60 protein-coding genes (1 of these 60 cut by a window edge) are annotated in these 54,097 nt (G+C 59.5%); 28 read left to right on the top strand and 32 right to left on the bottom strand.

Annotation, left to right across the window (positions count from 1 at the left end):
- The 3 genes from AC6BYQ_RS25520 to trxC all read right to left on the bottom strand — a co-directional run.
- On the bottom strand, positions 1-2,066 hold the 5' portion of the coding sequence (locus tag AC6BYQ_RS25520; protein ID WP_019455599.1) for a bifunctional acetate--CoA ligase family protein/GNAT family N-acetyltransferase. Its footprint begins 583 nt before the window's first position; 2,066 of the gene's 2,649 nt are visible here — the first part of the coding sequence; the start codon lies at positions 2,064-2,066; its stop codon lies off the left edge, out of view.
- Positions 2,067-2,114: 48 nt separating this feature from the next.
- Entirely contained in the window at positions 2,115-2,804 is a 690-nt protein-coding gene (locus AC6BYQ_RS25515; RefSeq protein ID WP_033649762.1) for a tRNA-uridine aminocarboxypropyltransferase, read from the bottom strand.
- A 113-nt stretch (positions 2,805-2,917) separates the two neighbouring features.
- The gene (trxC, locus tag AC6BYQ_RS25510) at positions 2,918-3,337 is read right to left on the bottom strand and encodes a thioredoxin TrxC (protein WP_004928868.1); all 420 of its coding nucleotides are present in this window, start codon (positions 3,335-3,337) and stop codon (positions 2,918-2,920) included.
- 207 nt (positions 3,338-3,544) lie between these two features.
- Here trxC and AC6BYQ_RS25505 point away from each other — a divergent pair, with 207 nt between their 5' ends.
- A complete protein-coding gene (locus tag AC6BYQ_RS25505; RefSeq protein WP_019455597.1) occupies positions 3,545-4,633 on the top strand; it encodes a tRNA/rRNA methyltransferase in 1,089 nt (362 codons plus the stop codon).
- A 59-nt stretch (positions 4,634-4,692) separates the two neighbouring features.
- Here AC6BYQ_RS25505 and emrB read toward each other — a convergent pair whose 3' ends face one another.
- The 7 genes from emrB to AC6BYQ_RS25470 all read right to left on the bottom strand — a co-directional run bounded on the left by emrB (position 4,693) and on the right by AC6BYQ_RS25470 (position 11,999).
- Positions 4,693-6,231, bottom strand: a complete 1,539-nt coding sequence (gene emrB / locus AC6BYQ_RS25500; protein WP_019455596.1) for a multidrug efflux MFS transporter permease subunit EmrB — start codon at positions 6,229-6,231, stop codon at positions 4,693-4,695.
- Positions 6,232-6,248: 17 nt separating this feature from the next.
- Positions 6,249-7,421 carry a multidrug efflux MFS transporter periplasmic adaptor subunit EmrA gene (gene emrA / locus AC6BYQ_RS25495; protein WP_498057711.1) on the bottom strand — a complete coding sequence of 391 codons (1,173 nt, stop codon included), beginning with the start codon at positions 7,419-7,421 and terminating at the stop codon, positions 6,249-6,251.
- Between the two features lie 23 nt (positions 7,422-7,444).
- Positions 7,445-8,896, bottom strand: a complete 1,452-nt coding sequence (locus tag AC6BYQ_RS25490; RefSeq protein WP_498057710.1) for an efflux transporter outer membrane subunit — start codon at positions 8,894-8,896, stop codon at positions 7,445-7,447.
- A 28-nt stretch (positions 8,897-8,924) separates the two neighbouring features.
- Entirely contained in the window at positions 8,925-9,443 is a 519-nt protein-coding gene (mprA, locus tag AC6BYQ_RS25485; RefSeq protein ID WP_025160249.1) for a transcriptional repressor MprA, read from the bottom strand.
- A gap of 151 nt (positions 9,444-9,594) precedes the next feature.
- Complete coding sequence (ygaH, locus tag AC6BYQ_RS25480) at positions 9,595-9,942, bottom strand: L-valine transporter subunit YgaH (protein WP_019455592.1); 348 nt, start codon at positions 9,940-9,942, stop codon at positions 9,595-9,597.
- Positions 9,932-10,678, bottom strand: coding sequence for an AzlC family ABC transporter permease (locus AC6BYQ_RS25475; protein WP_198637348.1), 747 nt, complete (start codon positions 10,676-10,678; stop codon positions 9,932-9,934). Before AC6BYQ_RS25475 ends, ygaH begins: the two co-directional genes overlap by 11 nt.
- Before the next feature lie 121 nt (positions 10,679-10,799).
- Entirely contained in the window at positions 10,800-11,999 is a 1,200-nt protein-coding gene (locus AC6BYQ_RS25470) for an MFS transporter (RefSeq protein WP_025160248.1), read from the bottom strand.
- A 105-nt stretch (positions 12,000-12,104) separates the two neighbouring features.
- Here AC6BYQ_RS25470 and AC6BYQ_RS25465 point away from each other — a divergent pair, with 105 nt between their 5' ends.
- Positions 12,105-12,983, top strand: coding sequence for a LysR family transcriptional regulator (locus tag AC6BYQ_RS25465; RefSeq protein WP_019455589.1), 879 nt, complete (start codon positions 12,105-12,107; stop codon positions 12,981-12,983).
- Positions 12,984-13,013: 30 nt separating this feature from the next.
- Here the strand turns inward: AC6BYQ_RS25465 and proX are convergent, their stop codons facing one another.
- From proX to AC6BYQ_RS25440, 5 genes are all read right to left on the bottom strand, one after another.
- Entirely contained in the window at positions 13,014-14,015 is a 1,002-nt protein-coding gene (proX, locus tag AC6BYQ_RS25460; protein WP_498057709.1) for a glycine betaine/L-proline ABC transporter substrate-binding protein ProX, read from the bottom strand.
- A 69-nt stretch (positions 14,016-14,084) separates the two neighbouring features.
- The gene (gene proW / locus AC6BYQ_RS25455; RefSeq protein WP_154747725.1) at positions 14,085-15,191 is read right to left on the bottom strand and encodes a glycine betaine/L-proline ABC transporter permease ProW; all 1,107 of its coding nucleotides are present in this window, start codon (positions 15,189-15,191) and stop codon (positions 14,085-14,087) included.
- The gene (gene proV / locus AC6BYQ_RS25450; protein ID WP_063919959.1) at positions 15,184-16,386 is read right to left on the bottom strand and encodes a glycine betaine/L-proline ABC transporter ATP-binding protein ProV; all 1,203 of its coding nucleotides are present in this window, start codon (positions 16,384-16,386) and stop codon (positions 15,184-15,186) included. The genes proW and proV overlap by 8 nt, the downstream gene beginning before the upstream one ends.
- A gap of 406 nt (positions 16,387-16,792) precedes the next feature.
- Positions 16,793-17,479 carry a response regulator gene (locus AC6BYQ_RS25445; RefSeq protein WP_498057708.1) on the bottom strand — a complete coding sequence of 229 codons (687 nt, stop codon included), beginning with the start codon at positions 17,477-17,479 and terminating at the stop codon, positions 16,793-16,795.
- Between the two features lie 33 nt (positions 17,480-17,512).
- Positions 17,513-19,105, bottom strand: coding sequence for an ATP-binding protein (locus AC6BYQ_RS25440; protein WP_498057707.1), 1,593 nt, complete (start codon positions 19,103-19,105; stop codon positions 17,513-17,515).
- 326 nt (positions 19,106-19,431) lie between these two features.
- Here AC6BYQ_RS25440 and AC6BYQ_RS25435 point away from each other — a divergent pair, with 326 nt between their 5' ends.
- The gene (locus AC6BYQ_RS25435; protein ID WP_019455583.1) at positions 19,432-20,787 is read left to right on the top strand and encodes a 2-hydroxycarboxylate transporter family protein; all 1,356 of its coding nucleotides are present in this window, start codon (positions 19,432-19,434) and stop codon (positions 20,785-20,787) included.
- A 96-nt stretch (positions 20,788-20,883) separates the two neighbouring features.
- On the opposite strand, the gene AC6BYQ_RS25430 is transcribed toward AC6BYQ_RS25435, so the two are convergent.
- Positions 20,884-21,855 (bottom strand): patatin-like phospholipase family protein, encoded by a 972-nt coding sequence (locus AC6BYQ_RS25430; protein WP_435981798.1) that lies wholly within the window; start codon positions 21,853-21,855, stop codon positions 20,884-20,886.
- Between the two features lie 206 nt (positions 21,856-22,061).
- Between AC6BYQ_RS25430 and AC6BYQ_RS25425 the strand changes: the two genes are divergently transcribed.
- The 5 genes from AC6BYQ_RS25425 (at position 22,062) to AC6BYQ_RS25405 (ending at position 24,811) form a co-directional block, all read left to right on the top strand.
- The gene (locus tag AC6BYQ_RS25425; protein ID WP_498057706.1) at positions 22,062-23,006 is read left to right on the top strand and encodes an MBL fold metallo-hydrolase; all 945 of its coding nucleotides are present in this window, start codon (positions 22,062-22,064) and stop codon (positions 23,004-23,006) included.
- A 153-nt stretch (positions 23,007-23,159) separates the two neighbouring features.
- On the top strand, positions 23,160-23,900 hold the full coding sequence (locus AC6BYQ_RS25420) for an SDR family oxidoreductase (RefSeq protein WP_063919957.1): 741 nt from the start codon (positions 23,160-23,162) through the stop codon (positions 23,898-23,900).
- A gap of 64 nt (positions 23,901-23,964) precedes the next feature.
- Entirely contained in the window at positions 23,965-24,159 is a 195-nt protein-coding gene (locus tag AC6BYQ_RS25415; protein WP_498057705.1) for a DUF1289 domain-containing protein, read from the top strand.
- Between the two features lie 77 nt (positions 24,160-24,236).
- Entirely contained in the window at positions 24,237-24,524 is a 288-nt protein-coding gene (locus AC6BYQ_RS25410; RefSeq protein WP_498057704.1) for a CopG family ribbon-helix-helix protein, read from the top strand.
- Positions 24,524-24,811 carry a type II toxin-antitoxin system RelE/ParE family toxin gene (locus tag AC6BYQ_RS25405; protein WP_498057703.1) on the top strand — a complete coding sequence of 96 codons (288 nt, stop codon included), beginning with the start codon at positions 24,524-24,526 and terminating at the stop codon, positions 24,809-24,811. The genes AC6BYQ_RS25410 and AC6BYQ_RS25405 overlap by 1 nt, the downstream gene beginning before the upstream one ends.
- Positions 24,812-24,854: 43 nt before the next feature.
- Here the strand turns inward: AC6BYQ_RS25405 and nrdF are convergent, their stop codons facing one another.
- From nrdF to AC6BYQ_RS25380, 5 genes are all read right to left on the bottom strand, one after another.
- Positions 24,855-25,826 (bottom strand): class 1b ribonucleoside-diphosphate reductase subunit beta, encoded by a 972-nt coding sequence (gene nrdF, locus AC6BYQ_RS25400; RefSeq protein WP_498057702.1) that lies wholly within the window; start codon positions 25,824-25,826, stop codon positions 24,855-24,857.
- Between the two features lie 8 nt (positions 25,827-25,834).
- Positions 25,835-27,979, bottom strand: coding sequence for a class 1b ribonucleoside-diphosphate reductase subunit alpha (gene nrdE / locus AC6BYQ_RS25395; protein ID WP_498057701.1), 2,145 nt, complete (start codon positions 27,977-27,979; stop codon positions 25,835-25,837).
- Entirely contained in the window at positions 27,961-28,365 is a 405-nt protein-coding gene (gene nrdI / locus AC6BYQ_RS25390) for a class Ib ribonucleoside-diphosphate reductase assembly flavoprotein NrdI (RefSeq protein WP_063919954.1), read from the bottom strand. Before nrdI ends, nrdE begins: the two co-directional genes overlap by 19 nt.
- A gap of 9 nt (positions 28,366-28,374) precedes the next feature.
- Positions 28,375-28,605 carry a glutaredoxin-like protein NrdH gene (gene nrdH, locus AC6BYQ_RS25385; protein ID WP_004928934.1) on the bottom strand — a complete coding sequence of 77 codons (231 nt, stop codon included), beginning with the start codon at positions 28,603-28,605 and terminating at the stop codon, positions 28,375-28,377.
- 272 nt (positions 28,606-28,877) lie between these two features.
- Positions 28,878-29,309: a carboxymuconolactone decarboxylase family protein gene (locus AC6BYQ_RS25380; protein WP_019455576.1), complete on the bottom strand. Its 432-nt coding sequence runs from the start codon at positions 29,307-29,309 to the stop codon at positions 28,878-28,880.
- Positions 29,310-29,404: 95 nt separating this feature from the next.
- Here AC6BYQ_RS25380 and pdxR point away from each other — a divergent pair, with 95 nt between their 5' ends.
- The gene (pdxR, locus tag AC6BYQ_RS25375; RefSeq protein ID WP_498057700.1) at positions 29,405-30,835 is read left to right on the top strand and encodes a MocR-like pyridoxine biosynthesis transcription factor PdxR; all 1,431 of its coding nucleotides are present in this window, start codon (positions 29,405-29,407) and stop codon (positions 30,833-30,835) included.
- A 61-nt stretch (positions 30,836-30,896) separates the two neighbouring features.
- Here pdxR and AC6BYQ_RS25370 read toward each other — a convergent pair whose 3' ends face one another.
- Both AC6BYQ_RS25370 and AC6BYQ_RS25365 read right to left on the bottom strand, forming a co-directional pair.
- Positions 30,897-31,205 carry an ElaB/YgaM/YqjD family protein gene (locus AC6BYQ_RS25370; protein WP_004928950.1) on the bottom strand — a complete coding sequence of 103 codons (309 nt, stop codon included), beginning with the start codon at positions 31,203-31,205 and terminating at the stop codon, positions 30,897-30,899.
- 91 nt (positions 31,206-31,296) lie between these two features.
- Positions 31,297-32,265: a nickel/cobalt transporter gene (locus AC6BYQ_RS25365; RefSeq protein WP_498057699.1), complete on the bottom strand. Its 969-nt coding sequence runs from the start codon at positions 32,263-32,265 to the stop codon at positions 31,297-31,299.
- 199 nt (positions 32,266-32,464) lie between these two features.
- On the opposite strand from AC6BYQ_RS25365, the gene asr reads away from it, so the two are divergent.
- Positions 32,465-32,815: an acid resistance repetitive basic protein Asr gene (gene asr, locus AC6BYQ_RS25360; protein ID WP_004928953.1), complete on the top strand. Its 351-nt coding sequence runs from the start codon at positions 32,465-32,467 to the stop codon at positions 32,813-32,815.
- Between the two features lie 195 nt (positions 32,816-33,010).
- Here the strand turns inward: asr and AC6BYQ_RS25355 are convergent, their stop codons facing one another.
- Together AC6BYQ_RS25355 and AC6BYQ_RS25350 are read right to left on the bottom strand one after the other, a co-directional pair.
- Entirely contained in the window at positions 33,011-33,391 is a 381-nt protein-coding gene (locus AC6BYQ_RS25355; protein ID WP_063919950.1) for a DUF4440 domain-containing protein, read from the bottom strand.
- Positions 33,388-34,770, bottom strand: a complete 1,383-nt coding sequence (locus tag AC6BYQ_RS25350) for an MFS transporter (RefSeq protein WP_063919949.1) — start codon at positions 34,768-34,770, stop codon at positions 33,388-33,390. The genes AC6BYQ_RS25355 and AC6BYQ_RS25350 overlap by 4 nt, the downstream gene beginning before the upstream one ends.
- Before the next feature lie 105 nt (positions 34,771-34,875).
- Between AC6BYQ_RS25350 and AC6BYQ_RS25345 the strand changes: the two genes are divergently transcribed.
- The 3 genes from AC6BYQ_RS25345 to AC6BYQ_RS25335 all read left to right on the top strand — a co-directional run bounded on the left by AC6BYQ_RS25345 (position 34,876) and on the right by AC6BYQ_RS25335 (position 37,484).
- The gene (locus AC6BYQ_RS25345; protein WP_498057698.1) at positions 34,876-35,772 is read left to right on the top strand and encodes a LysR family transcriptional regulator; all 897 of its coding nucleotides are present in this window, start codon (positions 34,876-34,878) and stop codon (positions 35,770-35,772) included.
- A gap of 98 nt (positions 35,773-35,870) precedes the next feature.
- The gene (locus AC6BYQ_RS25340; RefSeq protein ID WP_019455569.1) at positions 35,871-37,043 is read left to right on the top strand and encodes an MFS transporter; all 1,173 of its coding nucleotides are present in this window, start codon (positions 35,871-35,873) and stop codon (positions 37,041-37,043) included.
- Positions 37,044-37,145: 102 nt separating this feature from the next.
- Positions 37,146-37,484, top strand: coding sequence for a DUF2002 family protein (locus AC6BYQ_RS25335; RefSeq protein WP_019455568.1), 339 nt, complete (start codon positions 37,146-37,148; stop codon positions 37,482-37,484).
- Between the two features lie 27 nt (positions 37,485-37,511).
- Here AC6BYQ_RS25335 and AC6BYQ_RS25330 read toward each other — a convergent pair whose 3' ends face one another.
- Positions 37,512-37,958 (bottom strand): DUF1198 family protein, encoded by a 447-nt coding sequence (locus AC6BYQ_RS25330; protein WP_019455567.1) that lies wholly within the window; start codon positions 37,956-37,958, stop codon positions 37,512-37,514.
- A gap of 67 nt (positions 37,959-38,025) precedes the next feature.
- Complete coding sequence (locus AC6BYQ_RS25325) at positions 38,026-38,361, bottom strand: MbeD/MobD family mobilization/exclusion family protein (protein ID WP_099784257.1); 336 nt, start codon at positions 38,359-38,361, stop codon at positions 38,026-38,028.
- Positions 38,362-38,546: 185 nt separating this feature from the next.
- On the opposite strand from AC6BYQ_RS25325, the gene smrA reads away from it, so the two are divergent.
- Positions 38,547-39,119 (top strand): DNA endonuclease SmrA, encoded by a 573-nt coding sequence (gene smrA / locus AC6BYQ_RS25320; RefSeq protein ID WP_154747714.1) that lies wholly within the window; start codon positions 38,547-38,549, stop codon positions 39,117-39,119.
- 50 nt (positions 39,120-39,169) lie between these two features.
- On the opposite strand, the gene AC6BYQ_RS25315 is transcribed toward smrA, so the two are convergent.
- Positions 39,170-39,583, bottom strand: coding sequence for a DoxX family protein (locus tag AC6BYQ_RS25315; protein WP_019452262.1), 414 nt, complete (start codon positions 39,581-39,583; stop codon positions 39,170-39,172).
- 192 nt (positions 39,584-39,775) lie between these two features.
- On the opposite strand from AC6BYQ_RS25315, the gene AC6BYQ_RS25310 reads away from it, so the two are divergent.
- Positions 39,776-40,006: a (4Fe-4S)-binding protein gene (locus tag AC6BYQ_RS25310; protein WP_498057712.1), complete on the top strand. Its 231-nt coding sequence runs from the start codon at positions 39,776-39,778 to the stop codon at positions 40,004-40,006.
- A gap of 1 nt (position 40,007) precedes the next feature.
- Entirely contained in the window at positions 40,008-40,286 is a 279-nt protein-coding gene (locus tag AC6BYQ_RS25305; protein WP_004928983.1) for a GNAT family N-acetyltransferase, read from the top strand.
- A gap of 32 nt (positions 40,287-40,318) precedes the next feature.
- Here AC6BYQ_RS25305 and AC6BYQ_RS25300 read toward each other — a convergent pair whose 3' ends face one another.
- On the bottom strand, positions 40,319-40,501 hold the full coding sequence (locus AC6BYQ_RS25300) for a GDFGVC terminal motif YodC-like protein (RefSeq protein WP_019452265.1): 183 nt from the start codon (positions 40,499-40,501) through the stop codon (positions 40,319-40,321).
- A 120-nt stretch (positions 40,502-40,621) separates the two neighbouring features.
- Here AC6BYQ_RS25300 and AC6BYQ_RS25295 point away from each other — a divergent pair, with 120 nt between their 5' ends.
- Entirely contained in the window at positions 40,622-41,137 is a 516-nt protein-coding gene (locus AC6BYQ_RS25295) for a DUF1543 domain-containing protein (protein WP_063919941.1), read from the top strand.
- On the opposite strand, the gene AC6BYQ_RS25290 is transcribed toward AC6BYQ_RS25295, so the two are convergent.
- Positions 41,132-42,058 carry a LysR substrate-binding domain-containing protein gene (locus AC6BYQ_RS25290; RefSeq protein ID WP_198637333.1) on the bottom strand — a complete coding sequence of 309 codons (927 nt, stop codon included), beginning with the start codon at positions 42,056-42,058 and terminating at the stop codon, positions 41,132-41,134. The two genes, AC6BYQ_RS25295 and AC6BYQ_RS25290, sit on opposite strands and share 6 nt — an antisense overlap.
- Positions 42,059-42,143: 85 nt before the next feature.
- Here AC6BYQ_RS25290 and AC6BYQ_RS25285 point away from each other — a divergent pair, with 85 nt between their 5' ends.
- Positions 42,144-42,644 carry a GNAT family N-acetyltransferase gene (locus AC6BYQ_RS25285; protein ID WP_154747707.1) on the top strand — a complete coding sequence of 167 codons (501 nt, stop codon included), beginning with the start codon at positions 42,144-42,146 and terminating at the stop codon, positions 42,642-42,644.
- Between the two features lie 70 nt (positions 42,645-42,714).
- On the opposite strand, the gene AC6BYQ_RS25280 is transcribed toward AC6BYQ_RS25285, so the two are convergent.
- Positions 42,715-43,449 carry a class I SAM-dependent methyltransferase gene (locus tag AC6BYQ_RS25280; protein WP_498057697.1) on the bottom strand — a complete coding sequence of 245 codons (735 nt, stop codon included), beginning with the start codon at positions 43,447-43,449 and terminating at the stop codon, positions 42,715-42,717.
- 100 nt (positions 43,450-43,549) lie between these two features.
- Here AC6BYQ_RS25280 and AC6BYQ_RS25275 point away from each other — a divergent pair, with 100 nt between their 5' ends.
- The 9 genes from AC6BYQ_RS25275 to AC6BYQ_RS25235 all read left to right on the top strand — a co-directional run bounded on the left by AC6BYQ_RS25275 (position 43,550) and on the right by AC6BYQ_RS25235 (position 52,560).
- Positions 43,550-44,002, top strand: a complete 453-nt coding sequence (locus tag AC6BYQ_RS25275) for a GNAT family N-acetyltransferase (protein ID WP_498057696.1) — start codon at positions 43,550-43,552, stop codon at positions 44,000-44,002.
- A 637-nt stretch (positions 44,003-44,639) separates the two neighbouring features.
- Positions 44,640-45,257 (top strand): DUF1120 domain-containing protein, encoded by a 618-nt coding sequence (locus AC6BYQ_RS25270; protein WP_498057695.1) that lies wholly within the window; start codon positions 44,640-44,642, stop codon positions 45,255-45,257.
- Between the two features lie 167 nt (positions 45,258-45,424).
- The gene (locus tag AC6BYQ_RS25265; RefSeq protein WP_498057694.1) at positions 45,425-46,063 is read left to right on the top strand and encodes a DUF1120 domain-containing protein; all 639 of its coding nucleotides are present in this window, start codon (positions 45,425-45,427) and stop codon (positions 46,061-46,063) included.
- Between the two features lie 47 nt (positions 46,064-46,110).
- Positions 46,111-46,749 (top strand): DUF1120 domain-containing protein, encoded by a 639-nt coding sequence (locus AC6BYQ_RS25260; protein ID WP_498057693.1) that lies wholly within the window; start codon positions 46,111-46,113, stop codon positions 46,747-46,749.
- An 81-nt stretch (positions 46,750-46,830) separates the two neighbouring features.
- Entirely contained in the window at positions 46,831-49,197 is a 2,367-nt protein-coding gene (locus AC6BYQ_RS25255; protein ID WP_498057692.1) for a fimbria/pilus outer membrane usher protein, read from the top strand.
- Positions 49,198-49,220: 23 nt separating this feature from the next.
- The gene (locus AC6BYQ_RS25250) at positions 49,221-49,904 is read left to right on the top strand and encodes a fimbria/pilus chaperone family protein (protein WP_498057691.1); all 684 of its coding nucleotides are present in this window, start codon (positions 49,221-49,223) and stop codon (positions 49,902-49,904) included.
- 276 nt (positions 49,905-50,180) lie between these two features.
- Complete coding sequence (locus tag AC6BYQ_RS25245; protein WP_498057690.1) at positions 50,181-51,176, top strand: S1C family serine protease; 996 nt, start codon at positions 50,181-50,183, stop codon at positions 51,174-51,176.
- Positions 51,177-51,329: 153 nt separating this feature from the next.
- The gene (locus AC6BYQ_RS25240) at positions 51,330-52,094 is read left to right on the top strand and encodes a winged helix-turn-helix domain-containing protein (protein WP_498057689.1); all 765 of its coding nucleotides are present in this window, start codon (positions 51,330-51,332) and stop codon (positions 52,092-52,094) included.
- The gene (locus AC6BYQ_RS25235) at positions 52,078-52,560 is read left to right on the top strand and encodes a FidL-like protein (protein ID WP_498057688.1); all 483 of its coding nucleotides are present in this window, start codon (positions 52,078-52,080) and stop codon (positions 52,558-52,560) included. The genes AC6BYQ_RS25240 and AC6BYQ_RS25235 overlap by 17 nt, the downstream gene beginning before the upstream one ends.
- A 39-nt stretch (positions 52,561-52,599) precedes the next feature.
- On the opposite strand, the gene AC6BYQ_RS25230 is transcribed toward AC6BYQ_RS25235, so the two are convergent.
- Positions 52,600-53,307, bottom strand: a complete 708-nt coding sequence (locus AC6BYQ_RS25230; RefSeq protein ID WP_498057687.1) for a winged helix-turn-helix domain-containing protein — start codon at positions 53,305-53,307, stop codon at positions 52,600-52,602.
- 404 nt (positions 53,308-53,711) lie between these two features.
- On the opposite strand from AC6BYQ_RS25230, the gene AC6BYQ_RS25225 reads away from it, so the two are divergent.
- Positions 53,712-54,097: fimbrial protein (locus AC6BYQ_RS25225; RefSeq protein WP_498057686.1), on the top strand; the 386-nt coding region annotated here is incomplete at its 3' end.

Below are 54,097 nucleotides of genomic sequence, written 5' to 3'. Positions count from 1 at the left end.
TCCAGCAGGGTGAATTCGCTGCCGGAAGCCAGCACCGGGTGAATATCCAGCCGGGCGATCTCCGGGCAGTCGAGGATCAGGTTGGAAACCTGCACCAGCAAGCGGCTTAGCCCGGGGATGTCTAAAGGCCGCAGCGCGCTGCGCCCACGGATCTTGCCGCCTTTCACCGCCTGCAGCACCAGATAACGCGCCAGCGCCATATTCAGCGGCGGCAGCGCGACCGCCACCTGATTTTCCTGACGCCACTCCACGCCGCCTTCGCCCAGCATGATCAGCGGGCCGAAAATGGCATCCTGTTCCACCGCGATGCGCAGTTCCTGGGCGCCGGCGCGGTTGGCCATGCTCTGCACCAACAAGCCGTGGATACGCGCCTGCGGATAGGTGCGCTTCACGCGGTCGAGGATCGCCTCCGCCGCGCGTTGCACTTCGGTCGCGGTGCGCAGATAAAGCATCACGCCCTGAACTTCCGATTTGTGCGGGATATCCGGCGAACGCAGCTTCAGCGCCACCGGGTAGCCGATCTGTTCGGCGATGTGTACCGCCTCGGCGCTGTCTTCGGCGATCCAGGTTGGCAGGGTGCTCAGGTCATAGGCCTGCAGGATGGATTGCACCTCGTGGGTATCCAGCTGGGTGGCCCCTTCGGCCAGCGCCTGGTGGATCAGACGGTGGGCGTCGGCGGTGTTGGCGGTCAGGCCAACCGGCAGCGCCGGCGTCTCTTTCAGCTGCTTCTGGTTGCGGCGGTATTCCACCATATGCATAAAGGCGGTGACCGCGCCTTCCGGAGTGCGGTAGGTGGGAATGGCGGCTTCGGTAAACAGCCGTCGCGCCTCTTGCGAGGAGTATTCGCCACACCAGTTGGTAAGCAACGTGATGCGCTTGCCGCGCGCATGGCGGTGCAGCGCGTCGATCAGCCGCTGCGCCGTGGCGGTGCCCGGCGCGGCCGCGCTCGGCGCGTGGATCAGCAGCAGCGCGTCATAGTCGTGGCTGTCGAGCAACGCTTCGAGCGCTGCCAGGTAACGCTGCGGCGTCGCGTCGTCGCGCAGATCGAGCGGGTTGCCGGCGCGAATGAAATCCGGCAGCGCATCGCTCAATGTCGCCAGGCTCTCATCGCTCAGCGTCGCCAGCTTGCCGTTGCGCCCAAGCAGCTCGTCCAGCGCCATCGCCGCCGGCGCCGCACCGTTGCTGACGATCATCAGCCGCTCGCCGCGCAGCGGGTGCATATGGCTGAGGGTTTCCACCGCCGAGAACAACTCGTGAGTATCCTGCACGCGCAGCAGACCGGCGCGCTGGATGGCGGCGTCATAGGCGGCGTCCAGCCCCAGCTGGCTGTTGAGCAACAGCTGCGCCTGTTGGCTGCGGCCGCTTTTGATCACCAGAATGGGTTTGTTGCGTGAGGCGCTGCGCGAAGCGGAGAGAAAACGCCGCGCGTCGCTGATGTTTTCGAGATACAGCAGGATGGCGCTGGTCTTGCCGTCGCGCGCCAAAAAGTCGAGTAGATCGTCGACGTCGATATCCAGGCTGTCGCCCAGCGCAATGAAATAGGAGAAGCCGACCTCGCGCTGTTGCGCCCAATCGAGAATGGTGTTGGCCACGGCGGCGGACTGCGAGATAAACGCCAGCTTGCCTTTTTGGATAGGCACCGGCGAGAAGCTGGCGTTGATGCCCTGCCACGGCGCCAGCAATCCCAGGCTGTTGGGGCCCAGCAGCCGCATGGCGTAGCGCTGTGCGCAGGCTTTCAGCTCGGCGAACTGTTCCGGTGGCGAAGAGAGCACGATGGCGGTTTTACAACCGCGTTGGCCCAGCGCTTCGATCAGCGCCAGATTGCGGTCGGCGTGGGTGCAGATGATCGCCAGATCCGGCGTCAGCGGCAGGCTGGCGACGTCGGGATAGGCCATGACGCCGCATACCGCCTTGTAGCGCGGCGTGACCGGCAAGATAGGCCCGCTGAAACCGCCGGCCAGCAGGTTGCTCATCATCAGGTTGCCGGCGCGGCCCGGCTGCTGCGAAGCGCCCAGAACGGCGATCGATTTGGGACGTAGTAGCGCTTCTAACCCTCGCTGGCTCATGCACGGCTCCTTTTGGCAACGTTACGCCTGATTTTAGGCGCTTTATGGCTACATTGCTGTGACCGGTGCCTCCGGCCGGGTCGGTTTTCCTGCCAGATACTGTTGACGGAAATAGCGGAAATGCTGATTCAATCCGTCGGCGGCCGGCAGATCGCCCGCCTGTTGCAGCAGGGCGGCGGCCACTTCCGCCGTACAGTGTTGCTCGGCGCGGCTGGCTTCGCGCAGTTGATAATCCGATGCGGCGTCGACGTTGAGGGAAAATACCGGGAATTGATTGAGGTACGGGCTTTTACGGAACATTTTGCGCGCTTCCGCCCAGGTGCCGTCCAGCATGATGAACAGCGGCGGTTTGCCGCCGGCGGGCAGCTCGCTGAACACCGGGCGTTCGGCGTCGGCGTAAGAGGCGGGGAACACCACGTAAGGCTGCCGCGTCGGATCGTTGATGGCCGCCAGCAGGGCGGGATCGATCTCGGTGCGCGACCAGAGGAACGCCTGGGTGTCCGGCAGGATATCGGCGATCAGGCGGCCGGTATTGCTGGGCTTGAGCGGCTCGGCGCCGAACATGATCAGGCAGAAACGGCTGCCGGCCTGCTGCGGGCGAATGGTGTCGCACAGGCAGTTTTTATGCGGCAGCAGGCAACCCTGACAACGCGCCACCCGGCAACCGCGCGCCAGGAAGGGGCGGGTGGCGCGGTCTAAACGGAATTGGCGCAGGCGAAGTACGGCGTTGTCGGTCATAACGATCCTGGGGAAAAACCGCTATTGTAACGCAGAAAAAAGCCCGCCGGGAGAGGCGGGCTCGATCGGGGGCGTTCGCGCGCGATGGCGGGATACGGCCTATACTTGCCGAATCACACCAACTCGTTGAGCCAGTTGTCAAACGGCGCTTTCGGCATCGCGCCGTTAAGCATGTCGACCATCTTGCCCTGACGGAACACCATAATGGTCGGGATACTGCGGATGCGGAAACGGGCGCTCAGCTCCGGCTCGGCTTCGGTGTTCACTTTCACGAAGCGCACCTTGCCGGCGCGCTCTTCGGCCACGTCTTCGAAGATCGGCGCAAAGCTGCGGCACGGACCGCACCACGGCGCCCAGAAATCGACCACGACCGGCAGATCGTCCTGCAGCAACTGGTCCAGCGTGGCGGCGGTGGCGTTGATCACTTCACCGTCGAAGAGCTCGTGGCCGCAGCGGCCGCATTTCGCGTTGTCCGCCAGACGTTCTTCCGGCACACGGTTGGTGGCATTGCAAGCTGCACAAACTGTATTCATGTTGACCTCGGGTACAGAGAAAGCATGGTCCCCGCAACGCGGTTGCGGAGATGTTTCTTTAATGCTGACAATTATCGGCAAAACCCGGCGCATGAACAATGAGGTTTGTTCAATGGATGTGATAGTTGGGAGCTTTTAGCGCAAGTTGGTGGCTTCATGCACCAACATCAGGTAATCTTCGCGCCCTGCGCGTTGGTGGAGAAGACAATGAACGATTCATTTAGTGGCAAGAACGGTAAAGTCAAAGTGATGTACGTCCGCAGCGACGACGACAACGGCGACGACCGCAACAAGAATAAACGTCCGGCCGGCAAAGGCCGTCCGGCTGACGGTGCGCGCTCGGGCCGCACCGGCCAAGACAAGGCGCGCGGCGGCAACGATCGTCGCGGCGCCGACTCCCGCCGCAGTGAAAGCGATCGTCCTCGCCGTCCGGCGCGCTCAGAAGATCGCGGTGGCAACGAGTCGCCGTGGAGAACCGTTTCGCGCGCGCCGAATGAAGAGCCGGCGTTCGATCACGGCGGCATCAGCGGCAAAAGCTTTATCGATCCGGAACAGTTGCGCCGCCAGCGCGCGGAAGAAACCCGCGTTTACGGTGAAAACGCCTGTCAGGCACTGTTCGCCAGCCGTCCGGAAGCGATCGTGCGCGCCTGGTTTGTGCAGTCGGTCACCCCGCGCTTCCGCGAAGCGCTGCGCTGGATGGCGGCGAACCGCAAAGCCTACCACGTGGTGGACGAGGAAGAGCTGGCCAAGGCTTCCGGCACCGAGCACCACGGCGGCGTGTGCTTCCTGATCAAAAAGCGTCAGGGCTTGGATGCGCAGAGCTACCTGAAAACCGCGCCGGCGACCGACTGCGTGCTGGCGCTGGAAGAAGTGGGCAACCCGCATAACCTGGGCGCCATCGTCCGTTCTTGCGCCCACTTCGGCGTCAACGGCGTGCTGCTGCAGGATCCGGCGCTGCTGGAGTCCGGCGCGGCGGTGCGCACCGCAGAAGGCGGCGCGGAGCATATCAAGGCGATCAACGCCGACGATTTCCTGTCGGTGCTGGATACCTTCCGCAAAGCGGGCTACACCATCGTCACCACCTCCAGCCACAAAGGCACCGCGCTGGCGCAGGCCAAGCTGCCGGCCAAGATGGTGCTGGTGCTGGGCCAGGAGCGCGACGGTCTGAGCGACAGCGCCTGGCAGCAAGGCGACATGAACGTGTCCATCGGCGGCACCGGCAAGGTGGAAAGCCTGAACGTTTCCGTCGCGACCGGCATTCTGCTGGCGGACTGGTGGCGTCAGAATCAGGCGTAATCTTTATTCCGCCGGATAAAAAACGGGCGCCTCAGGGCGCCCGTTTCGTTTATTGAAGCTTAGTGAGCGCCGCCGCCCCCGCCGCCGCCGGAGCTGAACGGCGGTTTCGCCACCCACACCAGCGCCAGCAGCACCAGGAATACCCCGGCCGACAGCCAGAAGATCTCGTTGGCGGAGATGATCAGGCCCTGCGCGGTGATCTCGTTGGCGATGTAGGCCGACGCCTGCTGCTTGCTCATGCCGAGCTGCTCCAGCTGCCGGTACATCTCCTGCGACTGCGGATTGTACGGGTTGACGAACTCCGTCAGCTGCGCGTGATGCTGCGATTCGCGCTGTGTCCACAGGGTAGTGGTGATCGAGGTGCCGATCGAGCCCGCCAGCGTTCGCGTAAAGTTCGACAGGCTCGATGCCGCCGCCATGCGTTCCGGCGGCAGGCCGGACAGCGTGATGGTGGTCAACGGCATGAAGAAGCAGGCGATGGCGAAGCCCTGAACGAACTGCGGCCAGGCCGAAGCGCCGAAGTCCATCCCCGGTTCAAACGTATAGGCGCGCCAGTAGAAGCACACGGCATACATGATGAAGCTGAAGGTCACCAGCTTACGCATGTCGAGCCGGTTGCCGAACTTACCGATGATCGGCGACAGCAGCACCGGGATAAGCCCGACCGGCGCCGAAGCCAGCCCCGCCCAGGTGGCGGTATAGCCGTACACCTCTTGCAGCAGCTGCGGCAACAGCACGATGGCGCCGAAGTACAGCATGTAGGCCAGGCTGATGCACAGACAGCCGATGGTGAAGTTACGCGACTTGAACAGCGACAGATCCACCACCGGGTGGTCGTCCGTCAGCTCCCAAACCACCAGGAACAGCAGCGCCACCACCGCCACCACGGTCAGGGTGATGATCTCGGTCGAGTTGAACCAGTCCAGCTCCTTGCCCTGGTCGAGCATCACCTGCAGCGAACCGATGCCGACGATCAGCAGCACCAGGCCGACGGTGTCGATCGGCTTGATCTCGGTTTTGGTTTCTCGCCCCTTCAACGTCGCCATCGCCGCCATGATAACGAAGGCGCCGATCGGGATGTTGATGAAGAAGATCCAGCCCCAATGGTAGTTGTCGCTGATGTAGCCGCCGAGGATCGGCCCAAAGATCGGCGCGACGATAACGGTCATCGACCAGAGCGCCAGGGCCATCGCTCGCTTGGCGGGCGGGTAGTTGTTCAGCAACAGGCTCTGCGACAGCGGGATCAGCGGCCCGGCCACCACGCCCTGGATCACGCGGAAGAAGATCAGCATGCCGAGGCTGTTGGAGATGCCGCACAGCCAGGAGGCGAGGACGAACAGCGCGGTGGACCAGAGGAACAGCCGCACTTCGCCGATGCGCTTCGCCAGCCAGCCGGTGATCGGGATCGAGATGGCGTTCGCCACGCCGAACGAGGTGATCACCCAGGTGCCCTGCGAGTTGGAAGACCCGAGGTTACCGGCAATGGTGGGGATCGCCACGTTGGCGATGGTGGAGTCCAGCACCTGCATGAAGGTCGCCATGGCGAGCGCGACCGTCATCCAGGCGAGCTGGGCGCCTTCAAGCGGTTTCTGTGGCAAGATGGCCTCCCGCGCGCTTAGCCGGCGTTCGCATGGATCACGTCGGCGATCAGCTGATTAACCGGCGCCAGATTCAACGCCAACGCGTTGCTCTGGTACAGCGGTTTATCGCGCACCACGTCGGCCAGCACGCGGCCGTCCAGATTGGCGGTGTCGACGGTCACCAGCGTCGACAGGCCGATGCGCAGCGGATGATCGGCAACCTGCTTGGCGTCGAGCTCAATACGCACCGGCAGGCGTTGCACCACCTTGATCCAGTTGCCGGTGGCGTTCTGCGCCGGCAGCAGCGAGAAGGCGCTGCCGGTGCCCATGTCGATACCGACCACTTTGCCCTGATACACCACGTCGTCACCGTACACGTCGCTGACCACCGTCGCCGGCTGGCCGATGCGCATGTTGGCGATCTGGGTTTCCTTGAAGTTGGCGTCAACCCAGATGTGATCGGCCGGCACCACCGCCATCAGCGGCGAACCGGCGGCGATCTGCGCACCCACCTGCACGCTGCGGCGCGAGACATAACCGGTAATTGGGCTGATCACTTTGGTACGCTGCAGCGCCAGCCAGGCGTCGCGCATCTGCGCGGCGGCCTGTTGGATCGCCGGCTGCTGTTCCAGCGGGGTATTCAGCACCATCGCCTGGTTGGCGTTGTATTGCTGCACCGCCACTTCCAGCGCGGCCTTGGCGCTGTCGACCGCATCGCGAGCGTGTTGCAGCTCTTCGCGGCCGATGGCGTCAACGCTACCCAGCACCACGCGGCGTTTCAGATCGTTCTCGGCCTTGCTCAGATCGGTCTTGCGCAGGGCGATATTGGCCTGATACTGCTTGCTGTTGATGATCAGCTGGTGGGTTTGACGCACGCTGTTGGCCAGGCCGGTCTTGGCGCGTTCAAACGCCTGCTCGGCATCGGTCGGATCGAGCGTCAGCAGCACGTCGCCCTGTTTGACGTAGTCGGTGTTGTCAAAATTGACGCTGTTCACGCTGCCTGACACCTGGGCCATGATCTGCACCTGGTTGCCGGAGACGTAGGCGTCGTCGGTTTCCTGGTGATGACGCAGCACCAGGAACCAATACACTAAGTAAACCACCCCTATAACAATGAAAATAGCCGTCAACAACAGCAGCCAAAACTTGCGCTGCTTCTTTTTGCCGTTCGGCTGCTGCGGGTTTTGGATTTCCGCGCTTGCGCTCATGGTGTTCTCCAAGCCTTATATTATTATGCTTTCGAATCCGCTGCGGCCGGGGCCTGATAGCCACCGCCCAGCGCGCGGATCAGTCCTATCTTCGCCTGCAGTAAATTGCTGCTGGCATTCAACTCCGCCTGTTGCTGCTGCAATAGCTGCGTCTGGCTGGTCAACAGATCGTCACGCCCGATAATCCCTGCCTGGTAACGGGCACTGGCGACCTGATACACCTGTTGCATCGACTGGGTCGCGGACGCCGCCTGCAGCTGCTGTTGCGCAGAGCTCTGCTGGATAGTGATGGCGTCGGCGGTTTCCTGTACCGCATTCAGGATGGTTTGGTTATAGGATTCCACCGCTTCGTCATACAGCGCGGATTCCTCGCCCAGCTTGCTGCGCAGCGCCCCGGCGTGGAAGATCGGCAGCGAAATCGCCGGCATCACGTTCCAGGCCTGGCTGGCCGCTTCAAACAGGTTCGGGTTGGTGCCACCGACATTGGTGGTCATCAGACCGGCGAAGGCTGAAATGGTCAGGCTGGGGTAAAACTCTTTGCGCGCGGCGCTGACGCGCTGGCTGTAAGACTCCACCAGCTGGCGCTGCGCGGCGATGTCCGGGCGCTTGCCCAGCAGATCTGCCGTCAGCTCGCCCTGCGGCGCCATCAGGTTGTCGGCGGGCAGCGGCACCTGACGCAGGTGCTGCATGGCGTTCGGCCCCTGGCCCGCCAGCGCGGCGAGCTGGTGTCTGAGCTGTTCGATTTGCGACTGCAACTGCAGGATCTGCTGCTTGGCGGCATCGGACTGCGCCTGGGTTTGTTGCGGCACGTCGACGGCGGTCAGGCCGGCCTGATAGCGTTGTTGGCGCAGCGCGGTCAGGCGTTCATTGTTGTTCACTTCCTGCTGCAGCAGCTTCTCGAGCGCCAGGTTGCTTTGCAGCTGGTAGTAGGCGGAGGCTACCGAACTGGTCAGCGTCAGCGCCGCCTGTTCCTGCTCGGCGCGTGCGGCGTTCACTTGCGCCTTGGCGGCGTTCACCTGGTTGCGGTATTTGCCCCACCAGTCGAATTCATACGCCAAATTTAACCCCAGTGAGTTGGAGCTTTCATAGATAGGTTTTTGTGGATACCCCAGCCCCATATTGACGTTTTGCGGTATGCGCTGGCGCTGGGTGCTGGCGTTCAGATCCAGGTTCGGCCCGTTGGCTGCGTTGGCTTCGCCCACCACGCTCTGCGCTTCACGTACGCGGGCGGCGGCCTGGCGCAGGGTCGGCGAGCTTTGCAGCGTCTGCGTCATCAACGTGTCCAACTGCGGATCCTTGAGGGCGCGCCACCACTGCGGGCTGACGGCCAGCGAGCTGACTTTCGGCTGAGCCAACTGCAGGCTCTGCGGATCCATCAGCGTGGATTGCGGAGCAATATTATCGGTCGAAGCGCACCCGGCCAGCAGCAACACGGCGAACAGCGGGGTGAATCTCCAGTTAAATGGGGATCGCATAAGTAGGTACCTGAACAGAAATTGTGAATTAGGATAACTGTTCTGTGATTTCCATTTGATCCAGACGTGCCAGCAATTTGCGCGTCAGCTGTTCCAGCTGTTTTTGCTCATCGTCGGTCAGCGTGGACCACAGGAAATGCAGACATTGGTGCTGCGGCGGCAGCAGTTGACTGAGAAATTCTTCCCCCTGCGGCGTCAGATGCAGATGCAGGCAGCGGCGATCGTTGTCGCTTTCCCGGCGCTCGATCCAACCGCGTTTCTCCAGCTCGTCGGCGATGCGGGTTGCATTGGTGCGCGAGGAGCCTAAGGCAGAGCTTAGCTCAGAAGGTTGGATGCTGTGGCTTTCCTGCGCATCCAGGGTAATCAGCGCCATAAACAGTGTTTCGTTAATCCCCTGCGCCTTCAGCATTTTATTGCGATTTTCCAGCAATTTACCTTGCATGTGCATGCACAGGCGGGTCAGCAGGATTTCCTGATAAGGGAAATCTTTCTGCCGGGTGGCGCGGAAATTCAGCATTTGTTCTATGGGGGCAAACGAGCTTTCCATAATTTAGGGCCTCATTAATTTCGTTCGAGATAGTAACGACGGTGACAAATAATGTAAATGTTCAGCCGTGCGGATAATTTAGCAATTCGTGTCATTTGTCAGTGTTTGTAAAGATGCGGCGCATGAAAACGCCAAATGGCCGGAAGCGGTGTCAGCCCGGACCGAAAAGCATTAACAGTTTTAATGTGACGCCAAAGGCCGTCGCGCCGAGCAGCGTCGACAGAATGATGCTTTTGCTGCGGTAGAAGCACAGCGCCAGCGCGGCGAAGCCCGCCAGCGTCGGCAGCAGCTTGTCCGGTTCGCGCATCACCACCGGCGTGCTGGAGACCACCAGCAGGGCGCAGATCGAGGCGATGCCGATGCTGTCGAGCAGCAGGGCGGCTTTACCGCGTTTGATGCCGGGTTGGGCGCGCGCCGGCGCCAGCCGCAGCGGCAGATAACGGAACAGGTAATTGGCGCAGCCCACCACCAGACCAATCACCAGCACATCAGTGTTCATGAGCGGCCTCCGCATGTGCGGGTTGGAACAGGGCGGCGACGCAACCGGCGCCGATGCCGGCCAAAATGGCGACCGGGATGGAGAACAGCACCACGCCGAGCAGCGCGCCGGCCAGCGCGGCGGCGATGGTCAGGCTCTGCGGGCGCCGGAAAGCGGCCAGCAGGAAGCTGAGAAACAGCGCCGGCAGCATGAATGAAAGCGAGGCTTCGATCACCGGGAACTGCTCCAGCGGGCCATTGCCGAACAACGCGCCGAGCGCGGTGCCGGCCACCCAGGAGAGCCAGGAACAGAGCGCGATGCCCAGCATCCAGTTTTCGCTCCAGCTGCGGTTATTGCGCATCAGCTTGGCGGTAGCGGCGGCGAAGACCTCATCGGTCAGCCCAAAGGCCCATATCGCCGTTTTACCGGGCGACATGCGCGAGACGATGCGGTGGCGCAGCGCCGGGCCGTACAACAGATGGCGCACATCCATCGCCATCACCGTCAGCGCGGAGACCCACAGCGACATGCCGGCGCTCAGCAGGGCGGTGATCACGAACTGGCTGGCGCCGGCGTAGATGATGCAGGAGAAGAAAATGCTTTCCAGCGGGGAGAAGCCCAGCTTGACGGCGCTGAGGCCGAAGGCGAACGCCACCGGGACGTACCCGATGACGATCGGCAAACTGTCGACGACGCCGTTGGCGAAGGTGGCGCTGACGGCGGGCGGAGTAAGGCTGTCTGCAGCTTGGCTTTGCATGGTTGTGGGTCGCAGGGTAGATAGGGTTTCAATAGTTTATGCCCAGAACATTACCAGAGAGTAAGTAATGTTTATACCCTGCACCGCTAATAAATTTCTTTGGTTACTATTTGCAAGGTAATCAGATTGTCGCCGGCCCCTGCGGATCGTGGCGTTTGCCGAGCCACCAGGTCAGCAGGTTGAGCAGGCATAGAATCCCCCCGGCGGCGGCGACACCGTACCAGCCGGCATGCTGATAGGCCGAGGCGGAGAGCAGCGAACCGAGAGCGCCGCCGATAAAGTAGCTGGTCATATAGCCGGCGGTCAGGCGGTTGCGCGCGTCCGGCATGATGCGATACATCACGCTCTGGTTGGTGACGTGCACCGCCTGCACCGCTAGATCGAGGATCAGGATGCCGGCGATCAGCGCCCACAGCGATTGTTTAGCCAGCGCGATAGGTATCCACGACAGTAGCAGCAACACCAGGCCGACGGTGGTGGTCAACCCGGCCTTGCCTTTGTCCGCCAGATGACCGGCGCGCGAGGCGGCCAGCGCGCCGGCGGCACCCACCAGGCCGAACAGCCCGATCACGCCCTCGGAATAGTTGAACGGCGGTGCGGCGAGCAGAAAGGCCATGGAGGTCCAGAGCACGCTAAAGTTGGCGAACGACAGGGCGCCGAGAATGGCGCGGGTGCGCAGCAGCGGCGTGCGGCAGAACAGGCTGAAGATCGAGGCCAGCAGCTGCGGGTAGTTCAGCCCGGAGTGTTGCTTATAGCGCGGCAGCGCGCGCCACAAGACCAGCGCCATCAGGATCATCAGCACGCTGGCGACCCAGTAGATGGTGCGCCAGCCGCCGAACGACGCCAATGCGCCCGCGACGGTACGCGCCAGCAGGATGCCGAGCAGCAGGCCGCTCATGATGATGCCGACGGTCTTGCCGCGCTTTTCCGGGTGGGCCAACGTGGCGGCCAGCGGTACCAGGATCTGCGCCACCACCGAGAACAGCCCGGTGAGCGCGGTGCCGAGGATCATCATCGGCAGCGTAGCGGAGGTGGCGGTGATCAACATGCCCCCGGCGGCCAGCAGCGTCATGAACACGATCAGGCCGCGGCGTTCGAACATGTCGCCGAGCGGCACCAGCAGCAGCAGGCCGGTAGCGTAACCCAGCTGCGCGGCGGTGACGATAAAGCCGGCCTGGTTGACCGACAGGTTGAAACCGGTGGCGATGGTTTCCAGCAGCGGTTGCGCATAGTAGTTGCTGGCGACCGCCAGGCCGGTTGCGATGGCGATCAGCACGGTCAGCGCCGGGCTAAGGCCCGGATGGGCGTTTTGTTGGTTCATGATTTTTTCATCACGGGAAAAAGATAGCGCGCAGTATCCGGCAACGCGCATCGGGAAACCAATGTATAATTTTCATTTGATTTATCTCATTTCAAGATAGATACCATGAACCTGAAACAGATCCGCTATGCGCTGGCGGTGGCGGAAGAGCAGAGCTTCACCCGGGCGGCGCAGCGCTGCCATACGGTGCAGTCGGCGCTCAGCCACCAGATTGCCAAACTGGAAGAAGAGCTGGGCTGTACGCTGTTTGAACGCACCTCGCGCCGGGTGCGGCTGACGCCCGCCGGCCAGGCTTTCATTCCGTCGGCGCAGCGGCTGTTGGCGGCGCAGCAGGCGCTGGTGGAAGAAGTGACCGCCGCCGGTGATGCGGTGTCCGGCACGCTCACCATCGGCACCATTTCAACCATAAACGCGATTGATCTGACCGAAAAGCTCGACAAGTTTCATCGCCACTATCCGGCGGTGAACATCCGCCTTTACGTCGGCATGAGCGAAGCCCTGCTGGAGGACGTGCGTCAGCAGAAGTGCGATATGGCGTTCGTCGGCATCTGGCCCGGCGATGTCGACCTGTTGCCGATGTCGCACCGACAGCTGACCGATGAGCCGCTGGTGGCGTTGGTGGCGCCGCAGCATCCGTTGGCCAACCGCGAGCGGGTGAATCTGCAGGCGCTGGCGGAAGTGCCGCTGGTGGATTTCTACAGCGGCACCGGCGCGCGGCGTCAAACCGATCGCGCCTTCCTGGCGGCGGGTATCCGCCGGCATGTCAGTTTTGAGATCGATCATATCGAGTGGCTGGAGAATCTGGTGCGGCGCGGGTTGGCGGCGGGGATCGTACCGATCTCGACCGCGCAACGCTTAAGCGCGCTGGTGTCGATTCCGATTGAAGACGGGCCGCGGCGCCAGGTGTACTGCATTTGGCCGCAGCCCTTGTCGAATGCCGCCGCACGCTTTTTACAGTTCAGCGGCATCGATCTGGCGGGGTGAGGGGCGCGCGGTTGCGGCGCCCCCGAGCGGTTACGGCTTCGCCGCGGCGGCGGCGGCTTTCACCCAGCCGTCGAAGGTTGCCTGGTGTGCCTTGATCCAGCCGTTAACGTGGTTTTGGATGTCGGCTTCCGAAGCCTGGCCTTCGTGCATGCGCAGGTTTTGCGCGTTGATGTTGGCGATCGGCAGCTTCATGATGGCGAACAGCTTGGCGGCCGCCGGGTTGGCTTCGGCCCACTGTTTGTTGGCGGCGATGCGCATGGTGTTGACCGGGAAGCCGTAGTTGGCGCCGTTAGGCAGCTTGGTATCGACGCTTTTCTGCTCGCCCGGCAGGGAGGAGAACGGCACCTGCAGCCAGACCACGTCGCGGCCCGGTACCATCACATCGCTGACCCAGTACGGCGTCCAGGTGTAATACAGCACCGGCTTGCCCTCTTTGTAGCGGGTGATGGTGTCGGCGATCATCGCCGCGTAGTTGCCCTGATTGTGTTCGACGGTGTTGCTCAGGCCGTAGGCCTTGATGTGGTGGTTGATCACCGCCTCGCAGCCCCACCCCGGGGTGCAGCCGGTCAGATCGGCCTTGCCGTCGCCGTTGGTGTCGAACAACTTGGCGATCTTGGGATCCTTGAGCTGCTCGACGTTGGTGATGTGGTACTGCTCGGCGGTTTTCTTGTCGATCAGGTAACCCTGCGCGGCGCCGTTGACGTAGACGCCTTCTCGGTAGAACTTGGTGTCGCCGCCGGCGGCCTTGTACTGATCGGCGTGCAGCGGATCCCAGTTGACCGCAATAAAGGTCGCGTCGCCGGAGGCGATGGAGGTGTAGGCGACGTTGTAATCCACCTCGCGTGGTTCCTTCACGTCGTAACCCAGTTTTTCCAGCGCCTTGCTGACCAGCAGCGTCTGGAAAGTCTCTTCGGAAATGGTGCTTTGCACCGGCTGTACCGCGATCCCTTTACCGGGTAAATCCGCCGCAATGGCGCTCTGTGTACCAATCAGCGTCGTCAGGGCGAGAGCCCAGATGCCCGTGGTGCGCATAGTGTTTCCCCTCTTTCAATGTGGTGGTGTCATAGCCCGCCGGGGCCACAGCCGCCGGCGGGAAAAGCGTCAGGCTTGTTTGATGAACGGACGGGTAAGCAACCCGATAGGGCCGCGGCGGTACCAGCGGCCGATGCCCTTGCTGCGGCGATCGCGCCCCAGCGATTGGGTGAGGCGATCGAGAATGATCGCCAGGATCACGATGCCGACGCCGCCGACGGCGGCCAGGCCCATATCCAGCCGGCCGATGCCGCGCAGCACCATCTGCCCCAGACCGCCGACGGCGATCATCGAGGCGATGACGACCATCGACAGCGCCAACATCAGCGTCTGGTTCACGCCGGCCATGATGGTCGGCATCGCCAGCGGCAGCTGCACCTTGAACAGCAGCTGGCGTGGGCTGGCGCCGAAGGATTCGGCGGCCTCGATCAGATCCTCCGGCACCTGCTTGATGCCGAGAATGGTCAGACGCACGATCGGCGGCAGTGCGAAGATAATGGTCACCACCACGCCCGGCACGTTGCCGATGCCGAACAGCATGACGATCGGCACCAGATAGACGAAGGCCGGGGTGGTTTGCATCGCGTCGAGCAGCGGCCTTATCACCTTGGCGGCGTGCTTGCTGCGCGCCAGCCAGATGCCGAGCGGCAGGCCGATAAGGATGCAGAAGAACAGCGCGGTCAGCACCAGCGCCAGCGTGACCATCGCCTGCGACCAGGCGCCGATGGCGCCAATGGCGACCAGGGACAGCAGCGTTGCGGCGCCCATGCCGAAACCGGCGACCTGCCAGGCGAGCAGCGAGAACACCAGAATGGCGATCGGTGCTGGCATGCCCAGCAGCAGTTGCTGGAAGCCGCTCAGGATCATGTCCACCGGCACGCGGATGCCCTGGAACAGCGGGCGGAAGTGCAGCACCAGCCAGTCGATGCCTTGCGTGACCCAGGCGTCGAACGGCACCCAGGCTTTGTGGAACGGATCGAGCAGGCTGAAGTGCTCCGGCTGGGCCGGGGCGCTGCTCAGCCAATCGGCGCCTGACGCGGCGGCGTCATGGGCGGCCGGCGGTGGCGCGCTGGACCAGGCGTCGCCGGCGTTGGCGGCGGCATCGTGAGCGGGTGCGGCGCCGGTATCGGCCGGTGCGGTAGCCCAGGGATCTTGGGTTTGCGTGGTATCACTCATTGGCGGAGCCCTCCTTGTCCAACGCCTGCAGCAGCATGGCCTTGGAGATGATGCCGAGATAGTTATGTTCTTCGCATACCACCGGTACCGCGCACGGCGCCTGGGCGACTAGAGAGATCAGATCGCTGAGCGGCGTGTCGGCCGGCACGGCGGCGGGCGCTTCGAGCAGGGCATCGTCCAGCGTCTGATTGGCGGACAGCGCCTTTTTCAGCGACTCTATCGACACCACGCCGATAAATTTCTTCCCGCGTTCAACAACATAACCATAATCACGGTCCTCATCGCGCAGCAGCTGCAGCGCCGAGCGCGGGCCAAAGCCGGGAGTTTTGCGGATCAGCGTTACCGGGCGCCGTTGGGCGATATCCTTGGCGCTGAACACATGACTGATGTCCACACCGCGGAAGAAAGTTCGCACATAGTCGTTGGCCGGGTTATTCAGGATCTCGTCCGGCGTGCCGACCTGGATCACTTCGCCGCCCTGCATGATGGCGATGCGATCGCCAATGCGCATCGCTTCGTCCAGATCGTGGGAAATAAATACGATGGTGCGCTGATGCTGGGCCTGTAATTTCACCAGCTCATCCTGCATCTCGGTGCGAATTAACGGATCGAGCGCCGAGAAGGCCTCGTCCATCAATAATATATCCGGGTCGTTGGCCATCGCACGGGCTAATCCCACGCGTTGACGCATGCCGCCGGATAATTCATCCGGATAAGACAACGCATAATTCTCCAGCCCGACCTGGCGCAGGGCGTCCAGCGCTTTTTCCTGGCGTTCTTGCAGCGGTATGCCGGCTAATTCCATGCCAAAGGCGGTGTTATTCAGGACATTCATATGCGGCATAAGCGCGAATGACTGAAATACCATGCTGATCTTATTTCGCCGCACGGTGCGCAGCGCGGCGTCAGATATTTTGGCGATGTCCTCACCGTCGATCAGCACCTGACCGCGGGTGGGTTCTATCAGACGATTGAGAAGGCGTACCAGGGTGGACTTGCCGGAACCGGAGAGCCCCATGATGACAAATATCTCGCCTTCTTCAATGGCCAGAGTGGCGTCTTTTACGCCGAGCGATAAGCCGGTTTTTTCCAACAGCCGATCTTTTGTCAGACCTTTATCCAGCAGTTTGAATGCGCGTTCCGGGTGTTCGCCAAATATCTTATACAGGTTCTTTACTTCGAGTTTAATTGCCATGCAATTTGCTGTTTCCTCTGGTTTAATTAAAGCGTTATGGGCTGTCCTTAGCAAAATAAAAGAGCTTTTTACCCTAACACAGTGAATATCTGAGACAACCCTCAATGTCATTTAAATGGGATATTAGTGGTTTACATCAAGGTTTTAATTAGTTATGGTAATTTGGCCCGTGACTCAAAATTGCCGGCCGTTATTCGCCATCATGATTGGTTTTAGGAGGGAATAACACGGCGTGAAGCAATGGGATATTTCGGTTCTGCACCTGCCGTTCGCATAATAAAAAACCCGACCAGAGGCCGGGTAAAAGTCATCAGTATTTCATCAGTGTTAACGACAGGTGCCGATATCGAGGGGGATATCGTCGGGCGCTATGTTATCGCCTGAATATGACAGCCAGATGGCAGCCTCAGGCCTTGCGATACAGCCGCCGCGGATGGCCGATATTGCCGTACAGCATCTCCACTCGCACGAACTGGGTGGCGACGCAGTATTCCAGATAACGGCGGGCGGTGGTTTTGCTGATGCCGACCTGTTCAACCACGTCTTCCACCGCATGCGCCACCGCCGGCTGGGCGATAAACAGCGTCTGCACCAGCTCAAGGGTGTTGGTTTCGATGCCTTTGGCGCTCGGCTCGCTGGAGAACTGCTTCGACTGCAGGTTATACAGCGCATCGACGTTGTCCTGGTCGATGATCTTGAAGGTGCGCTGGGTCTGTACGAACTGCATGAAACGCTCGAGCGAATTGCGCAGCCGCTTGTAGGACACCGGTTTGATGATGTAATCGAAGGCGCCGTTGCGGATCGCCTGGCTGCAGGTATGCATGTCGCTGGCGGCGGTGATGAAGATCACCGAACAGGCGGGGTTTTTTACCGCCGGTTCTTCCATCAGCTCGATGCCCTGGCCGTCCGGCAGGAAGTTATCCAGCAGGATCAGACGCGGCTGATGCTCATTGGCTTTGGCCCGCGCTTCGGCCAGCGTGGCGGCATAGGCTACCACCCGCAGGTTGAAATTTTTCTCGATGAACTCCGCGTGCAGCGTCGCCAGTTGCGGCTCGTCTTCCACGATCAGAACGTCCAGTGCTTGGTGTGACATAATCGGGTGCTCAAAAAAATCGGGTTATGGGTTTTATTTAGGGATAAATATAGAGAATATCGCGCCGTGCGGCTCGTTGTCCGACACTTCTATGCTGCCGTGCGCCTGCGCCACATGGCTGGCGACCAGATGCAGGCCGATGCCGTGGTCGCTTTTATCCGCTTTGGTGGTCACGCCCTGTTCAAACAGCGTATCACGAATTTCCTCGGCGATGCCGGTGCCGCGATCCGCCACTTCGATCACCAGCTCGTTGCTGCTGTCGCTGATATAGAGTTCGATCGCGTCGTGCGGGGCCGGGCAGTGCAGCGTCGCTTCCACCGCATTATCCAGCAGGTTGCCGATGATCGACATCAGTTCGGTCTCATTCAGCGCCGCCGGGATCTGCCGCAGCTGGCAGGCCGGATCGAAGCGCAATTCGATGCCTTTTTCTCTGGCGCTGGAGTATTTGCCCAGCAGCAGGCCGCACAGCGCCGCCGAACTGAAGCGCTGTGAAATGAAATCGAGGATCTCCTGCGCGCCCTCCGACTGGGCTTCCACATAGCGGATGGCCTCGTCATAGCGCTGCATGTGCAGCAGTCCGGCCAGCGTGGCGGTCCAGTTCAGCTGCTCGTGGCGCATGATGCGCAGGTTGTCGGCATAGCGTTTCACCTGGCTGAGCTGGCTGCTCAGGGTATTGATATCGTTCTTGTCGCGGAAGCTGATCACCCAGCCTTGCAGCTCCTGCTCCTGCATGATGCGCACCCGGCTGGCGATCACCCGCACGTGGTTGAAACGGCACACCTCATCGTGCGTATCCTGGCCCAGCTGCGCGGCGCCGAAGAAGTTCGGCTGCGCCTGGATCACTTCGCCGATCGGCCGGCCCAGCAAGCCGGCGGCGGGCTGGTGCAGATCGAGCAGCTCGCGCGCCGCATGGTTGATGGTGATGATCCGCAGCTGCGGATCGACGGCGATCACCCCTTCATAGATGGCTTCCAGCAGCGCTTTCTGTTGGCGCACCAGCAGCGCGATCTCTTTCGGCTCCAGCCAGAACATCTGACGCTTGAGGTTTTTCGACAGCAGCCAGGAAAAAACGAACAGGGCGATCAGCAGCAGGACGATGGAGCCGATAATTTGCGTCAACGTCCTGGCATTTAAACTATCAATATGCGATTTCAAATAGCCGACGGAAACGATGCCGATAACGCGGTTATTTTCATCCAGGATCGGCGCCTTGCTGCGTAATGATACGCCGATGCCGCCCTTGCGAATGGAAATAATGCTTTTGCCTTCCAACACCTCTTTATTATCGCCGCCGATCATCGGCGTACCCAGGCGGCCTTCATATTCGGAATGATAAAGATGGCGGGCATGATTATCGCCGATAACGATATAGCTGGCATCGCTGCTGGCGCGGATTTTTTTCATCAGCGCGGCGATCCTGGCGGCGTCACTCTTTTCCACCGCGTCCACCAGCGAAGGGATAAGGGCGATTTCCCGCGCCTGCACCTGGGCGCGGGCGCCGAGATCGCGGTGCAGCTGCGCATCCAGCTGATAATAGGTGTAGGCGCCGATGCAGGTCAGCAGCAGGCAGGAGAAGGCCACCAGGCACAGAAACAGTTTGATTTGAAATGAGAGTTTAAGGCGCATGGCGGAGCTTTACCGTAAAGAGATCCTGAAGCCTTACCCTATCACGAGAAGCGGGGTCTGTAATATTGCGCCCGATCAACTTGTGATCCCTCACACGGGATTAGAGTGAAACGGACGAGAATTGTTCGTCTGCGATAAAGTTGATAAGCTTTAAAATAAAAACGGTATTAACACCATTAAAACCACGCCGGGTTTTACATAATCTTAATTAACCCCATAGAAACCATAACCACCATTAAAAACCCTTTTTAATTTTGAACATAATCACAGCAGATAATCCGTGCGCTTCTCTATGATGGCTGAACAAACTAATAAGAGGCCAGATTATGAGCACAACAGATGATTCTTACCTCGTAGCCAAAGACAAGACCGCCGATATTCCTCTGCGTGAAAAATGGTGGCGGATACTGGACAATTATAAAGTAGGGATCATTCCGTTACCGTTCTTTATTCTGGCCGGCGTATTGATTCTGCTCGATTGCCTGGAAGGCAAGCTGCCGAGCGACATCGTGGTGATGGTGGCCACGCTGGCGTTCTTCGGTTTCGCCTGCGGCGAATTCGGCAAGCGCCTGCCGCTGATCGGCAAAATGGGCGCGGCGGCGATCTGCGCCACCTTCATTCCTTCTGCGCTGGTGCACTATGGCCTGTTGCCGGACGTGGTGGTGGAATCGACCACCAAGTTCTACAAATCGACCAACATTCTTTATCTCTACATCTGCTGCATCATCGTCGGCAGCATCATGAGCATGAACCGCCAGGTGTTGATCCAGGGCTTCCTGCGCATCTTCATTCCGATGCTGTGCGGCGAGATCGTCGGCATGCTGGTGGGGATGGGCGTCGGCATGGCGCTGGGCCTGGAGCCGTTCCAGATCTTCTTCTTCCTGATCCTGCCGATCATGGCCGGCGGCGTGGGTGAAGGGGCGATTCCGTTGTCGATGGGCTACGCGGCGATCCTGCACATGGAGCAAGGCGTGGCGTTGGGGCGCATCCTGCCGATCGTGATGCTCGGCAGCCTGACCGCCATCGTCATCGCCGGCCTGCTCAATCAACTGGGCAAGCGTTATCCGCATCTGACCGGCGAAGGCAGCCTGATGCCGAGCAAGCAGGGCGACGGCGACATGAACGCGGTGGAAAAGATCAGCGGCAAGGTTGATGTCAGCACTATCGCCTGCGGCGCGCTGCTGGCCATTCTGCTGTATATGGTGGGCATGCTGCTGCACCGTCTGATCGGCCTGCCGGCGCCGGTGGGCATGCTGTTCGCCGCCGTGGCGGTGAAACTGGCGCACGGGGTATCGCCGCGCATTCAGGAAGGTTCGCAGGTGGTGTACAAATTCTTCCGCACCGCCGTGACTTATCCGATCCTGTTCGCCGTCGGGGTGGCCATCACGCCATGGCAAGAGCTGGTGGACGCGTTTACCGTACAGAACCTGATCGTGATCGTCACGACCGTCAGCGCGCTGGTGGCGACCGGTTTCTTCGTCGGCAAGAAAATCGGTATGCACCCTATCGACGTGGCGATCGTCTCCTGCTGCCAGAGTGGGCAGGGCGGCACCGGCGACGTCGCGATCCTCACCGCCGGCAACCGCATGTCGCTGATGCCGTTCGCCCAGATCGCAACCCGTATCGGCGGCGCTATCAACGTCTCACTGTCGCTGCTGGTGTTGGCCAAGTTCTTCGTATAACTCCTATAAATCCTTAGCGTTACTTTGCCTTTCCCCGCCCCCGCGGGGATTTTTTTGCCCGCGTGCCGGCCGGCCGCGCAGGCGGGAAAACACCGGTTAGGCCGCTTGCTTCATGGCGGCGTCATACCAGGCGAAGTAGCGCTCTACGCCGCGACGGCCGGATTCGATCAGCGCGCGTTTTTTCTCCTCGCTGATGCCGAACTCCAGCGTGCCGACGTCGAGCGTGTCGACATACACGGTGCGTTTCCAGTCATCGCTGTCCAGATGTACCTTGGTTTGGATGTCCAGCATCACGTTGGCCACCGCCAGGGTGAAATCAAACAGGTTGTTGACCGGCGTGCGCGGGCCGGCCTGGCCGGCGGCCTGGGCGATTTCGCTGGCGGAATCCAGGCGAAGGCCCAGCGTGCGGGTGTTGATGCGCTGGCTGGCGCTGTCGATGTAAGGCGGCGTGGCGGAGAAGTCATAATCGAAGAGCCGCACCGGATAGTTGTCGATCATGCCGCCGTCCATGCACAGATCGCCCAGGGTATTGTTCTTTGCCACGAAGGCGAACGGGAACGACATCGAAATGCGCAGGCCGTCCGCCACTTTCATACGCGGCGTGGTGCGGTGAGAATAGACCTCGCGCTGACCGCTGTTGAGGTTGGCGCCGATAAAGTAAATCGACTTGAACCCTTTCGCCGCCTTCATCGCTTCGAACTGTTCGAAAGTAATATCCGGGTTGCCGGTATATTGCTTGATAATATCGCGCGACCATTGATAGAAATAATCGCCGGGTGCGATGCCGTATTGATTGAACAGGCGATAGGCGTCCTGGATCGTGCCGAAAAAGCCGCCGTTATAATCGAGGAATTTTTTAAAATCCATCGCCGACAGAATTTTGGTTACGTCTGCCGAGCTGCAGCCCAGGCCGACCAGCAGTGCGGCGATGGCGCCCGCCGAGGCACCGGAGGTTTGCTTGATCTGCGGCATGATGCCTTTGGCTTCCAGCAGCTCCAGCGCGCCGCCATAGGCGATGCCTTTTACGCCGCCGCCTTCAAAGACCAGGTTTTCGAATTGATAGCTCATGTTATTTCCTTACTCGTGGTTTAGGGAGTAAGAAAAATAACCAAGTGGCGAACGAGAAAATATTGATTGGGGTTGTGTGAGTCGGCAAACAAAATTATTCACAGTAAATATATTATTTATATATTTATCAAAGGCATTTATTAAACAGGCGCATCGGGCTTTTTGCGTCAATACTTAGCGCTGTTCAATTCTCGCAAGGAGTCATCATGTTCTGGAAACGTTGTCTGCTGGGGGCGGCGCTGGCCGTTATGTCATTACAGGCCGGGGCCGCCGCGCCGCAGGCCAAAACCCCGACGCCGGGATTCTACCGCATCATGTTGGGCGGTTTTGAAGTGACCGCATTGTCTGACGGCATCATTCGCCTGCCGGCGGACAAACTGTTGCTGAACAGCACGCCGCAGCAGATCGCCGCCGGGTTAGGCGAGCAGCATCAAAGCCTGCCGGTGGTCACCTCGGTCAATGCCTATCTGATCAATACCGGTGACAAGCTGGTGATGATCGACAGCGGTGCCGGCCAACTGCTGGGCGGCGGGCTGGGCAAGCTGGTGGATAACCTGCGCGCGGCGGGCTACCAGCCGGAACAGGTGGATGAGATCTACCTGACCCATATGCACCCGGACCATCTTGGCGGTCTGACGCGCGATGGTAAGGCGGTATTCCCCAATGCGGTGGTGCGCGCCGCCAGCCAGGATGCGGACTTCTGGCTAAGCGCCGAGCGGCTGAAACAGGCTAATGCGGAGAGCAAAAGCAACTTCGAAAGAGCCCAGGCGGCGATCAAACCTTACCAGACGGCCGGCCATTTTAAGCCGTTCAACGGCGACGGTGAACTTTCGCCGGGCATTGCCGCCTTTGCCGCCCATGGCCATACGCCGGGCCACAGCGTCTATCAGGTGACGAGTCAGGGTAAAAAGCTGCTGCTGTTGGGGGATCTGATCCACGTAGCGGCGGTGCAGATGCCGCATCCGAAGGTGGCGATCGGCTTTGACAGCGACGCCAAGGCGGCGGTCGCCCAGCGGCTGCGGGTGTTCAGCGACAGTGCACGGCAGAGCGAGCTGGTCGGTGGCGCACACCTGTCGTTCCCGGGATTGGGTTACCTGAACCGCCAGGGTGAAGGCTATACCTGGGTGCCGCTGAACTACGGCGCGCTGTAATGGACATGGCCGCCCGTTGGGCGGCCATCGAACAGAGCCCAGCGGCATTGTTCGATAATTTGGGATTATGATGCCAGAGAATCGGGGCTGATTCGCCGTGATAAACAGTGCATGATGAACGCTCTGCCCGTTGCTTTCTTTAAGGATCTCCCGATGAACCAGAAAACGCCTCCTGTCGCCATCGTTACCGGCGCATCGCGCGGCATCGGCGCCGCTATCGCCGAGCGCTTGGCCGCCGACGGCTTTACCGTCGTCATCAACTATTCGGGCAACCCGGCACCGGCCGACGAACTGGCGCGCAAGATAGAACAGCGCGGCGGCCGCGCCTTGAGCGTTAAAGCCGACGTCAGCGATGCGGCTGCGGTCGCCCGGCTGTTCGACAGCGCCGAACAGGCGTTTGGCGGCGTCGATGTCCTGGTCAATAACGCCGGGGTGATCGCGCTGGCGCCGATAGCGGACATGGGGGATGAAGAGGTGAATCGCCTGCTCGACATCAACCTGAAAGGCAGTTTCAACACGATGCGCGAGGCGGCGAAGCGCCTGCGCGACAACGGTCGCATCATCAACTTCTCCTCCAGCGTGGTGGGGTTGCTGCAGCCGGGTTACGGCATGTATGCCGCCAGTAAGGCGGCGATCGAGGCGTTGACCAGCGTGCTGGCGAAAGAGCTGCGTGGCCGCAATATCACGGTGAACGCCGTCGCGCCGGGGCCGACCGCCACCGGCTTGTTCCTCGACGGCAAAACCCCGGAGCTTATCGAGCGGCTGGCGAAGATGGCGCCGCTGGAACGCCTGGGCTCGCCGGAAGACATCGCGGCGGCGGTGGCCTTTCTCGCGGGGGCCGACGGCGGCTGGATCAATGGCCAAACCCTGCGCGCCAACGGCGGCATCATCTGATTGACGGCGCGCCGCCGCCGGATCGGGTATCCTGTGGCGGCACACATCACATCAAGGGCGGTTTATGGCGGGCAACAATCAGCACTCTCATCTCGGCGTCAGGTCGCCCTGCATCAGCCTGTGTCGGCTTGATGATGAGACGCAGCAGTGCCGGGGATGCCGGCGCACGCGGGCGGAGATCGCCGCCTGGCCGACCGCCAGCGACGCGGAGAAGCGCGCCATCTGGCGGCGGCTTGAGCTGCGTCAATGGGTGAAATAATCCTCAGTGTTATTGCGCTGCCAGACTTCGTGTAGCACAATTGAGCTACATGTAACTGACAGACGTTGGGAGCGCTTATGCCTACGACGACCATCCGTATTCCTGATGAGCTTAAAGCCCGCGTGGCCGCCGTCGCCGAGCAGGCTGGCGTGACTTCTCACAGCTTTATTTTGCAGGCAATTGCGGAGAAAACGCAGCAAGAAGAGTTGCGCCGTGACTTTGAGAATGAAGCGGAAAAACGCTATGCCAAGATAATTGCGACGGGAGAGACGGTCTCTTGGAAAGAGATGCGCGGTTATTTGGAAAATTACGCTGCGGGTAACACCGCCGCGGTTAAACCTGCCGTTAAAAAACTGGGGCGCTGATGGCAAATGTCGAGTTGGCGCCAGAGGTCAGGGATGATATCGAACGTATTCTCGCTCATTTGGCTCAGTATGGTGCTGCGGATGTAGGGCGGCGCATTCAGGAAATCATCCAGGCGATTGCGGTATTGGAACATAATCCATTGATCGGACGGTCTCTTGACGCAGGACTGCGTGAATTGATTATTGGGCAGCAAGCTCGCGGTTATTTGGCGCTCTACAAATACATCCCTGATATCGATACGGCGTTTGTTCTGGCGCTCCGTAGTCAGAAAGAACGAGGGTATTGAATGCACGATACCGGCCAGAAAGACCGGTATCGTTGCCATGCCGTCAGAAATCCCAGTCCTCATCCTCGGTGTTGACCGCTTTGCCGATAACGTAGGACGAACCTGAACCGGAGAAGAAGTCGTGGTTTTCGTCGGCGTTCGGTGACAGCGCCGACAGGATCGCCGGGTTAACCTCTGCCATCGCCGGTGGGAACAGCGCTTCATACCCGAGGTTCATCAGCGCCTTGTTGGCGTTGTAGTGCAGGAAGGTCTTCACGTCTTCCGTCCAGCCGACGCCGTCGTACAGCTCCTCGGTGTAGCGCACCTCGTTGTCGTACAGATCCTGCAGCAGATCGAAGGCGAAGTTTTTCACCTGTTGGCGCCGCGCAGCGTCCACCTTCTCCAACCCTTTCTGGAACTTATAGCCGATATAGTAGCCATGCACCGCCTCGTCGCGAATGATCAGGCGGATCAGATCGGCGGTGTTGGTCAGCTTGGCGCGGCTGGACCAGTACATCGGCAGATAAAAGCCCGAATAGAACAGGAACGACTCGAGGAAGACGCTGGCGACTTTTTTCAGCAGCGGATCGTCGCTGCGGTAGTGCGCCAGAATGATGCCGGCTTTCTTCTGCAGAGCGCGATTTTCCTCGCTCCAGCGATAGGCGTCATCCACGTCCGGCGTTTGGCACAGGGTGGAGAAGATTGAGCTGTAAGAGCGGGCGTGCACCGCCTCCATAAAACTGATGTTGGAGTACACCGCCTCTTCGTGCGGCGTCAGCGCATCGGCGATCAGGGCCGGCGCGCCGACAGTGTTCTGGATGGTGTCCAGCAGCGTCAGCCCGGTGAACACCCGAATGGTCAGCTGCTGCTCCTTCGGCGTCAGCGTGGCCCAGGAGGGGATATCGTTGGACAGCGGCACCTTCTCCGGCAGCCAGAAGTTGGAGGTCAGGCGGTTCCACACCTCCAGATCCTTGTCGTCTTCGATGATGTTCCAGTTGATGGCGCGCACCAGCGGCGCCGATGTTATGGTCGTCATAAGTTGCCTCACAGCGAGCAGGACACGCAGCCCTGCACCTCGGTGCCTTCCAGCGCCATCTGGCGCAGGCGGATGTAGTAAATGGTCTTGATGCCTTTGCGCCAGGCGTAGATCTGCGCGCGGTTGATGTCGCGGGTGGTGGCGGTATCGCGGAAGAACAACGTCAGCGACAGCCCCTGATCGACGTGTTGCGTGGCGGCGGCATAGGTATCGATGATTTTCTCCGGGCCAATCTCGTAGGCATCCTGGTAATACGCCAGGTTGTCGTTGGTCATGTAAGGCGCGGGATAGTAAACGCGGCCGATCTTGCCCTCCTTGCGGATCTCGATGCGCGAAACGATCGGATGGATGCTGGAGGTGGCGTTGTTGATGTACGAGATGGAACCGGTCGGCGGCACCGCCTGCAGGTTCTGGTTGTACAGCCCGTGCATCATCACCGACTGGCGCAGCGCGCGCCAGTCGTCGCGGCCCGGAATGGCGATGCCGGTGGTGGCGAACAGCTCGCGCACCCGCTCGGTCTGCGGCAGCCAGTCGCGTTCGGTGTACTTGTCGAAGTACTCGCCGCTGGCATAGCGAGAGTGCTCAAAGCCGTCGAACGTGCCGCCGCGTTCGATCGCCAGCCGATTCGAGGCGCGGATGGCGTGATAGGCTACGGTATAGAAATAGAGATTGGTGAAGTCGATGCCTTCTTCCGAGCCGTAGAAGATGCGCTCGCGCGCCAGGTAACCGTGCAGGTTCATCTGGCCCAGACCGATGGCGCGGGCGCTGCGGTTGCCTTCGGCGATCGAGGGCACCGAGCGGATGTCGCTCATGTCGGCCACCGCGGTCAGCGCGCGGATCGCGGTCTCGATCGCCTTGCCGAAGTCCGGCGCGTCCATGGTTTTGGCGATGTTCAGCGAGCCGAGGTTGCAGGAGATGTCCTTGCCGATGCGATCGTAGCTCAGATCCTCATGATACGTGCTGGCGCGGTTGACCTGCAGGATCTCCGAACACAGGTTGCTCATGTTGATGCGACCGGCGATCGGGTTCTCCCGGTTGACCGTGTCCTCGAACATGACATACGGGTAGCCGGATTCGAACTGGATCTCCGCCAGCACCTGGAAGAACTCGCGCGCGTTGATGCGCGACTTGCGGATGCGCTTGTCGTCCACCATTTCGCGGTATTTTTCACTGACGCTGATTTCAGACAGCGGCAAGCCATACACCCGCTCTACGTCGTAGGGCGAGAACAGGTACATCTCTTCGTTGTTCTTCGCCAGTTCGAAGGTGATATCCGGGATCACCACCCCCAGCGACAGCGTTTTGATACGGATCTTCTCGTCGGCGTTTTCCCGCTTGGTGTCGAGAAAACGCAGAATGTCCGGGTGGTGGGCGTTGAGATACACCGCGCCGGCCCCCTGGCGCGCGCCGAGCTGGTTGGCGTAGGAGAAGGCGTCTTCGAGCATTTTCATGATCGGAATGACGCCGGAAGACTGGTTCTCGATGCGCTTGATCGGCGCGCCCACTTCGCGAATATTGCTCAGCAGGAAGGCCACGCCGCCGCCGCGTTTCGATAGCTGCAGCGCGGAGTTCACCGCCCGGCCGATCGATTCCATATTGTCTTCGATGCGCAGCAGGAAGCAGGAGACCAGTTCGCCGCGCTGGCGTTTGCCGCAGTTGAGGAAGGTCGGCGTGGCCGGCTGGAAGCGGCCCGAAATCATCTCCTCCACCAGATCCTGCGCCAGGGCGGTATCGCCCGCCGCCAGCGTCATCGCCACCATGCACACCCGATCTTCGTAGCGTTCCAGATAGCGCTTGCCGTCGAAGGTTTTGAGCGTATAGCTGGTGTAGTACTTGAAGGCGCCGAGGAAGGTCTCGAAGCGGAATTTTTTGGCGTAGGCCTGCTGGAACAGCTGCTTGATAAACGGGAACTCGTACTGCGCCAGCACCTGCGGCTCGTAGTAGCCTTCTTCCACCAGATAGCGCAGCTTTTCCTCCAGGTTATGGAAGAACACGGTATTTTGGTTGACGTGCTGCAGGAAGTATTGCCGCGCCGCCAGCCGATCCTTGTCGAACTGGATCCGGCCTTCCGCATCGTAAAGATTGAGCATCGCGTTGAGCGAATGGTAATCCAGCGCGCCCGTCTCGGGCCTGGTCAGTTCTGTCGTTGCCAAAATGCGGTTACTCCCTGTCGAACGTTTTCAACGTCTTGCGAGGTGCCGAGCAGCTCGAAGCGGTACAAAAAAGGCACCTGGCATTTTTTGGCGATGATGTCGCCGGCGATGCCGTATGCCGCGCCGAAGTTAGTGTTCCCGGCGGCGATGACGCCGCGCAGGTAGGAACGGTTTTGCGGAACGTTGAGAAAGCGGATCACCTGGATCGGCACCGCGCCGACGGCGCTGCCGCCGCCATAGCTGGGCACGATCAAGATATAGGGTTGTTCCATCAGCAATTTGCTGCGGGCGCCGGCGATCGGAATGCGGATCGCCGGTAGGCCCAGTTTCTCAACGAATCGATGGGTGTTCTCCGAGCTGCTGGAGAAATAGACCAGCGGATTCATCGGCGGGCCTCAGCAGGTGAGCGCCAGCGCGCCGATTTTGTCCGGACGGAAACCGGACCAGTGATCGTCACCGGCGATAATCACCGGAACCTGCTGATAACCTAATGATTTAACGTGGTTCAGCGCCTGCTGATCCTGAGTGAGATCGATCACCTGATAATCAATCCCCTGCTTATCAAATGCGCGATAGGTGGCGTTGCACTGGACACAGTCCGGCTTACTGTAAATAATAATGCTCATGATTCGCATTTACCTTTAGGCTGAAGGAAAGGCGGACAAGTCAGATAACGGAGCATCGTTCCTGGCGTTTCTGACGGCGTTATCAACCGAACGACATTCCCTGCGGCTGACCTATAAAATACTATATGTTGATATTTGTTTTATCAACCACGCTATATATGGTGTTTTGTGTGAAGTGATACGCAGGCCGCGTCGGGGCTGGGAAGGCGAGGGGAAAATTTTTTTGCGGGTGGGAAATTCCCCCTCTCAGAGAAGAAGGGGAGGCGAACGCATTATTGACGCATGCTGACGGCCAGTCGGTTGAAGGCGTTCATGATGCTGATGGCAAAGGTCAGATCGGCGATCTCGGCGTCGCTGAAGTGCGCTTTCAGCGCCTCAAAAGCGCTGTCCGGCGCGCCGGTGGCAGCGATCAGCGTCACCGACTCGGCCCATTCCAGAGCCGCGCGCTCACGTGCGCTGAATTCATGGCTGACGCGCCAGCCCGCCAGCGTATCGAGTTTGGCGTGGCTGAAGCCGCTTTCGCGTAGCGCTTTACCGTGCATGTCCAGGCAGTAGGCGCAGCCGTTGATCTGCGAAACGCGCATAAACATCAACTCGATGGTCGCTTTGTCCAGAGCGCCTTTCTCCAGCGCCATCAGCGCGCTCACCATATTTTTGTATGGGGCGGGCGCCAGCTCGGCGTAGTTCAAACGTTGCTTAATCATGGTCAACCTCAATGGGGAGTAACGAAATCATGACGCTACTTTAGCGGCCTTATGGTCTATGCTATAGGGCCATAAAATGATTATTTAACCGGGCCATGATGCCAACTTTCCTGACCTCGCTGCGTTTGGACAGCCGGCTCGCCGAGCCGCTGTACCGGCAGATTTATCTGCGAATCAAAGACGCCATCGCCCAGGGCAACCTGGCGGCGGGCAGCCGGCTGCCTTCGGTGCGCGGGTTGGCGAGCGATCTTGGCGTGGCGCGTGCCACGGTGGAAAGCGCCTATGCTCAACTGATCGCCGAAGGTTTCTTGCTGAGCCGGGGGCAGGCGGGCACCTATGTCTCGCCGCAGTTGCCACCCATGCAGGGGGCGGCGTCCGCTGCACCGTCGCTGCCGGCGGTGGCGCCCGATCCGCTGCAGCCGCAGGGCATGCTGCAGCCTTTCCAACTGGGCGTGCCGGCGCTGGATGCGTTTCCTCGGGCGCTGTGGCAGCGCATTGTCGCCCGCCAGCTGCGCGGTTCTACGGTGGCTTCCCTGGCGCTGCCGCCGGCCGGCGGCCTGCCTGAACTGCGTGAGGCGATCGCCCATTATCTGCATTTGTCGCGCGGCATCAGCTGCCGGCCGGAACAGATTTTCCTCTGCGCCGGCTACCCGGCGCTGTTGGACTGGGTGGTGGAGACGCTGTTGCACGCCGGTGACGCGGTATGGATTGAAGATCCCGGTTATCCGGTCACGCGCCCGCTGCTGCGGGCCGCCGGCGTGAGGCCGGTCGCCGTGCCGGTGGATGAACAGGGCATGGACGTCGCCGCCGGTATCCTGACTGAGCCCGAGGCGCGGCTGGCGGTGGTGACGCCGACTCATCAAAGCCCGCTTGGCGTCTCGCTCAGCCTGGCGCGGCGTATGGCGCTGCTCGACTGGGCGCAGCAGCGTGCGGCCTGGATCCTCGAGGATGACTACGACAGCGAATTTCGCTATCACGGGCGGCCGCTGCCTCCACTGAAAAGTCTCGATGTTCAGGGACGGGTGCTGTACGCCGGCACTTTCAGCAAAACGCTGTTCCCGGCGCTGCGCATGGCTTATCTGGTGGTGCCCGCCGATCTGACGGAGGTATTCGTGCGCAGCAACCGGCTGCGCGGCTGCGGCTGCCCGCCGCTGCTGCAGGCCGGCGTGGCGGATTTCATCCGCCAAGGTCATTTCTACCGCCACCTGAAACGCATGCGGCCGGTGTACCGCCAGCGGCGCGAGTGGTTGACGCAGGCGCTGGAACGGCAGCTGGGGGCATGGCTGACGGTGGTGCCGCAGCAGGGTGGCATTCAGCTATTGGCTCGGTTGCATCACGGGCTGGCGGATGCGCCGTTGGCGGCGCAAGCGTGGCGGCACGGGTTGGCGGCGCAGGCGTTGTCGGATTGGCAAATCGATCATCCGGCGGGGCAAGGATTACTGTTGGGATTTGCCAATTTCAGCCGGCGAGAAGAGACAGAGCGGGCGGTGCAGGGGTTGGCGCAGCTGTTCAAACGCGCAAATTAAACGGCCCGCGATTTCCGCGGGCCAGACGCACATCTGTTTTATCTTTATGACTGCAGGGGTGTTAACGCCGGGCCAGCAGCACGCCGAGCACGATGCCGACAGCGGCACCGATCCCTACGCCCTGCCAGGGTTTGTCACGCACATAGCTGTCGGCTTGATCGACCGCGTCGCGCGCATGCTGTGTCAGACTGGTGGAGCCATTGAACCGCGCCCTTGCGTCGCGCAGCACGCCTTTCGCCTTGCTGTGCAGCTCTTTCAGTTCCTCTTTGGTCTTGTCACCGGACTCACGCAACACTTCATCCAGCGTATCGGCCAACAGAGTGACGTCCTGATCGATGTCGCGTTCTGTTCTTTCTGCTTTCTTAAACATTCGGCTCTCCGTTTCGACACATGTCTTTTAAGTGTAGACCATGCTGAGATTTGTGTGGCCGATCACGGAAAAAAACGACGATTCGCCGGCGTTAACAACCGGCGGCGATGAAATCGCCGTTAGCGCTGACCGGGATCACGGAATTAAACAGCACCAGCGCGAACAGGATAAGAATTACGCCGCCGAGCATTACCGCGATGCGGGAAACCTGTGCCAGATAATAGCCCGTCAGGCCGGGTTGGCTGGTCAGAAAGCGCTCGCGCGCGTGGTGCACCAGCGTGGCGAGGATCATGATCGACAGCCCGGTGCCCAGCGCCATGCTCATGGCGGAGATCACGCCCCAGGTGAACATGCCGATGGCGTTGGCGAAGACCAGGATCAGGATCGCGCCGCTGCACGGACGAATGCCGATCGAGACGATCAACCACAGGGCGTTGCGCCAGCCACCGGTCAGTTCGGCCGCGCTGGGTTGATGTCGGTGGCCGCATTCGCATGCCGCCGTATGCGGATGGTCCGCCGGATGCAGCGCTTTGATGACCGGTGAACGGCGCCACCGCCAGCCGCCGGCGCGCAGGATGACCATCAGGCCGAAGGCGGCGATAAATAACGCGCTGCCTTTTTCTACCCAGTAACGGCTGAGGCTGAGATCGCCCATCGACAGGTTAAGCGCCACCGCCAGCACCACCACGAACACAATGGCAACGACACCTTGCATCAGGCTACCCAATAGGGTGATCAGCCGGCTGGCGTTCAACTGCTGGCGATGGGTGGCCAAGTAGGTCGTGATGACGAACTTGCCGTGGCCGGGGCCGATGGAGTGCAGGAAGCCGTAAGCGAAGCTGGCCAGCGTCAGCATCAGCCCGCCGCTGTATTGCTGGTTGCGCTGCTGCAGCAGATAGAGCACCAGATAGCGGTGCATGTAAATCTGGAAGTTAATGCAGTACTGCACGAACTCCGCCCAGTGCCGCACGAACAGATAGAGCAGCGTCAGCAGCAGCAGGCCGGCGAGGGCCTGGCCGACGTAGCGGCCGGGCGCGTGTTTCAACGAGGCGGTTTTCATAGCTTGAACAGACCTGTGCCGAGGGCGTCTTTCTACAGCATATATCCGCCGATAGGGTTCACAAGCGCCATTCACAAACGTTGTACATTTGGTTACTCGGCGAAACCAATCACTCACGGAAACGGCGGTTTGATTCCACTAGTATCTGTTTCAACGGCTCCACCGGAGCTTACCGAAACAACACTCTGAGGATTTAAAGATGAAAAAAGTATTAGCGCTGATCGTTGCTGCCACTATGGGTCTGTCTTCTGTTGCTTTCGCTGCTGATACTGCAGCTACTGCTCCGGCTACCACCACTGCTCCAGCTGCGACCACCACTACCGCTGCGCCAGCGGCTGCTGCTGAAAAAGCGCCAGCTAAAGCAACGCACCACAAGAAAGCTAAGCACCACAAAAAAGCGCCAGCCCAGAAAGCTCAGGCCGCTAAAAAGCACCACAAAAAAGCGCCAGCTCAGAAAGCCCAGGCTGCTAAAAAGCACCACAAAAAAGCGCCAGTGCAGAAAGCTCAGGCCGCTAAAAAACACCACAAAAAAGCCGGTAAAAAAGCTTAATTAAGTGATGTTTGCGGAACCGAAAGGTTCCGCATGATCCAGCCCGTATTTCAGACACCCGGTTCTTCCGGGTGTCTTCTTTTGAGGCTACGCACGATGATCAATCGCTATCTGTTTGAAGTCATTTTCAGCGCGGTGACCCTGTGCGGGGTGATCGTCGGCTGGGAACTGTTTTTGGCCGGCAGCTTTTTGTGATTACTGCGCCATAGCGGTTTCGTGCAAATGTCGCCAGCCGATTGCGGCGGGCAGACGCTCGAACACCACCGTGGAGTGCCGTAGGGTGGCGCTTTGTCCTGGCAACCGCTGTTTTTCTCGATAACTGACTACCGCGCCCGTCGGCCATTCGGCCACCAGCTTCATCTCTTCTATCTCGATTTCCAATCCCGGTTTGGCGGCGCGATGCGCGCGGAAAAAAGCGCACAGCGCAGTGAAATCCAGCGGGGCGCCGTTCAGCGCGATCATGCTGAAATCCGGCGTAAAGCGCGCCAGCAGCGCCTGTTCCTCTCCAGCCCCTTTGCCCAGCCAGCGCTCAATGGCGATGTGGGCGTCGATCACTTCGGTAAAATACGGGTTCATACAGCATCCTGTTTAGCGTTGAGTTGGCGCACGATGGCGCGGTTGGCGAGACGCAGGCACAACAGCAGCGGAATAAGTACGCTGGCGCCCGCCAGAATAAAGCAGGTTCGGTAGGCGGCTGCGGGTGGCAACACGGTCAGCAGCAGATTCAACAGCAGGCTGAGCAGCGCCACGCCGAGGCAGAAACTGAGCTGGCGGTTGATATTCCACAGCGCGCTGGCGTCCGCCAATTGGCCGTCGGGGATCTGCAGGAACGCGCTGCTTTGCGCGGTGCTGCTGCACAGGCTGCCGCCGAACCCCATCAGGGCGAAGGCGGCGATCTGCAGCACATGCTGCCCGGCCTGATCGATCTGCGCCAGCGTCAGCATGCCGGCGCCTTGCAGCAGGCAGCCGACGATCAAAAGCGGCCGCGGGCCGAGGCGATTAAAGCTTTTGCCGGTCAGCGTGATGGCCAGGAACGACGCCAGCGCCCAGGGCAGCATCAGGCCGCCGACCTGAGCGGCGGGCATCGCCAGCTGGTTTTGCAGATACAGCATCGCCACCAGGCTGACGCCGATGAACAGGCCGGGAATGCATAAGTAAACCGCCATGGCGTTGCGCAGCAGCGGGTCGCCGATCAGTCGCAGGTTCAGCAGCGGTTGCGGAGTGTGCAGGCTATGGCGCAGATAATAGGCCAGCACCAGCAGGCCGGCGATCAGCAGCGCCGTGCCGGAAGCCTGATGACCGGCTTCGCTGAGCCGCGTCAGGCCGAGCAGCAGCAGCGTCAACGCCGCGCAGGCGCTCAGCAGGCCAGTGGCGTCGAGCGGTTTTCGCTCCGTCGCCGATGTTTCCGCGCGCAGCCATAGCGCAGCCAGCGCCAGCGCCAAGGCCGCCAGCGGCAGGTTGGCGAAAAACACCCAGCGCCAATCCAACCGATCGACGAGCCAGCCCCCCAGCGCCGGTGACAGCGCCGGCGCCAGCAGCCCGACTAACATGATGGCCGCCGACAGCCCGGCGCGTTCATGGCTGCGATACAGCTGATAGGTCAGCGTCTGGCCGATGGGGATCAGCAAGCCGCCGCCCATGCCCTGCAGGGTGCGCCAGCCGATCAGCGCACCGATGCTCTCGGCGTTGCCCGCACCGAGGGTGGCCAGCATGAACAGCGCCAGTGAAAGAATAAATACCCGCCGCCCGCCGATGCGCTGCGCCAGCCAAGCGCTGAGCGGGATCACCAGCGTCAGACCGAGAATATAGCCGTTGCTGACCCACGCCAGTTGGCTGACCGACGCCCGCATTGCCTGGCCGATGGCGGGGTAGGCGACGTTGGCGATAAACATATTGATCAGATCGACGAAAAAGCCGAGCAGATAGACGATTGCCACTTTGCTGCGATAAGACATGGTGCCTCCGGTTGAAGGCGAGCAGTGTAGCGGGGGGAAAAGTGCGGATAAATCGGCGGCGGGCGATTACACTGTCAAAATCATTTTGACAATAAGGGCATCGAAATGCTGAATTTGCAGCGCCTGGCGATCTTCGCGGCGGTGGTGGAGGCTGGCAGCTTTACCGCCGCCGCGGTGGCGCTGGGGCAAACCAAGGCGGTGGTGAGCTTTAACGTTAAGCAGCTGGAGAACGAGCTGGGGGTTTCACTGCTGGCGCGCAGCACCCGGCGGCTATCGCTGACCGATGCCGGCGAGCGTTTCTACCAGCGCAGCCTGCAGCTGCTGCAGGAGGCGGAAAATGTGCTGGACGACGTGCGCCGCGATCATCATGGGTTGAGCGGCGTGCTGCGTATCACCAGCACGCCGGAGTATGGCGCGCAGGTGGTGGTGCCGGCGCTGGCGGCGTTTTCGCGGCAGCATCCGCGCCTGCGCATCCAGCATGTCTCTTCTTCTTACCATGCCGATCTGATCTCAGAGCGCTTCGACGTGGCGATCCGCCTGGGGCAACTGGCGGATTCCAGCCACCGTGCGGCCTTGATCGACAGCTTCGCCATTTTTCCGGTGGCGGCGCCGGATTATCTGGCCGACCGGCCGATCCATTCGCTGACGGATCTGGCACAGGCGCAGTGGATCGCCCACAGCCGGCTCAGTTCGCCGCTCAGCTGGCAGGTGGTCACGCCGCAGCGCGAAGCGGTGCTGTTCAAGGTCGCGGACGCCGCGACGCTCACCGGCGACAGCGCTGCGGCATTGCTGGCGTTCACCTTGCATGGCGGCGGCGTGGCGCTGTTGCCGGCGTGGCTGGCGCAGCCCGCAATCGATGCCGGCAGGCTACAACGGTTGCTGCCGGATCACCGTTTCCCTGAGCAGAGCATCTATGCGCTCTACCCGAACACCCGCCATGTGCCGGAGAAGGTGCGGGCGTTTATCGATTTTCTGCGCGCACGGGTGGCGACAAACCGTTAGCGAAATAATAATTCGTTATCACTCTCTCATTTATCATCAGATCCCATCGGGGTATGCTGGAGAGCTTCGTCTACCTCGTCCGATGCGAGCCACCTTCGATGACCGCAGAAAATAACCTCCAGTTGAACCGACGCATTCTGTCCGTGGTGATGTTCACCTTCGTCTGCTACCTGACCATCGGCCTGCCGCTGGCGGTGCTGCCGGGATTCGTGCATAACCACCTGGGCTACAACTCGGTGCTGGCAGGACTTATCATCAGCGCGCAGTACTTTGCCACGCTGTTCAGCCGCCCGCACGCCGGGCGCTACGCCGATCTGCTGGGGCCGAAGAAGGTGGTGCTGTTCGGCCTGGCGTGCTGCGGCGTCAGCGGCCTGTTTTACGCGCTGGCGTTCGGCGTTGACGGCTGGCCGTGGCTCAGCCTGCTGCTGCTGTGCGTGGGGCGGGTGTTTCTCGGCGTCGGCGAGAGTTTCGCCAGCACCGGTTCCACGCTGTGGGGCATCGGCCGGGTCGGGGCGATGCACACCGCGCGCGTGATTTCCTGGAACGGCGTCGCCACCTACGGCGCAATGGCGGCCGGTGCGCCGCTCGGCGTATATCTGAACCAGCAGTGGGGATTGGCCGGTGTGGCGGCGCTGATCGTGCTGGCGGTTGCAGTCGCGCTGCTGTTGGCGAGCGGCAAACCGGACGTCTCGATCGCCGCCGGGCAACGCATCGCCTTCAGCGCGGTGCTCGGCCGTATCTGGGCCTATGGCCTGGGGCTGGCGATGGGCACCGTCGGCTTCGGCGTGATCGCCACGTTCATCACCCTTTACTACGCCGACAAGGGCTGGAGTGGCGCGGCGTTTTCGCTGACGCTGTTCAGCTGCGCCTTCGTCGGCATCCGCCTGATCTTCAGCAATGTCATCAACCGCCACGGCGGTCTGAAGGTGACGCTGGCGTCGTTTCTGGTGGAGATCGTCGGGCTGCTGTTGATCTGGCAAGCCGGCGAGCCCTGGATGGTGCAAACCGGTGCGTTGCTGGCCGGCGCCGGTTTTTCGCTGGTGTTCCCGGCGCTGGGCGTCGAGGCGGTGAAGCAGGTGCCACCGCAGAATCAGGGGACGGCGCTCGGCACCTATTCGGCCTTCCTCGATCTGGCGTTGGGCATCACAGGACCGCTGGCCGGGCTGTTGATTGGGCAAGCGGGCGTGCCGTCGATCTATTTGGCAGCGGCGCTGCTGGTAGCGCTCGGAGTATTGCTCACTCTGCGTCTGTTGCAGCAGCGTCGGGCCTGAGTCAGGAATAGTCTGAAACCCGGATTCCTCCCCAGAAAATCATTGTTTCGGTGAATGATTACGGTAAGGTCGCTCAGCGGTCCAGAATGAGAGGAGGAATCGATGTATTTACGGCCGGATGAAGTGGCTAAAGTGTTGGAGAATACCGGCTTTGAGCGTGATTATGTCACCGATCAGGCCTATGGCTACCGCAAGGGCGCACACTATGTGTATGTGAATCGCGAAGCGCGGATGGGCAGAACCGCGTTGGTGATCCACCCGGCGCTGAAAGAGAAAAGCGTGCATTTCGCCACGCCGACCTCGCCGGTGCGCACCAGCGAACAGTATCTGGAGTTTCCCCTGGATTTAAGCGGCGACGCCCCGAACCAGCGTTACGGCATCGCACACGGCTTCAGCTCGCGCGAAGCGCTGTCGCGCTACCTCTACAGCATGTTCCTGTAATCGGTCCCCCGCCCCAGGGGGACGCTATCAGCCGTGGGCCAATGCTTCGCGGTTGAAACGTTCATTGTAGGCGCGACGGAACTGCGCCAGTTCAAACGCATCGATATCCAGCTCGGCGAAGTAAAACAGCGCCGCTTCCGTGTGTTCGGCGTGTAGCTCCGGCGACAGCCCGGCGCGCAGCAGCACATCGCGCCATTGGCCGATCTGTTCGTCATCCGCCTGCTTGATGAACGTCAGGTAGATGAACAGCAGGTAAGCGGCTTGGTGCATCTCTTCGGTGTAGCCGTTGTTCAGCATGCGGATAAAGGTCTGGCTTTGGCGGCCGCCCATTTCCTGGATCATCGATTCGATCAGCATCGGTTTGACCCTCAGCAGATGGGCCAGCGAATCGATGGCTTTACGGGTGTCGGACGTCAAAATGCGGTAACCGATAATAAATACGACGATCAGGGCGGCGAGGATGATCCAGGTCATTTAGGCTTTATTACACTCTCAATACGCCAGAAGAGGGGCGGGAGGCGCTGTGCGACAGCGCCTGTTATCAATGCTGTTCGCCGCTGAAATTACCGACCGCGCTCTGTTGGCGCAGGTGGTGATTGAAGGTGGCCGCGTCTTTGGCCAGCGCATCCAGATGGGCGCCGAGCATTTTGATCTGCTTCACCAGCGCATGCTGTTCCGGCACCGAGCTGGCGGTGCTCAGCTTGCGCACCAGTTGTTCATTCTGCGCCCGCAGCGCGGCTTCGCGCTGTTTGGCTTCTTCCAGCAGTTGCTGCAGCGCCTGGTAGCTTTGCTGCCATTCGCGGTGTTGCCGTTCGAAGCTGCTCTGCAACTCATTCATCGCATTTTGAAACTGGATTTCCAGCTCGCGCATTGTCATGGGCTCGATCCTTTGCGGCACTCAATGATGGCTTAGCAGTATAGCGAAAACTGCTCGCAAGCTCACCCGTTGACGACAAATGAGACAAATGCCGCTGACAATTCCCGGCTTGCAACCGCGCCAAGGCGTCTTACAATCGTCCCCATCCCCGGCCGTAAAGGCTGCCGTTCAAGAGAGGTGGAACCATGAGCGAGCAGGAAAAAGACTTTTTTGAACAGGCGATGGCGGACGTGGTGCCGCTGGCGAGCGGGCGGCAGACGCTGTACCTCAAGCCGCAGGAGACGGCGGACAAAAGCGCGCGGCGCGAAGCGCAGCGGCTGCTGCAAGAAAATTTCCTCAGCACTGATTTTCTCGAGGTGATCCCCTGTGAACAGCCGCTGGAGTTCAAAGGGGAAGGCATTCAGCAGGGCGTGCTGGACAAGCTGCGCAACGGCCGTTACCCGCCGCAGGCGTCGCTGAATCTGCTGCGTCAGTCGGTTGAAGCCAGCCGGCAGGCGCTGTTTCGCTTTATCGTGCAGGCGGAGGCGCAAAACCTGCGTTCGCTGCTGATCGTACACGGCCGCGGGCGCCAGAACGAGAGCCATCCGAATATCGTGCGCAGTTACGTCGCCAAATGGCTGGCGCAGTTTGAACAGGTGCAGGCGTTTTGCCGCGCCTTACCCCGCGACGGCGGTGAGGGCGCCTGCTACGTCACGCTGCGTAAATCGGCGCAGGCCAAGGCGGAAAACTTCGAGCGCCACGCCAAGCGCAGCCGTTGAAAGGATAATCCAAATAAAATGGCCGGCGAATCTCGCCGGCCATCGATGAATTATTTATTAAATATTTTATAGTCCAGCGAATAACGGCCGGCGCCGGTCACCGCCAGCAACAGCAAACCGCCAATGATGCTGATGTTTTTAAAGAAGTTGATTTCGTTACCCATCATTTCCATGCCGGTCATCTTCCAGAACGGATGGCCGATAAACGCAGTGCCCAGAACATACAGGGCGAAAATGACCGCGATAGGGCGAGTAAACAGGCCGAGAATAAGCGCGATGCCGAAAATAAACTCCACCACCACGGCGATAATCGCCGCCAAATAAGGCATCGGCGTGCCATAGCCTTCCATCGCCGTGACGGTCGCACCGAAGTTGACCAGTTTCATCCAGCCGAAAATGATAAACAGAACCATCAGTAGAATGCGGGACAGCAGAATTACGCCGTCTTTTGAGCTATCACCCATTTCGAACTCCTTAGCCACTGTCGGAATTATGTTGTCTTGCTGATTAAAGATTAGATCAATTTACGTTTTTTTCTAGCGGCGGCGGGCGGTTGCGCCTCTTTTTTCGGTGAGCGAGACGCGTGGTGAAGCCGGCGACATTGCCTATACTTGAGCCTGGAGCAAAAACAATAAAACAGGCAATGTGAGGCCATGATGGACGAGGAATTGACCGCAACCGGTTACCGCCGTTATTCCGGCGACAAGATTGACGTTTATTTTAACAGCGCGATCTGCCGCCATTCCGCCAACTGCGTGCGCGGCAACGCGGCTATTTTTACCCTGAACCGCCGCCCGTGGATTATGCCGGACAATGCCGAGCCGGCCGAGGTGAAACGCGTTATCGACACCTGTCCCAGCGGCGCACTGAAATATAGGGAGAAATAATATGGATCATAAAATATTGGCAGACGATAAGCGTTTTTATATCAATGATGAGCAGGGCAAGCTGATCGCCGAGATCTCTTTCGTGCCGAGCGGCGACAAGCTGACCATTATCGATCACACCTGGGTAGATGAGTCATTGAAGGGGCAGGGCGTCGGCAAAAAGCTGGTGGCGCTGGTGGTGGAGAAAATGCGTGCGGAACAGCGCAAAATCATTCCGCTGTGCCCGTTCGCCAAGCATGAGTTCGATACCACTCCGGCCTATCAGGACATTCGCGCCTGAGGCGATAACGGGGCGCGGCGCGCCCCGGTCATTCAGCAGACGCCGAAATCGCCGTCTTCGTGGTACAGCGCCACGTCGCTGGCCTGCACCTCCGTGCGCTGCTCTTGACCCAGTTCATTCCAGCTGCAAACCAGGGTTTCGCCGTCGATCGCCACCACGGTCATCTTTGGGCCGCCGGTGGTGCGTTGCACAAAATCACCGATATTGAATGCCATGCGTTCCTCCACAACAGATTAAACCTCATCTATTGATAACACAGAATGGCGCTGCCGTTGGCAGATGTTTCGTTATGTATTAATTTATACAGCGATTATCAACAAGGAGAGCAGAATAACATGCCGGGATTATTGATGTTTTATGTGGGCGGTACGGCGCCGGGCGCCAATATTGAGTTGCACGACGTGCAGTTTGCGGCGGCGGATCGGCCGGAAGAGGCTTACCCGCTGCTGCGTGAAAAGTGGTTTGGCGACAAGCGCAAGGTGCATGTCGACGGCTATGCGCGCATCGACTGGGCAGACGGTTACGACGTAAGCCTGGAACCTGCGCCGTTCGCCGGTGAAGAGAAGCTGTTTTTCGTCAATGTGGGCGGTTACCGCAGCGATGAGCTGGCGGAACTGCACCAGTTCGGCCTGTTCGTGGCGCGTTCCGCCGATGAGGCCAAAGACAAGGCCAAGCGGGTGTTGCTGAGAGACAGCGCGCAGCAACACAAGGATGATCTGGCTGAAGTGGACGACTGCCTGCTGCTGCAGGCGCTGCAGGGTTATCACGTTCATCTGCGGGCCAACCCGCACGGCAAGCCGGCCCGGCCGCTGTGGCAAGGGTATCTGCCGATCGGCGAACCGGCGTTATAACGCCGCCAGCGCCTGCAGCTGTTGCCGCAACCAGCGGCAGGCCTCCGGTCTGCCGTTCTTACGGTGCAGGTAGATTTTGATCTGATACGACGGCACCGGAAACGGCAGGGGGTGGACATCCAGTACCGCCGCCTGGCGTAATTTTTGCGCGGCGTAATGCGGCATGCTCATCACCAGTTCGCTGTCGGCGACGATGAACGGTGCGCCCAGCAATGAAGGCGTGCGAATGGCGATATCGCGTTGCAGCCCCAGTTTGTCGAGCTGATAGTCAATGACGCCGCGCTGCTCGTTCCACGGCGTCACCACCAGATGGCGCGCCCGCAGGTAATTTTCCAACGTCAGTTCGCCGTATCTTGCGCTGAACGCGGGCGAACAGATCGCCACATACTCATCCTCCAGCCAGCTCACCTCGTCGATCTCCGGGTAGCTTTCGCCGTCGGTTTCGGTAAAGCCCAGCGCGAAATCGATGCGCCCCGCCAGCAGATCGTTCAGCGCCACTTTGCGCTCGGAATAGCGCAGCTGAAATGACAGCCCAGGCGCCAGACGTTGCATCTGCGCCATCAGCGCCGGAAACACCGCGAAGGCGGTGTAATCGGTAATGGCGAAAGTGAAGCTTTCTCGGCTTTCGGCGGGGATGAAGCGCGGGCGCGGATGCAGCCCTTTAGACAGCAGCGCCAGGCTTTCGCTGACGGTAGGAGCCAGGCTGTCGGCATACACCGTCGGGTGCATGTCGTTGCCGACCCGGTAGAACAGCTCGTCCGCCAGCGCCTTGCGCAGCCGGATCAGCGCGTGGCTCAGCGCCGATGCGCTGAGGGCCAATTCTGCGGCGGCGCGCGTCACCGACCGCAGCCGATACACCGCCTCGAACACCAGCAGCAGGTTGAGATCGAGACGTTTCAAATCCAGATGCATGATATTCATTACCTGTTGATGAAAATGCAGTTCATACAGTATTGGAGGCGCTATATGCTGGCAAGCACAGTCATCAATACACTCAGGATTCACCATGACCATTGAGATTTACCCGGCGCAAAAAAGCGATGCCAAACTGATTCTGGATATGATTATCGAGCTGGCGGTGTACGAAAAGGCGCGGGAGCAGGTGCTGGCCAGCGTGGAAGATATCGAACGCAGCCTGTTTGGACCGGGCGCCTGTTCCGAAGCACTGATTTGTACGGTGAACGGCGAGCCGGCGGGCTATGCGGTGTTCTTTATGAGTTACTCCACCTGGCTGGGTAAAAACGGCATCTATCTGGAAGATCTGTACGTGGCGCCGAAGCATCGCGGCGCGGGCGCCGGTAAAACCCTGCTGCGGCACATCGCCCGGCTGGCGTGCGAGCGGCAGTGCGGCCGCCTGGAGTGGAGCGTGCTGGACTGGAATCAACCGGCCATCGATTTCTACCTCAGCATCGGCGCTCAGCCGCAGGGCGAGTGGGTGCGCTATCGCATGGAGGGCGAGGCGCTGACGCACTTCGCGGCGCACGGGGCGGCGCTGCCGGCGCAATAGCCGTTGGGGGGAGGCGGCCTCCCCAAATTTGGCGGTGTTAATGGTGTACTGCGGGTAAATCAGGCAAGCATCAGGCGGGTTTGCGGGCGGCAAGAATGAAGATCATCGGGCGTTCCTGCTCTTCGTCCAGCGCCGGATTAGCGGCGATTTGCTGCGCGCTGGGGCCCCATTCGTTCAAATACGCAATGATAAACCCTTGCTGCGCCAGCGGATTGATATAGCTGCCGAGCGTGCGGTGCTGCTTGATGACGCCTTCCGCCAGCCAGTTGGAGACGCGCTGGCCTTCCCGTTGGTAGCCGTTGACCGGCCAGGATTTCTGCCCGTTGCCGTCGGTCAGCCAGCCCTGCTGCGCCGGGGCGGTGTAGATCGGGTGCTCGGCGGTGAAGATAAACTGCCCACCGGGTTTCAGCGCGGCGTAAACCGTGGCGAACAGCGCGGCCAGATCTTCCAGGTAGTGCAGCGTCAGCGAGCTGTAGACCAGATCGTAACTTTCCGGTGGCAGCTGCAGCTGCGCCAAATCTTGCCGACGATACTCGATGTCCGCGTCGGCAGTCATCTCCCGCGCCCTGGCCAGCATCTTTTCCGAGACGTCCAGCCCCAGTACTTTGGCGGCGCCCTGTTCGCGCGCGCTGCGGCAGAACCAGCCGTAGCCGCAGCCGAGATCGACCACGCTTTTGCCCTGTAAATCCGGCAGGATACGGCGGATGGCGGGCCATTCCGGCGCGCCGTCCAGGCCATGCTGCGAACGGCTGAGCTGCGCGTAGCCGTCGAAGAAGGCCTGATTGTCATAGATGTTTTGCGTCATGATGACTCCTTGGGGTGAATGACGGCGGCGGAATGCCGCTGCCATACTCTGCATATTGCGGCATAATTCTACGCTGACAATATCGATAACAGGAATGACGATGGACATGATTTCGGTGCGGCAAGCGCCCGAGCTGGCGCCGCGCGCCATTGCCTATTTTCAGCGGCACTGGGCCACGGCAGAGACGCTGATGATGTATGAAGACGCCATCAACCGCAGCATCGGCGCCGCTAACCTGCTGCCGCAGTGGTACCTGCTGATGGAAAATGACCAGATCCTCGGCTGTGCGGGGCTGATTACCAACGACTTTATCAGCCGCGGCGAGCTCTATCCCTGGCTATGCGCGCTCTACGTAGAAGAAACGCAGCGCGGCCGGGGTTACGGCGCCAAACTGATTGAGCATGTGGCGGCGGAAACTCGCCGGTTGGGCTTCCCGCAATTGCACCTGTGTACCGATCTGGAAGGGTACTACGAGCGCAGCGGTTTCGTGTATAACGGGCTCGGGTATCATCCCTGGGGCGAGGCTTCGCGGGTCTATTCGCGGGTGCTGTAAACCCCTCTACCTTGTTCTGCTCAGGCCTGACGGTGAGCCGGAAAGAGGGTTCAGTTAGTCTTCCCGGTTTGGCCGATGATATTGGCCATACCCCGTTTTCAGCCGGCAAGCGTTAAGCCAATGGCCTGACGGCTGGGCTTTCCTATACGGGCTGATAGTCTGATGGGTTGCTGACTCATATTTAATCTTATTTGAAATAAAATAGATTATTCGCTCTGTTTATTATTGGATTCCTTTAGTTTGCGATGAGAGGGATATATTTATTATTAATGACCTTTAGTCTTCTCTATATTTGTTTTTCTTGTGGTGAGATTGCTAATTAAAGATGATTGTCACAGGGGGATTTTCCTGCTTTGTAGGGCGCGGCTGCGTTTTTTTGTAATTAATATCTACATAATGTCATTTATTTTCGTACATGTGCTAAATCAACGCGGTTAATTGGCTTTATATTTCAATTTTTCCATTGAGAAGCTAAATTGGCCGCTCACTTATCGGCGCCGGCACCGTGGCACCTTTTGGTCCTGGCCTGAATAAGTGAGCGTTAGCGCCTCAATAACCGGCAGGGGAAATACTTTGCCGCTCAGCCTATTGGCGCAGCGGCAAACGCACGGACTCATGGAATGGAAAGCCTATCGGAATGAAAAATAAAGTGTTGCAAGCAGGGGCCTTTACCCTGTGGGTGTTTTTCTCCGCCCAACTTATCGCTGCGCCTTCGGCCGAGATAAAGGTTTCAGGAAAAATAAAGTATTCAGGATGCTCCGTTATTGCCGGCAACAATGGCGTTTACGACTATGGTGCCGTGTTAGGCAATGCTTCTGGTGGCGGCAAGCAGCTGTTGCCGACCCTGAGGCAAACCTGGCAGATACGCTGCGAAGGTGATGCTTATCTGGCATTGATTCCGACGGACAATCGGGCGGCGAGCCGCAGCGAACCGGCATTGCACTATTTTGGATTGGGCAACACGCCGGATGGGCTGCCTATCGGCTATTTCATGCTCGGCCTGACTCAATCCAGCGTAAATGGCGCGCCGGCGCTGTTGCGTTCACGCAGTTCAACCACCGCATTACCGAGCGCTGCGGTTTCATTGCGGTCCGGCGAGCGCACCGAATGGCTGCAGCCTGATGCGACGCGCGTCGCCGGGCGCGCCTATACCATGGATATCTCGGTCACGCCCGTTCTGACCGCCGCCACACCGGTGACCGACAAAACGGCGCTGGACGGCTCAGTAACGCTGAGTTTCGTATTTGGGCTCTGAATAATAAAAAAACAAAAAGCAATACCGCATGCCGTTTCTGCATTGCCTGAGGCCATTACGGCTAATCGCAGTGAGCGTGAATGAGCGAGGGGATTTTATCTCCGCCAAACGTCCTGTTTTCGGTTTTAAACAGGGCAAGTATTAACTATGAATATGGATAATTCATTATGAAAAAAACAGTAATCTCTGCAAGCATCGCCTCAATGATGTTGATGGCGAATGTCGCGACTGCCGCATCCATGTCGCCGGAACTGAAAGTCAAAGGGCAGATGGCGGTGCCGTCTTGCCAGGTGACCATCATGAATGACGGGGTTTTCGATCTGGGGAAATTGTCGAATACGTTGATCAACACGTCGACTGCCACGGCGTTGAGCAAGTCGCAAAAAGAACTCGCCATTATTTGTGAAGCCGATACCTTTTTAAACTTCACCGTAGTCGATAACCGTGAAGGCAGCGCCAGCACCGCGGGCGGCACCCACTTTGGCCTGGGCAGCGTTAATGGTTCCGGCAAGCTCGGATATTACAAGGTGAACGTGTTCAGTGCGGCGGTTAACGCCACGCCTTCTGCGTTATACAGCGTTAAAAAAGGCACCACGACCTTCTCCACGGCCAATTCCGTTTATCTTGATAAAGGCAACGTCGTCGGCTGGGGCAAAGGCGGCAATGTGCAAAACAGCGGTAAAAGTTTCCGTGCAGTGCTTGAGGTTGAACCTTATCTGGCTTCTTCCAAAGACATGAATGGCCCGATCACCGACAGCGTAAAACTGGATGGTTCTTCCACGCTCAGTTTCGCGTACGGCATTTGAGTGCCTGAAGGTTTTTTTGGACTGTAGCGATATAAGGAAGCCGAATAATGAATAAATTTACGTTGCGCATGATGGCGGCTGCGATGCTGCTGGTCGCCGGCGGCAGTCAGGCCGCCGGCCCGACTGCGGAAATCAAAGTGGTGGGGGAACTGGTGGCGCCGACCTGCGAAGTGTCGCTGCCCAATGACGGGATCTTCGATTACGGCAGTATCAGCCATATGCGGATCAATAAAGACAACGCCGTCAGTTTAGGAACAAAAGGCGGCGGCACTATGGAAGTGAAATGCGATGCTGAAACGCCGATGACCTTCAATGTGATCGATAACCGTCTGGGCACCGCCAGCGAAGCGGGCAAAACCTTCGGTCTCGGCAGTATCAACAATACCGGCAAACTGGGTTTTTATGCGATCACTGCCTATTTTCCTCAGGTTGATGGCAGAACCGTGAATATGTTCGTGGCTCAAGACGGCACGATCTCGGGACCCTCAGCTTCGGTACAGCTTGAACATGGCAAACGGGCCGGCTGGGCCCAGCTCTCCGGCAATACGCTGGCCATCGGCAAGACCTTCACTGTGCAACTGCTGGTTGAAGCCTTCCTGGCCAAAAGCGGCGATATGCACGGCGGCATCGGCGAAGATACCAACCTGGACGGCTCCACCACGCTGGAGTTCGGTTTCGGACTCTAATGCCTGATGGATAGCGCAAGGGGGAGCTTCTCCCCCTTTTTCTGAACCTGCCAACTCCTGAATTAACCCCGAGAAGATGACGTGTCTATAAGACAAAGGGCATCGGTGCTGCTGTTTCTGTTGGTCTGGCCGATGACGAAAGCCATTGCCTCCGGATTTGATGTCAAAACCCTGGCGCAGCTGGGGTACAACGCGGATATCGCCGAATTTTTCACTACCGCCCGGTTTTTGCCGGGCGTGCATCGGGTGACGCTGGAGGTCAACGCCGCGCAGCGTTACCAGGAAGAGGTGCGTTTCGATGCGCAGGGTGAGCTTTGCCTGGATGAACGGCTGGCGGAAACGCTGCGTTTGCGGGCCGTGCCGCCGCCGGGAGCCTGCGAACGTTTTGACGCGCATTGGCCGCAGGCGACGGTGCGGCCGTTTCCCGGCGCCTTTCGGGTGGAAATCACCCTGCCGGAAGTGGCGTTCGATGCGGACAAGCTGCGCACCGAACAGTCGGGCGGCCATGCGCTGCTGCTGAACTATGACCTGTACGGCAACCGCCGCCAGGGGCGCTACGGCAATCAGCAGACGCTGCAGGCGATGCTGGAGCCGGGCATCAACCTGCGCAACTGGGTGCTGCGCAATCGCTCAAACTACAGCAACGACGAGCGCGGCAGCCGGCTTGAGGTGTACGAGACCTCGGCGACCAAAGATTTTCCCGCCTGGGGCGCCTTTGTTCAGCTCGGCGAGTTCAGCGCCGGCGGCGCGCTGAGCGGCAACGTGCCGCTCAGCGGCGGGCAGCTGGCCTCTCTGGATACCGGCGCGCGCGGCGCGGTGTTGACGGTGCCACTGCAGGGCAGCGTGACGAGCCCGGCGACGCTGGAGGTCAAACAGCGCGGGCAGGTGATGTATCGCACCCTGCTGCCGGCCGGGCCGTTTTCGCTGAGCGAGCTGGGGCCGGTGATGGCCGGGGTGGAGACCGAGGTGACGCTGACCGAAACCGACGGGCGGCAGCAGCGCTTTACGGTGACGCCCGATAGCGGCGACCCGGCGGGGCAGAGCGGCGATTACCGGCTGGCGGCGGGGCGTTACCGGCCCTACGGCGCCGGCCGCGATGGCGCCTCGCCGCCGGCGCTGCTGCTGGGCGAGAAGGCATTCCGCGATGAGCGGGGCGGCCTGATGACGGCGGGCGGGCTGCTGGCGCGGACCTACCAGCGGCTGGGATGGCAGGGCACGCGGGGGGATGCCGACGGCAACTGGCTGTCGGCCGGCGCGATTTTCACCCGCGGCCGGCAACGGGGGGCGCAGCTGGAGGTGCTCGGGCAGCGGGCGCTGGGGCAAAACCTGGCGCTGTCGCTGTCGTCGCAGTACCGCACCGAAGGCTTTCGGGAGGCGGATGAAGCGCTGAATTCGCCCGCAGCGGAAGACGCGGGAGCGACCCGGCTGCGCTACAGCGGCGGGCTGGCGCTCTCCTGGCGCACCCTGAACGCCGGCGCACTGACCTACTCGCTGTCGCACGAGCGTTATTACCGCGACAGCCGCCGCAGCTGGACGCATGCGCTGGCGTACGGCATCAGCCTGGGGCGGGCGACGCTGAGCGTCAACCTGCAGTCTTCCGCCTATGACCGCGCGGCGGTTTACGCCGGGCTGAGCCTGCCCTGGGGCGCGGGCAGCCTCAGCAGCCGGTTGCAGGCGCGGCGCAACAATCAAATGACGCTGGGCGGCAGCTGGCAGGGGCCGGTAAGCGACCGGCTGAACGGTTACCTGGACGTGACGCGGGATGCGGATGGCGACTATCAGACCGCCGGCAGCCTGAGCGGCGAGACGCCTTATACCCGGCTGGCGCTGGGGGCCTCGCGCAGCGGGCAGGGCAGCCGCTCGCTGTCGCTGTCGTCGTCGGGCGGGCTGGGGGTGGCCAACGGCACCTGGGTGACGTCGCCGCAGCGCATCGGCGACACCTTCGCGGTGATGAAGGTGCCGGGGCAGTCCGGCGTCAGCGTGTCGGGTGGCGGCAGCGGCATCACGGATTTCGCCGGCGATGCGCTGTTGCCGGCGCTGATGCCCTATCTGCCGCTGCGTGCGCAGGTCGATACGCTGTCGCTGCCGCTGAACCTGCGGCTGGACAGCACCGAAGCGGCGTTTGAGCTGGCGCGCGGCACGGTGGCGGAGCGGCGCTTTCGGGTGACCGAAGTGCGCCAGCTGCTGCTGACCCTGCGGGATGAGAACGGGACGCCGCTGCCGACCGGGGCGTCGGTGCATGACGAGCGGGGGCAACTGCTGGGCACGCTGATAGGCGAGGGCAATCTGATGCTGGTGAATGACGATATCGGCAAGGCGCTGCGGGTGCGGCGCCTGAATATGAACGAATGCGTGGTGAGTTACGCGGTACCGGCGGCGTTCGATCCGTCGGTGCTGTACGAAGAGGGGGATGGCGTCTGCCGTGCGGCGGGCAGCCAGGCCCCATAACGGATGAAAAGAGAGGAGCAAGCATGATGATAAAACGGAGTCTGGCACAATGGCTGGGTGGGGTGTGGCTGGCGCTGGGGCTGGCGCACTCCGCCGGGGCGTCGTTTCAGCTGGAGAGCATGGGCATCGTGCTGGAGGAGAACCCGGGGCGGGTGAACTTCAGCATCCGGAACGGTTCATCGGAGCCGATACTGCTGGCGACGAAGGTGGAGGATTTGGATGGCAAAGGGTTCAGCAAGGCGGTGCTGCTGTCGCCGCCGATAGCGCGCATCGAGGCGGGGCAGAGCCAGCAGGTGAACTTCGTACTGAAGCCGGGCACGGTGCTGCCGCATGAGGTGATGCTGAAGGCGTCGTTCGAGGGCATAGGCCAGGCGGTGGACAACAGCGCGCGCATGCCGGTGCGCCAGAGCATCGGGCTGATATTGCAGCCGAAATCGGTGGCGGTAAGCAAGACGCCGTGGGACGACCTGCAGCTGAGCGCGGCGGACGGTCGGCTGACGATAACCAACGCCGGCCAGCACGTGGTGCGGCTGGCGCCGCAGCTGGCGCTGCAGCCGTCGGGCAAGATGGCGACGCTGAACAACTACTACCTGATGGCCGGAGAGACGCAGACGCTGGCGGTAGAGGGCCGGCCGACATCGGTGGTGATCACGCCGCTGAGCCGCTACGGCTTCAAGCAGGAGGCCGTCACGCTGGCGGTGAAATAATATGACCAAGGCCAAATCGCCCGGTGAGAGCCAACGGGCGATTTGGCTGGGCCTTTCTCGCTGCTGCGGTTTAACCGTAGCACTTCTTATGCTTTTTCCCACAGCAGTTCCTGCGTCAACGCGTACATGATGGTCTGTTCCGAGTTGCCATTGGCGCTGCCGGCCGTGATGATATGAACTTTTTCTTGTCAGCGCATTTTATCTTCGGTATGAAGAATGTTCTGATAATAATGATTTCGTCACATTGAGGGCGCGATGAATAACAGGATGACTCATATGTTAATTGGCGCTCTTATTGGCGTAGCGGCCAGCGTTATCTATTTTAAATGTTTCGATAACCTGAGCGTGCAGGGGAGCCGTGAATTATCCTTGAGCCAGGCGATAGAGAATGCATTACCATCCGTTGTATATATATATTCTAAGGATTGTAATGGTGGTGATTATGGTTGCCCGCTAGGGACCGGCGTCATTATGGACCGGGTGGGGCATGTGGTGACGAATTATCACGTGGTCAATGGAATAAAAACTACCGTGGCTCTGTTGAGCGATGCGAGCATAAGGCCGGTGACCCTTGTCGGTTACGATAAGTTGACCGATTTGGCGGTATTGAAGATAGAGCCGGCGGGAACGGCGCCGATCCGTATTAACGATCGTAACAAGCTCAAGGTTGGCGATTTTGTTCTGGCGATTGGCAATCCTTACAACCTGGTCGGTTCGGTTTCACATGGCATTGTCAGCGCGATTGGCCGCAGCGGCTTCGGCGTTATCGGCAGGCAAACATTTATTCAAACCGATGCGCCTATCAATAAAGGTAATTCCGGCGGGCCGTTGGTGAATTCATTCGGTGAAATGATCGGTATGAATACGTCGGTCTTCTCGGTAGACAAAGATCTGAACAGCGTGGCTGGCATCAGCTTTGCTTTGCCGGCGCCGCTGGTGAAGAACGTGATGCAAAAAATTGTTGCGGATGGCAGAGTGATTCGCGGCTGCATTGGGGTGGAGGCCGCCAATGTCAGTCGTTCCAGCGAACATATTGGCGGAAAATATCAGGTTACGGTCACCGGGGTGAAAAATAAAAGGCCGGCGAGTGAAGCGGGGATAACGATAGGTGATGTTATAACTACTGTAGCAGGAAATAACATTAATAATGCACAAGAGGCGCTGAATATTTTTGCCGAGACGCCACCAGGCCGTGTTATTGATATCATAATGGAAAGAAACAGTGAAAAATTTGTTTCTAGCGTGGTGGTTGATGATTGTCAAAATGAGTGAAGGCTCTGCTTGGTTGACAGGAATGGTGGGTTTTATATTGATTTTTACTGTGTTGTAACTCAGTGTATTCAATGGCTTTTTCGTTTATTTGTAAGAATATTCCTATCAATATTGCGTTGTGATATCATATAAGCGATCAACAAGAGGTGCGCTATGGCTTATGTGATAAACAACAGAATAATTTATCGAGAAGATATCTCTGAGCTTTGCGTTATTGATGATGAACAGCCAAAAGTCTCGCTAACGGCGACGATTAACAGATTGCTATTAGTATTTATAAAAAATGATAATAAAGTGTTGAGTCGCGACTTCTTGCTCAGTCACGTATGGGGAAGCTATGGGCAGATCGAGTCCGGCAATAACCTGAACAACGCGCTTTCGCAGCTGCGCAAGGCTTTCTCTGAGCTGGGGGAAAATGAGGTATTAGTCACGTTGCCGAAACAGGGCATTCAGCTCCAGGCGAGAGTCTTTCGCACGGAAGAGCCTGCTGATGATACGGTAGTTAAGCGGGTGAGCGTCATGGCCGACACAGGAAAAAAACGGCGCATAAAGTATGTTTGGGAGAGCCTGGCGCTGGCCGTTTTTATCCTGGGGTTGATGGTCTTCGGCGCCGGGGTGCGTCAGGTTTCAATTCCCACTGCGCAATTCATTCCCGGCGAACGTATAAACAACTGCGATGTCGAGATGATCAACAGCCACCATAAGCTGGTGCGTTCCAGCATCTCCTCTCAGGATGTGGCGCAGAACATCGCGGCAAACGGGTTTGGCTGTGAAAAGCCGGCGACGATTTATTATTACAACGGCGGCGCGCTGGTTCTCAGCGCTTTACATTCGTTAGCGACTTTCTTTGCCTATTGCCCTAAAACGCAAGGGAATATCAGCGCAGCTTGCGAGAATGTGTATGTCTTCAGAAAATAGAACGAGAAGGCTGTTGCTGATGGCGGTGAGCGCGCTTGGCGTTGCGCTTATTCTTACCGGTTTATACCTGCGTTTTTTCACCCCGATAATGCCGGAGTGCAATGCGGTGATTCGCTCGGAGTATCATGACGGCGATTTATCTCTGTCGCGGGTGATTTTTATCAGCATTGTTAACATCAACGATCGGGAAAGCGCATTTATCATCAATGGTACGGCGACATACAATAACCGTCACTTTACCCTCGCGCGAACCATCAACATGAAGTATAGCGCGAGTGAGGGGCGATTTTTACTGCGCCCAACCAGCATTGTCCGGCGCCCAAAAGACGACAGTGACAACGCCGTCGTGGACAGCCTGTTTCCCGTCGTTGGGAAAGATATTTTGTTTACGGTCGAAAAGGTCAATGATAAGCAATATATTTTTGCCGATAATCACTCCCCGAACTTTATCTGTAACCGCCGCTAACACCCCCCTGCTGTACCGGCCCTTCTGCGGGGGCCGGCGTCATTGTTTCAGGTTGACCGTTTTACAGGGCGCGCCCCCCTGTTTTAGACAGTAGGTCATCATGGCTGAGGTGGTGTCGCCGTCGTTATCGTTCACCTGGTTGTATAAGTATACGCTGGCGTCGCTGCCGCAATCGTAGTCGAACTCGCTCAGCAGCCGCCTGGCCGATGAAATATCCTGCGTGCTGTCGATGGCGAAGATGCTGCAGCTATGATATTTGCCGATAAAACTCAGATCGTTGTTCGCCGTATAGTGATAGACCGCGCCGCCGATCGCCACGAGGCAGCAGGCCAGCAACAGGGCGAGCGGTTTTATGCGTTTTATTTTCCCTTTCAGCGTCAGGCGGTTTGCATCAGGCGAATTATTGGCGTTTTCATCCGCTAACACAACTACCGACTCCGCAACGAATTTAAACCCCTGCCGCGGATAGGTGACCAGAATATCCTCTTCCCCCAGCTGCGCCAGCGTTTTACGTAACCCCGAGATGTAGTTGCTCAGGTTATTATTGGAGGCCGTCAGGCCGTGATTGTTCCACACCTCGTCCAGTAAGCGTTCCCTTTCCGCAATTTCATTATTGCTTTCAATAAACAGTGAAAGCAACCTCTGTGCCGGCTTTAATAAAACGATTTCTTTGTCACCTTTTTTACTGCGTGACAGCGTTCCCTTACGCTCATCATAGATGATGGCATTATTTATAATGTATTTCATCTTGTTCCCTGTAAATAGTTCGTCCGGTATTAATAATGTGGCTCGTCAGCTTTTTTTTCAACTACCTTGCCTGTCGGTAAATTAGAATATTCTTAATTTGTGCTTTTAATTGCTTAATTAAATGTAAGTCAGTCGGTTTTTTTATTTACAGTGACTGTAATCTTTGATCTGATTTGGCATTAAAATCTATTTTTTGTTATTTTGCGATATACATATCCTTAATTTATATTAATATTCAGTTTTATATTCCATGATTGCTTTCTGGGTAGTAGATTGTTCTCACCGGTTTGATGGCCGGCGGCAGAGAAAAACCTGCGCTGATAAATATTAGTGAAGAACGTTTTGTCTGCAGATAAAAGGCAGTTGCTTTTAACTCTTTTTACTTACTAAGGAATGTAAGAACTATGAAACTGAATAACATCATGATGGCGGCAGTGGTTGCCTTTGGCATGTCTTCCAGCGCATTCGCGGCCGACCAGGGCCACGGTAAAGTGACCTTCACCGGCTCGATTATCGATGCGCCGTGCTCTATTTCACCTGAAGCTGTGGACCAGACCGTTGAGCTGGGTCAGATCTCCAAGGTGGCGCTGCTGAACGGCGGCCAGTCTACCCCGCGCAACTTCTCCATCGATCTGGAGAACTGTACGTTCTCAACTAACGCTCAAGGCGCTCTGGAGAAAAACAAAGTGGCGCTGACCTTTACCGGCATGGAGTCCCAGGCCAACAACGGTCTGCTGGGCATCACCGGCAACGCCAAGGGCGCCGCCGTGGCCATCACCGACGGCTCCGG

The sequence above is a fragment of the Serratia sp. LTN-2 genome, assembly GCF_059740205.1.
The sequence above is the reverse complement of the archived record's forward strand: the minus strand, read 5'-3'. Positions and strand labels throughout refer to the sequence as shown.

Excerpts from the sequence above, each read along its gene's own strand:
- nrdH (WP_004928934.1), bottom strand. The coding sequence starts at position 28,605 with ATGAGCATTATTATTTACAGTAAGCCGGACTGTGTCCAGTGCAACGCC.
- AC6BYQ_RS25425 (WP_498057706.1), top strand. The coding sequence starts at position 22,062 with ATGTTCTGGAAACGTTGTCTGCTGGGGGCGGCGCTGGCCGTTATGTCA.
- AC6BYQ_RS25230 (WP_498057687.1), bottom strand. The coding sequence starts at position 53,307 with ATGAAATACATTATAAATAATGCCATCATCTATGATGAGCGTAAGGGA.
- AC6BYQ_RS25430 (WP_435981798.1), bottom strand. The coding sequence starts at position 21,855 with ATGAGCTATCAATTCGAAAACCTGGTCTTTGAAGGCGGCGGCGTAAAA.
- AC6BYQ_RS25505 (WP_019455597.1), top strand. The coding sequence starts at position 3,545 with ATGAACGATTCATTTAGTGGCAAGAACGGTAAAGTCAAAGTGATGTAC.
- AC6BYQ_RS25465 (WP_019455589.1), top strand. The coding sequence starts at position 12,105 with ATGAACCTGAAACAGATCCGCTATGCGCTGGCGGTGGCGGAAGAGCAG.
- AC6BYQ_RS25260 (WP_498057693.1), top strand. The coding sequence starts at position 46,111 with ATGAATAAATTTACGTTGCGCATGATGGCGGCTGCGATGCTGCTGGTC.
- AC6BYQ_RS25415 (WP_498057705.1), top strand. The coding sequence starts at position 23,965 with ATGGCGGGCAACAATCAGCACTCTCATCTCGGCGTCAGGTCGCCCTGC.
- AC6BYQ_RS25410 (WP_498057704.1), top strand. The coding sequence starts at position 24,237 with ATGCCTACGACGACCATCCGTATTCCTGATGAGCTTAAAGCCCGCGTG.
- AC6BYQ_RS25515 (WP_033649762.1), bottom strand. The coding sequence starts at position 2,804 with ATGACCGACAACGCCGTACTTCGCCTGCGCCAATTCCGTTTAGACCGC.
- mprA (WP_025160249.1), bottom strand. The coding sequence starts at position 9,443 with ATGGAAAGCTCGTTTGCCCCCATAGAACAAATGCTGAATTTCCGCGCC.
- AC6BYQ_RS25350 (WP_063919949.1), bottom strand. The coding sequence starts at position 34,770 with ATGTCTTATCGCAGCAAAGTGGCAATCGTCTATCTGCTCGGCTTTTTC.
- smrA (WP_154747714.1), top strand. The coding sequence starts at position 38,547 with ATGAGCGAGCAGGAAAAAGACTTTTTTGAACAGGCGATGGCGGACGTG.
- AC6BYQ_RS25300 (WP_019452265.1), bottom strand. The coding sequence starts at position 40,501 with ATGGCATTCAATATCGGTGATTTTGTGCAACGCACCACCGGCGGCCCA.
- AC6BYQ_RS25240 (WP_498057689.1), top strand. The coding sequence starts at position 51,330 with ATGGCTTATGTGATAAACAACAGAATAATTTATCGAGAAGATATCTCT.
- AC6BYQ_RS25250 (WP_498057691.1), top strand. The coding sequence starts at position 49,221 with ATGATGATAAAACGGAGTCTGGCACAATGGCTGGGTGGGGTGTGGCTG.
- AC6BYQ_RS25475 (WP_198637348.1), bottom strand. The coding sequence starts at position 10,678 with ATGCAAAGCCAAGCTGCAGACAGCCTTACTCCGCCCGCCGTCAGCGCC.
- nrdI (WP_063919954.1), bottom strand. The coding sequence starts at position 28,365 with ATGAATCCGCTGGTCTATTTCTCCAGCAGCTCGGAGAACACCCATCGA.
- AC6BYQ_RS25330 (WP_019455567.1), bottom strand. The coding sequence starts at position 37,958 with ATGACCTGGATCATCCTCGCCGCCCTGATCGTCGTATTTATTATCGGT.
- emrA (WP_498057711.1), bottom strand. The coding sequence starts at position 7,421 with ATGAGCGCAAGCGCGGAAATCCAAAACCCGCAGCAGCCGAACGGCAAA.
- nrdF (WP_498057702.1), bottom strand. The coding sequence starts at position 25,826 with ATGACGACCATAACATCGGCGCCGCTGGTGCGCGCCATCAACTGGAAC.
- AC6BYQ_RS25490 (WP_498057710.1), bottom strand. The coding sequence starts at position 8,896 with ATGCGATCCCCATTTAACTGGAGATTCACCCCGCTGTTCGCCGTGTTG.
- ygaH (WP_019455592.1), bottom strand. The coding sequence starts at position 9,942 with ATGAACACTGATGTGCTGGTGATTGGTCTGGTGGTGGGCTGCGCCAAT.
- AC6BYQ_RS25380 (WP_019455576.1), bottom strand. The coding sequence starts at position 29,309 with ATGATTAAGCAACGTTTGAACTACGCCGAGCTGGCGCCCGCCCCATAC.
- AC6BYQ_RS25280 (WP_498057697.1), bottom strand. The coding sequence starts at position 43,449 with ATGACGCAAAACATCTATGACAATCAGGCCTTCTTCGACGGCTACGCG.
- AC6BYQ_RS25325 (WP_099784257.1), bottom strand. The coding sequence starts at position 38,361 with ATGACAATGCGCGAGCTGGAAATCCAGTTTCAAAATGCGATGAATGAG.
- AC6BYQ_RS25245 (WP_498057690.1), top strand. The coding sequence starts at position 50,181 with ATGTTAATTGGCGCTCTTATTGGCGTAGCGGCCAGCGTTATCTATTTT.
- trxC (WP_004928868.1), bottom strand. The coding sequence starts at position 3,337 with ATGAATACAGTTTGTGCAGCTTGCAATGCCACCAACCGTGTGCCGGAA.
- AC6BYQ_RS25370 (WP_004928950.1), bottom strand. The coding sequence starts at position 31,205 with ATGTTTAAGAAAGCAGAAAGAACAGAACGCGACATCGATCAGGACGTC.
- AC6BYQ_RS25420 (WP_063919957.1), top strand. The coding sequence starts at position 23,160 with ATGAACCAGAAAACGCCTCCTGTCGCCATCGTTACCGGCGCATCGCGC.
- AC6BYQ_RS25315 (WP_019452262.1), bottom strand. The coding sequence starts at position 39,583 with ATGGGTGATAGCTCAAAAGACGGCGTAATTCTGCTGTCCCGCATTCTA.
- AC6BYQ_RS25285 (WP_154747707.1), top strand. The coding sequence starts at position 42,144 with ATGACCATTGAGATTTACCCGGCGCAAAAAAGCGATGCCAAACTGATT.
- asr (WP_004928953.1), top strand. The coding sequence starts at position 32,465 with ATGAAAAAAGTATTAGCGCTGATCGTTGCTGCCACTATGGGTCTGTCT.
- proV (WP_063919959.1), bottom strand. The coding sequence starts at position 16,386 with ATGGCAATTAAACTCGAAGTAAAGAACCTGTATAAGATATTTGGCGAA.
- pdxR (WP_498057700.1), top strand. The coding sequence starts at position 29,405 with ATGATGCCAACTTTCCTGACCTCGCTGCGTTTGGACAGCCGGCTCGCC.
- AC6BYQ_RS25235 (WP_498057688.1), top strand. The coding sequence starts at position 52,078 with ATGTCTTCAGAAAATAGAACGAGAAGGCTGTTGCTGATGGCGGTGAGC.
- AC6BYQ_RS25405 (WP_498057703.1), top strand. The coding sequence starts at position 24,524 with ATGGCAAATGTCGAGTTGGCGCCAGAGGTCAGGGATGATATCGAACGT.
- proW (WP_154747725.1), bottom strand. The coding sequence starts at position 15,191 with ATGAGTGATACCACGCAAACCCAAGATCCCTGGGCTACCGCACCGGCC.
- proX (WP_498057709.1), bottom strand. The coding sequence starts at position 14,015 with ATGCGCACCACGGGCATCTGGGCTCTCGCCCTGACGACGCTGATTGGT.
- AC6BYQ_RS25445 (WP_498057708.1), bottom strand. The coding sequence starts at position 17,479 with ATGTCACACCAAGCACTGGACGTTCTGATCGTGGAAGACGAGCCGCAA.
- AC6BYQ_RS25365 (WP_498057699.1), bottom strand. The coding sequence starts at position 32,265 with ATGAAAACCGCCTCGTTGAAACACGCGCCCGGCCGCTACGTCGGCCAG.
- AC6BYQ_RS25470 (WP_025160248.1), bottom strand. The coding sequence starts at position 11,999 with ATGAACCAACAAAACGCCCATCCGGGCCTTAGCCCGGCGCTGACCGTG.
- AC6BYQ_RS25335 (WP_019455568.1), top strand. The coding sequence starts at position 37,146 with ATGTATTTACGGCCGGATGAAGTGGCTAAAGTGTTGGAGAATACCGGC.
- AC6BYQ_RS25295 (WP_063919941.1), top strand. The coding sequence starts at position 40,622 with ATGCCGGGATTATTGATGTTTTATGTGGGCGGTACGGCGCCGGGCGCC.
- AC6BYQ_RS25345 (WP_498057698.1), top strand. The coding sequence starts at position 34,876 with ATGCTGAATTTGCAGCGCCTGGCGATCTTCGCGGCGGTGGTGGAGGCT.
- AC6BYQ_RS25440 (WP_498057707.1), bottom strand. The coding sequence starts at position 19,105 with ATGCGCCTTAAACTCTCATTTCAAATCAAACTGTTTCTGTGCCTGGTG.
- AC6BYQ_RS25290 (WP_198637333.1), bottom strand. The coding sequence starts at position 42,058 with ATGAATATCATGCATCTGGATTTGAAACGTCTCGATCTCAACCTGCTG.
- AC6BYQ_RS25435 (WP_019455583.1), top strand. The coding sequence starts at position 19,432 with ATGAGCACAACAGATGATTCTTACCTCGTAGCCAAAGACAAGACCGCC.
- AC6BYQ_RS25310 (WP_498057712.1), top strand. The coding sequence starts at position 39,776 with ATGGACGAGGAATTGACCGCAACCGGTTACCGCCGTTATTCCGGCGAC.
- AC6BYQ_RS25355 (WP_063919950.1), bottom strand. The coding sequence starts at position 33,391 with ATGAACCCGTATTTTACCGAAGTGATCGACGCCCACATCGCCATTGAG.
- AC6BYQ_RS25275 (WP_498057696.1), top strand. The coding sequence starts at position 43,550 with ATGGACATGATTTCGGTGCGGCAAGCGCCCGAGCTGGCGCCGCGCGCC.
- AC6BYQ_RS25340 (WP_019455569.1), top strand. The coding sequence starts at position 35,871 with ATGACCGCAGAAAATAACCTCCAGTTGAACCGACGCATTCTGTCCGTG.
- AC6BYQ_RS25305 (WP_004928983.1), top strand. The coding sequence starts at position 40,008 with ATGGATCATAAAATATTGGCAGACGATAAGCGTTTTTATATCAATGAT.
- AC6BYQ_RS25270 (WP_498057695.1), top strand. The coding sequence starts at position 44,640 with ATGAAAAATAAAGTGTTGCAAGCAGGGGCCTTTACCCTGTGGGTGTTT.
- AC6BYQ_RS25265 (WP_498057694.1), top strand. The coding sequence starts at position 45,425 with ATGAAAAAAACAGTAATCTCTGCAAGCATCGCCTCAATGATGTTGATG.